We start from the raw sequence: 52,870 nt of genomic DNA, 5'->3' as shown, positions 1-52,870 counted from the left end.
GCCGTCATGTGGGGGATGTACGTGCTCCTCTTCGTTCCCCGCGTGCTGGGACTGCTCGCATGAGCCTCACGGCGCAGTGGCGGCTCCTCAGCGACCTCCACCTCGGCGTGTCAGACGAGGACCCCCGCCACCCCGGCAACATACTCCCCACATTCAACGAGGCGGAATAAATCTGCCCTCGATGACCGATTGGGACCCGGACGCTGTGCGGGATGACCTGTTCGCCTGTGTCAACTTCCAGGTCGGCGGTCCCGGTGGGATCCTGCCCTTCGACGAGACCGGATTTCCCCATGGCCTGCGGTCGCCTCCTGGCATGGTGACGGTACCAATGTCAGTGCAGGCCCCGGCGGTGATCGGAGCCGAGGATTTAGCTTGGGCCTCGAGACCCGCTGTCAGTCTGCATTCCGCCGGAAACGGGACGGAATTCCCACGTATAAGATCCGTCAGCCTTGAGACTCATCCGTAGGTGACCCCACGTGTCGCTGAACCTCCGCTCCACGTAGGGAGGGTTGCTGGTGAACTCCCGGAGGTCGATTCCACCTGTGGACACCTGAAATTGCTGCATCCCGTCCGCAACGCACTGGTCCTCGTTGTTAATCGGGCAGGTCCGCTCATAATTGTGCTGTGAGCCGGACAGCAATATACGAACGCGGTTTGTCCAGAACATATCAATCCATGGCTTCGCCTTATCGAAGCGGGTATGGCTCGATGTGTTGCTGGTGAAATACGGATCATGCAGCATAACCGCCAGATGCTTTCCAGCGGCCTTCGCCGCTTTCAGATCGGCATCCATCTCCGAGGTCATCGCCTCGGCACGCTTAGAGTCATAACGCCATGTGGCCGTCGGCGCTACAAGAACATGCCAGTTGCCCTTGTCGAACGAATACCATTCAAGAGCGTCCTGGAACCGTCCCAGATCTGAGTTCGTCGCGCTCTTCTCCGTGGACACGCACTGCCCATCCATGTACCGGTCAACGTCACTCCGGCCAGGTTCAACATCATGATTCGGCCCAGCGGTCCAGTATGTCTTGGTCTTAGCCGGACCCCACAACTGGTTGAAAGCCTCGAGCGTGGAACAGGTGCCCTTGTCATACTGGAAATCGCCCAGCAGAAGGAAGTTATCGAGCGAACCGTCGTTGAGACCGGCGATGATGCTAGCCGCGTTCTTTCCACTGTTCGACGTGGGCGACGTGTTACCCGCAGGGTTCACGTCCCCGGCGGCGGCGAACTCAAACGACTCACCGGATGTCGCCAGGGGAGGGGGAGCTGCCTCATAGACGCGAACCCAATCCACTCGCATTTCGCCAGCCCCGTTTTCAGTGCCGTCCGGGAACCAGTCCAGTTGCAGCGTCTGGTGCATAGGGCCGGGGGGCTGGTGCGCCGGGTCGTTGTCCTCAAACCATTTCACACCATCGATGTAGCCGACGATCGCATTCGGAGACCAGTCAACGGCGTAGTTGTGGAACTGGGTAACGTCCAGAGTCATGGCCGCCGACGTCTGCGAATCCAAACATGAATAGTGGTGGAAGAACTTGATCACGCTAAAGTCACCAGACGTCTCCGCGTAATCAACTTCGCCGTCACACGGCCAATTCCGACTGTCCGGCCATAGGAGCGCCACCATGTGATACTCATTGTCACCTGAAGCCGCCGCGCGGACCTCCCAACGGCCGTACTTCTGCCTTGCGAACTTCGCGCTTATTCCAGCGGTCGTCCCGTCGGGCGTTCCAGTTATGACCATTTTGGAACCATCTACCGTGACCTGCTGGGGACTCCGAATGCCATTCCCCGCGTGCCCTGCGCTGTCGTACACGGACCACTTCGCGGGGTCCGGTGCGCCGACATAGTTGAACTCGTCACCAGCGATCGGGGTGCCCCAATTATGATCTGTCGCAGCCGAGCCAGTCATTTGCGTAGTAGGCGCCGGCGTCGGCACGGCTGATGTTGACGTGGCGGTCGGCGCCGCCGTCGTTACATCCGGTTGAGGCGGAGGCGGAGGCCCCGTGCAGCCTGCCAGTAGGATTGCCGCCACCACAACAGCGAAAATTCGTCTACCCATACGTCAGATGATATGGGTCCCCCGGCGAGGATGCCTATGGTATCGCTGCCAGATGTTTCGGCTCGCCGGATTTGCGGGCAAAACAAAACCCCGCCCTCGTGGCTGTCAGCCAGTGAAGACGGGGTTTCGTTGTTGGTGCACCCCCCGGGACTCGAACCCGGAACCCATTGATTAAGAGTCAATTGCTCTGCCAGTTGAGCTAGAGGTGCATCTGTTGTTTTCGTTCTTCGCGGTCTTTTTGTTCCCGCGTTGTTCTCCGCAACGACATGAAACTCTACACGAGTTTGGACGGAGTGTGAAATCGGGCGGAGCCGTACTCACCGCCACTACCCGGGGAGCACCAAAACCAGCACAGAATCGGGGTTTTTGTTGTTGTTGAGCACCCACAGGCGGCCGTCCGGAGCCAGGGAAACGTCCCTGATTCTCCCGTACAGTCCTGTGAAATAGCCCACAGGTTCGCCGGCGAATTCGCCGTTCAAGGGAACCTCCCACAACCTCTGGCCGCGAAGTGCTCCAAGGTAGGCCGTGTCACCGACGATTTCGAGGCCGCTGGGCGAGGATTCCGCCGTCGACGGCCACACCACCTTCGCGTCCAGGAAGCCGGCGCGGTGGGGTGCGCCCGTGACGTCCGGCCAGCCGTAGTTGCCGCCGGGCACGATCAGGTTGAGCTCGTCGTCGACGTCGGGCCCGAATTCGCTCGCCCACAGCCGGCCGGCGCTGTCCCAGGCGAGTCCCTGGACATTGCGGTGGCCCAGGCTGTACACCGGGTTGTCGCCGAAGGGATTGCCCGGGGCGGGCCGGCCCTCAGGCGTGATGCGCAGGATCTTGCCGCCGAGAGCATTCTGGTCCTGGGGCTGGCCGCGGCGCTGCGAGTCACCGGTGCCGACGTACAGGTACCCGTCCGGGCCGAACCGGATCCGCCCTCCGTTGTGCGTTCGGGCCTTGGGGATCCCGCTAAAGATGACCTCCGGGGCACCCGGTTGCAGCTTTCCCTCCCTCTCCTCGAGGCGCAGCCGCGCAATCCGGTTGTCGCCGGCGGCGGTGAAGTAGGCGTAGAGGTACCGGTCCGCGGCGAAGTCCGGGGACACTGCCAGCCCCAACAGCCCGCCTTCGCCGTCCGGAACGACGTCGGGCACCGTCCCGAGCGTGCCGGCCCGGCCCCCGCCAGCGCCCGGCGCGATAGTCCGGAGCTGGGCGCTCTCCCGCTCGGAAATGACGGCCGTGCCGTCCGGCAGGAAGACAGTGGACCACGGCACTTGCAGTTCGGCCCCGATCTGTTCGACAACCGCCGGCTGAGCCACGCCCGGCGCACCCCCGGAGGGGCTGGATCCCGGCGCGCCGGGGGTCGCGGATTCGCTGCCCGACGGGGGAGCGGTACTGGCGGGCGCGGTGTCCACAGGAGCGGAGTTGCCGCCGGACGTACAACCGCCCAGCAGGATCGCGCCGGCGGCCGCCAGGCCGACCCAGCCTCTTGGGACGGCGGACCGGCGGACCGGCGGCAGTCCGCGGAAAGAGGCCGTTCCACGACGCCCTGCCGCTGGTCTCACCCAGCCGTGTTCCCGTCCCGTAGTGCGGTTCTTGGCAGCCCCCACGCGGTCCTACTGCCGCGTCCGGCGCGGCGGCCGGAAGCCCGCGGCCTCGGCGTGGGCCGCGGACAGGAACCAGACCTCGGCGCGGGTTTCCTCGAAGGCGGGGCTGGTCTCGTCGTGGTAGATCATCGACGAGGCGTTGCCCTTGACGGTGAAGTCGTCAGGTCCGCTGCCGTCCGCGGCTGGTGCCGCCGATCCCTCGCCATACGGCTGCTCGGCCGCGAGGTGGCCGGTGGGTTCGGCGGGCTCGGCGGGTGCTGCCTCATGGCTGGCAGCCGTTTCGGACGCGGCCGAGAACATGGCGGTCTGCCGGGTCTCGGCCTCGGCGAGGGGGGATTCGAGCATTTCCGGCGACGCCGGCGTTGCCGGCCCGCCGGTCTCGCTTGCCCCGGCTCCCGCGGCGACTCTGTCATCAGCTGCCGCCGCAGCCTCCGCCTCAGCTTCGCCCGCAGCGGATTCGGCGCCGGGGAGGGTCGGGGCGTGGGGTTCCGTGTATTCAGCGTGGTGCACGGGGACTCCCGCCGCCGCGCCCGCCGCGGGGGCATCCAAGGCGTGGGCACCTGCTGCAGCCCCGGCCGTGCCGGCCACGCCGTGGCCCGGCTCCGGGTGGACAGCCGCGTGCGGTTCCGCCGGCGGCGTCTCGGACCACTGGGTCTCCCACTCGGGGCTCTCCACCGCGGAGGCCGCTTCAGCGGGCGGAGCAGATTCTGCGGCGGGCGTGGCCTCGACATCCGCCGTGGCGGTGTCTGATGCTGCAGCGGCCGCCGCAGCTGCCGCCGCCGCGCGCGCCTTCATGTGCGCCTCGACGGCTGCTGCATCCTCGGCGGCGGCAACGGGGTCGGGGGCGGGCTCCGGCTCGACTCCGGGTTCGGCCTGGTTGAACCCGGCGGACGTGGGCATCCACGCCAGGCCGGCGGCCGACGCCGACGCGGCCGAACCGCCCCCGGACATGGCTCCGCGGTGGCTGGCGTCGTGGTCGACGTCGTGCAGGTGCGGAGGTGTGGAACCCTCGGACCCAGCGGCCCCGGTCCCCTTGCCGGCGGAGCCGCGGGAGCTGTTGCGGTTGAGGAGCCACCAGACGACGGCGACAATCGCCACGATAACGACGAGCCAGATGATCCAATCCATAGCAGTGCCCTTCTGTCCACAAGGCAAGGTTGCCGTTGTTTGACGGTACGTCCGCCTGAGGGGGCTGTCCACCCTCCTAGCCGCCCGCCCTGTAGCCTCTGATCATGGATTTCAAGAGACTGCGGATTCTCCGGGAACTGGCTGACCGCGGCACGGTCGGGGCCACGGCCGAGGCAATGAGGGTCACACCCTCCGCAGTCTCGCAGCAGCTCAAGACACTGCAGGATGAGCTGGGAGTAGTCCTGGTAGAAAAGTCGGGCCGGGGAGTGCGCCTCACCGAGGCCGGGCTCGCCATGGCAGGGGCGGCCGCCGAGGTTTCCACTGCCATGGCCCGCGCGGAGGCCACCATCGACACCTACCGGCGCGGCTGGCAGACCCACGTCAAGGCCGCGTTCTTCCCGAGCGCCGCCGAGATGTTCCTCCCCGGTCTCCTGCACCGCGTCAAAGCCATCGACGGTCTCCGCTTCCAGGCGCACTTCGAGGATCCCAATGTGGCTGGCTTCGCGGGCTTGACAGCCGACTATGACATTGTGCTGGCACACAGCGTCGACGGGCCGGACGTCTTCGCCCGGCTGGGACTGACGGTGGTGCCGCTCCTGGATGAGCCCCTCGATGTCGCAATCCCCGAGGGCCACGCGCTGGCTGGCAAGGAAACGCTCCGCGCTGCCGACGTGATCGGATTCCCGTGGATGGGTGTGCCGGAGGGTTTCCCGTTTGACACGGTGCTCCGCCAGATCGAGGTGCAGGCCGATTCCCAGGCAGTCCGTGCCCAGCTGTTCCCTGATCTGCGGGTCCTTGAAGCCCTCGTCAGCGCCGGGCACGGGCTTAGCTTGCTGCCTCGCTATACGGCCCTGAAAAACCAGGGCAGGGGCTTCGTGCTGCGCCCGCTGGCCGGGGTCAAGGCCAGCCGCAGCATTGTTGCGCTGGCGCGTCCGGATGTCGCGGCCAGGACCACCATCCAGCAGGTACTCACCCTGCTCAAGGCCGAAGCGCAGTCCGTCGCCGAGGCTCCGGAGCTGCGTGACGCCGCTCACCTGAACTGAGCATCCGAAGGGCCTAGGTCCATCAGGTGAGACGATAGTCCACTATTTGATCGAAACATTCCCGGTTTTCCGCTTAATGCTCGCATTGGGGTCGTTGCCCCCCGCGGCGGAGCCCTAGACTTTCACCCATGAGTGAGGACACCAAAACAGCGACAGCCGCCACACCGGACATCAAGCCCCGCAGCCGGGTCGTCACCGACGGGATCCACGCCGCGCCCGCGCGCGGAATGTTCCGGGCGGTCGGCATGGGCGACGACGACTTCGCCAAGCCCCAGATCGGCGTCGCGAGCTCCTGGAATGAAATCACTCCCTGCAACCTCTCCCTGAACCGGCTGGCCCAGGGCGCCAAGGAAGGCGTGCACGCCGGCGGCGGCTTCCCGATGCAGTTCGGCACGATTTCCGTCTCGGACGGCATCTCCATGGGCCACGAGGGCATGCACTTCTCGCTGGTCTCCCGCGAAGTCATCGCGGACTCTGTTGAAACGGTCATGCAGGCGGAGCGCATCGACGGCTCCGTGCTGCTGGCCGGCTGCGACAAGTCGCTGCCGGGCATGCTCATGGCGGCCGCCCGCCTGGACCTCGCGAGCGTCTTCCTCTACGCCGGCTCCATCATGCCAGGCTGGGTCAAGCTGGAGGACGGCTCCGAAAAGGAAGTCACCCTCATCGACGCCTTCGAAGCCGTGGGCGCCTGCGCCGCCGGCAAGATGAGCATGGAAGACCTGACCCGGATCGAAAAGGCGATCTGCCCGGGCGAAGGCGCCTGCGGCGGCATGTACACGGCCAACACGATGGCCTGCATCGGCGAGGCGCTCGGCATGTCCCTTCCCGGCTCGGCGGCGCCGCCCTCCGCGGACCGCCGCCGCGACGAATTTGCCCGCAAGTCCGGCGAGGCCGTGGTCAACCTCCTGCGCAAGGGCATCACCGCCCGCGACATCATGACCAAGAAGGCGTTCGAAAATGCCATCGCCGTGACCATGGCCTTCGGCGGCTCCACCAACGCCGTGCTGCACCTGCTCGCCATTGCCCGCGAGGCGGAGGTTGAGCTGACCCTGGACGACTTCAACCGCATCGGCGACAAGATCCCGCACCTGGGTGACCTCAAGCCGTTCGGCCGCTACGTCATGACCGACGTCGACAAGATCGGCGGCGTGCCGGTCATCATGCGGGCACTGCTCGACGCCGGCCTGCTGCACGGCGACTGCCTCACTGTCACCGGCAAGACCGTCGCGGAGAACCTTGCGGCGATCAACCCGCCGGACCTGGACGGCAAGATCCTCCGCGCCATGGACAACCCGATCCACAAGACCGGCGGCATCACCATCCTGCACGGCACGATGGCTCCCGAGGGCGCCGTCGTGAAGAGCGCAGGCTTCGACGCCGATGTCTTCGAGGGCACGGCGCGCGTGTTCGAACGTGAGCAGGGTGCCCTGGATGCGCTCGACAAGGGGCAGATCAAGGCCGGCGACGTCGTCGTTATCCGTTACGAAGGCCCCAAGGGCGGCCCGGGCATGCGCGAGATGCTGGCGATCACCGGTGCCATCAAGGGCGCGGGCCTCGGCAAGGACGTGCTGCTGCTGACCGACGGCCGCTTCTCCGGCGGGACGACGGGCCTCTGCATCGGCCACGTCGCACCCGAAGCGGTCGACGGCGGCCCCATCGCCTTCGTCAAGGACGGCGACCGGATCCGGGTGGACATCGCGGCGCGCAGCTTCGACCTCCTGGTCGACGAGTCCGAGCTCGAAGCCCGCAAGGTGGGCTGGGAACCGCTCCCGGCCAAGTTCACCAAGGGTGTGCTCGCCAAGTACGCCAAGCTCGTTCACAGCGCCTCCACGGGCGCGTACTGCGGGTGATTTCTGACCCGGGAGGCGGTTCGCGCCGCCTCCCGGGTCCCAGCAGGTGGACGACGGAGTCCAAATAGTGAGACACGAGCGGCGCTCGTTGACACGTGTCTCACTAAGAGGGAAAACTGAACGCATGATCGAGCTCGTTACCAGCCGCGCTGCCGCAGAAGCAGTCGTCGTACTTACCAAGCGCGTGGCACATTAGCCCGACTGGTAACGAACCGTCACGCGCAAACCCCTCGAAGAGCCGTCAGGCTGAGGGGTTTTTTTATTTCCGCACCACCGGTAACACCAGCATCACGCAGTACCAGCAGTTCCACGATCACCGAAGATCCCACTGTAGATCCACTAAGGAAGAGTCCGATGAGCAAAGGATCGCCGATCAGCCCCTCGCTGATGGCCACAAAGTCCGCAGGAGCCCCCAAGGCTCCTGAACGCGTCGAACGCCCGGCCGACGCCGGCGTCGACACTGCTGCCGTCTCTCCTGTCCTCGGACCGAACAACGTCGTACCCCCGACGGTGATGACCGGTTCACAAGCAATTGTCCGCGCGCTCGAAGAACTCGGCGTGGAGGATATTTTTGGTTTGCCCGGTGGCGCGATCCTGCCCACCTATGACCCCTTGATGGCTTCCCGAATGAACCACGTTCTGGTCCGTCACGAACAGGGAGCCGGCCACGCCGCGCAAGGCTACGCCATGGTTACCGGACGGGTCGGCGTCTGCATCGCCACCTCGGGTCCGGGTGCCACCAACCTCGTTACCGCCATCATGGACGCCCACATGGATTCCGTGCCGATGGTGGCCATCACCGGCCAGGTCTCCAGCGGAGTCATCGGCACCGATGCCTTCCAGGAAGCGGACATCGTCGGCATCACCATGCCGATCACAAAGCACTCCTTCCTGGTGACCGACCCCAACGACATCCCGCACGTCATGGCCGAGGCCTTCCACCTCGCCTCGACCGGACGCCCGGGCCCCGTCCTGGTGGACGTCGCCAAGGACGCCCAGCAGGGCCAGATGACCTTCTCCTGGCCGCCGAAGGTGGACCTCCCCGGCTATCACCCGGTGCTCCGTGGCCACAACAAGCAGGTCCGCGAAGCCGCCCGGCTCATCGCGGCGGCCAGCAAGCCCGTGCTGTACGTGGGCGGCGGCGTCGTCAAGGCACACGCCTCGGCGGAACTGCTGGAGCTCGCGGAACTCTCCGGGGCCCCCGTGGTCACCACCCTGATGGCACGCGGCGTCTTCCCGGACTCGCACCCGCAGCACGTCGGCATGCCCGGCATGCACGGCACGGTCTCGGCCGTGACCGCCCTGCAGCAGTCCGACCTGCTCATCACCCTCGGGGCCCGCTTCGATGACCGGGTGACGGGCGTACTGAAGTCCTTCGCTCCGAACGCCAAGGTCATCCACGCGGACATCGACCCGGCCGAGATCTCCAAGAACCGCACCGCCGACGTGCCGATCGTGGGCTCGGTCAAGGAAATCATCCCGGAACTCAGCGACGCCCTGCGCGCCCTGTTCGCCGTCTCCGGCACCCCGGACTACACCAACTGGTGGGCGTTCCTGAACAACCTCAAGGAGACCTACCCCCTGGGCTGGACCGAACCCGACGACGGGCTCAGCGCCCCGCAGCGCGTGATCGAACGCATCGGCGCGCTCACCGGCCCCGAAGGCGTGTACGTGGCCGGCGTGGGACAGCACCAGATGTGGGCCTCGCAGTTCATCAAGTACGAACGCCCGCACGCCTGGCTGAACTCCGGCGGGGCCGGCACCATGGGCTACGCCGTACCGGCCGCCATGGGCGCCAAGGTGGGCAACCCGGACCGCGTGGTCTGGGCGATCGACGGCGACGGCTGCTTCCAGATGACCAACCAGGAACTGGCCACCTGCGCGATCAACAAGATCCCGATCAAGGTTGCCATCATCAACAACTCCTCCCTCGGCATGGTGCGGCAGTGGCAGACCCTCTTCTACGAGGGCCGCTACTCCAACACCGACCTCAACACCGGCCACGACACCGTCCGGATCCCGGACTTCGTCAAGCTGGCGGACGCCTACGGCTGCGCCTCGTTCCGCTGCGACCGCGACGAGGACATCGACGCCACCATCCAGAAGGCGCTGGAGATCAACGACCGCCCCGTGGTCATTGACTTCGTCGTCAGCCCCAACTCCATGGTGTGGCCGATGGTCCCCGCCGGAGTCAGCAACGACCAGATCCAGGTTGCCCGCAACTTGACCCCCGAATGGGAAGAGGAGGACTGATCATGACCCGCCACACACTGTCCGTTCTGGTCGAAGACAAGCCCGGTGTGCTGACCCGCGTCGCCAGCCTCTTCGCCCGCCGGGCCTTCAACATCAACTCCCTGGCCGTCGGCCCGACCGAAGTTCCGGGCATGTCCCGGATGACCGTCGTCGTCGACGCCGACGGCGAGCTCATCGAGCAGATCACCAAGCAGCTGAACAAGCTGGTCAACGTGATCAAGATCGTCGAGCTCACCTCCGAATCTTCCGTACAGCGTGACCACATCCTGGTCAAGGTACGTGCGGATGCCGCAACACGGCTGCAGGTTACCCAGGCTGCAGACCTGTTCCGCGCATCAGTGGTCGACGTCTCCACAGAGTCGGTGGTCATTGAGGCAACGGGCCACCCGGAAAAGCTCACGGCGCTGCTCTCAGTGCTGGAGCCTTTCGGCATCCGCGAAATCGTGCAGTCCGGCACTTTGGCCGTTGGGCGGGGATCCCGCTCCATGAGCGACAGGGCGTTACGCAGCGCGTAAGAAACAGCGTAGAACTAGCCCAGGGGAGACCCCGGCGCGAACAGGCCCTGCCGCAGCACCACAACTCAACACGTTTCACCGACAAGCACCACCCAAGAATCCACTCAAAAGGAGACACCCCAGTGACTGAAATGTTCTACGACGACGACGCCGACCTGTCGATCATCCAGGGCCGCACCGTCGCCGTCATCGGTTACGGCTCCCAGGGCCACGCCCACGCCCTCAGCCTGCGCGATTCCGGTGTTGACGTCCGCGTCGGCCTGAAGGCCGACTCGAAGTCCCGCGCCAAGGCCGAGGCAGAGGGCCTGCGCGTCCTCGACGTCGCCGCCGCGGTCGCCGAAGCAGACCTCATCATGGTCCTCACCCCGGACCAGGTCCAGCGCCACGTCTACGCCGAGGACATCGCCCCGAACCTGCAGGCCGGCGACGCCCTGTTCTTCGGCCACGGCTTCAACATCCGCTACGGCTACATCCAGCCGCCGGCCGACGTCGACGTCGCCCTCGTTGCCCCCAAGGGCCCGGGCCACATCGTCCGCCGCGAGTTCGAGGCCGGCCGCGGCGTGCCGGACCTGATCGCCGTCGAGCAGAACCCGTCCGGCAAGGCCCGCGAACTCGCACTGTCCTACGCCAAGGCCATCGGCGGCACCCGCGCCGGCGTCATCGAGACCACCTTCACCGAAGAGACCGAAACCGACCTCTTCGGCGAGCAGGCTGTCCTCTGCGGCGGCGCCTCCCAGCTGATCCAGTACGGCTTCGAGACCCTCACCGAAGCCGGCTACAAGCCCGAGGTTGCCTACTTCGAGGTGCTGCACGAGCTCAAGCTCATCGTTGACCTCATGGTTGAAGGCGGCATCGCCAAGCAGCGCTGGAGCGTCTCCGACACCGCGGAATACGGCGACTACGTCTCCGGCCCGCGCGTCATCACCCCGGACGTGAAGGAAAACATGAAGGCTGTCCTGGCGGACATCCAGGACGGCACCTTCGCCAAGCGCTTCATCGACGACCAGGACGCCGGCGCCCCCGAGTTCAAGGCGCTCCGCAAGAAGGGTGAGGACCACCCGATCGAGGCCACCGGCCGCGAACTGCGCAAGCTGTTCTCCTGGATCAAGAACGAAGACGACTACACCGAAGGCTCAGTGGCCCGCTAGGCACTGACCGGCAGGGGAGCCGGACACCAACTGGGGTCCGGCTTCCCTGCTTTTCTGCAACACCCGCACCATCCGCACCAAAATCCACGCCTGTTATACAAGAGAGCTAAAGAGGTCACCGGTGACAAGCACCAAACCTGTAGTACTCCTCGCTGAGGAACTTTCGCCCGCCACGATCGACGCCCTTGGCCCGGACTTCGAAATCCGCCAGACCGACGGCGCGGACCGTTCCCAGCTGCTCTCTGCGATCGCCGACGTCGACGCGATCCTGGTCCGCTCCGCCACCCAGGTGGACGCCGAGGCCATCGCCGCCGCGAAGAACCTCAAGGTGATCGCCCGCGCAGGCGTCGGCCTCGACAACGTCGACATCAAAGCCGCCACCCAGGCAGGCGTCATGGTGGTGAACGCACCCACCTCGAACATCGTCTCCGCCGCGGAACTGACGGTCGGCCACATCCTGAGCCTCGCCCGCCACATCCCGCAGGCCAGCGCCGCGCTCAAGGACGGCGAGTGGAAGCGCTCCAAGTACACCGGCACCGAACTCTTCGAGAAGAAGATCGGCATCATCGGCCTGGGCCGGATCGGCGCCCTCGTGGCGGCCCGCCTGAAGGGCTTCGACACCAAGATCCTCGCCTACGATCCCTACATCACCTCGGCCCGCGCCGCGCAGCTCGGCGTGCAGCTGGTGACCTTCGACGAGCTGCTGGCCCAGTCCGACTTCATCAGCATCCACATGCCCAAGACGCCGGAGACCGTCGGCATGCTCGGTGCCGAGTCCTTCAAGAAGATGAAGAGCACCGCGTACGTCATCAACGTCGCCCGCGGCGGCCTCGTCGACGAGGAAGCCCTCTACGCCGCGCTGGAGGCCGGCGAAATCGCCGGAGCCGGCGTCGACGTCTTCGTAAACGAACCCAGCACCGACCTGCCGTTCTTCAAGATGGACAACGTTGTGGTCACCCCGCACCTGGGCGCGTCCACGGACGAAGCGCAGGAAAAGGCCGGCGTATCGGTTGCCCGGTCCGTCCGCCTGGCCCTGGCCGGGGAACTCGTTCCGGACGCCGTCAACGTCGCCGGCGGCGTGATCGCCCCGGACGTCCGCCCGGGTATTGCACTGGTGGAAAAGCTGGGCCGCATCTTCACCGCGATGACGCACGCCTCGCTCACCCAGTTCGACGTCGAGGTTGCCGGCGAAATCTCCTCGCTCGACGTCAAAGTCCTCGAACTCGCGGCACTCAAGGGCATCTTCGCCGACGTCGTGACCGAGCAGGTCTCCTACGTCAACGCCCCCGTGATCGCCGAGCAGCGCGGCATCAACGTCCGGCTGATCACGACGCCGGACACCGAGTCGTACCGCAACGTCCTGACCCTGCGCGGCGCCCTGAGCGACGGCACACAGATCTCCGTGGCCGGAACCCTGACCGGACCCAAGCAGGTCCAGAAGCTCGTCGGGATCAACGGCTTCGAGGTGGAGATCCCGATCAGCGAACACCTTGTGGTGGTCGCCTACTCCGACCGCCCCGGCGTGATCGGCACCATCGGGCACATCCTCGGCATGAACAACATCAACATCGCCGGCATGCAGGTCGCACGTCAGGACGAGGGCGGCCAGGTGCTCGCCCTGCTGACCATCGACAGCTCCGTTCCGCAGCAGGTCCTGGACGCCATCAAGGCCGGAATCGGCGCCGACATGGTGCGCGAGGTCGATCTCGAGGACTGACGTCTGCACCGCGGACACCGGCGGCGGCACTGACCGCCGCCGGTGTCCGCGAACGCATGGCTGGTCTGCGTACAATGGCTACGTCCGAATTTCGGATCCGGCCGGCAGCCCGGCCTTTACTTTTTGCACACCCGGCAGGGGACGCCTTCAATTCCGCGTGGAATGAACTGTGGTGTGCGCACGCAATCCAGCTTTCAGGAGCCCAATGAACGCCGTCCAGAGGTTCATCAGAAGCAGAGTGCTTCTGCTGACCGCGTCCATTTTGATCGTGGCCATGTGCCTTTCGGTCCTCGTCCAGGGCCAGTCTCAGGCTGCCCTGAACCGGACCGTTGACCAGAATTCGCGGGGGCTCTACGACGTACTCGTCCAGGCAAAGGCCGACGACAACGGCGGGCTCATGCAACCGGAAATCGCGGCCGGCCAGGGCGGCATCAGCTTCGAGCAGCTGGACTCCCTCCGCAAGCTCTCCGGCACGTCCGTGGCGGCCCCGATCAGCCTCGTCTCGCGCGTCACCCAGAACCTCGAGTCACCGCGCCTGGAGGCCACCGACTACCTCGGCTACCAGGCCGGACTCGCCGGCACCGCCGGGGACCCCAGCGCCACCGATCCGAGCAAATGGCCTGCCGCGGAGTCGGTCCTGTCCGACAAGCCCAAGTCATACCGCCTCACCGCCAGCGCTGTCAGCTCCGACGGCAAGTCCGATCACACCCTGTTTAAGACCACAGCCGAAGGATCCCTCGGCAAGGCGCAGCTCGTCGAGGAGCAGGTTGCCGGCGGCAAGAACGTCCGCATCGAGGGCCCGGCGGGGGAGACCGGCATCAAGTTCCCCGCCCCGGCCGGCGGCTCCGAGCACAACCTCTTCAACCTCGCCGTCTCGCTCCCGCTCGCCCCGCAGGTGACGGAATCCGTCGTCGCCGTCGACCCCGTCTCCGAGCGTGCCCTGCTGGGCAGCGCCGGTGACTTCCTCGCTCCGCTGGAGAAGGCGCCGCCCGCCGACGCCCGCAACGCCGGCGCGATCGGCCGGCACTTCGAAAGCCTCTTCACCACCGGCATCGGCATGGACGAGCTCAAGGAAGGCCCCGACTTCCTCGGCGTCAAGCTCAAGTACTGGGCGCCTCTCATGAGCCAGTACCAGCAGGCCAAGCGCAACGGACTGCTGACCGAAGACTCGCAGGCGATTCCGCTGATTGTCCGTTCCGGCACCTCCCTTGACCTCAAGTACTCGGTCAAAATCGAGGAAATCGACGCCTCCGGCAACGTCACCAAGGACGTCGGGACCGTGACCCGCTCGCTGGATAAGGACTACCTGCCCTTCGTTTCCAAGTCCCCGTTCGCCCTGGCCTGGCCCGGGTCCAAAGATCTCACGCAGCTGCTCGGCGACACCGGAAGCTTCAGCCAGGGCCTCTACAACCCCGCCACCTGGAGCACCGACTTCGCGTCGGCCCCGAAGTACACGGACGGTGAGACAGCCGGCAACGGCGCCGTGGACAAGAGCGCCACCCCCGGCGACTGGGTCACCGTGAACCGCCTCCCGGAGAAATCCGCCAACGGCGCCCCTGTGGACCAGACCCAGCGCAAGCCCGTCGACGAGCGCTCCTACCGCTCAGACCTCGAAACCGGGAAGAAGCTCGCCACGCCGCTCGCCATGGTCTACGGCACGTTCGACGCTGAGCAGGTCAAGGAGGCGGCCGGCGACGTCAACCGCCTGCCGCTGGGCGGCTATGACCCCACACCCTTCACGCTCACCAAGGACGCCTCCGGCAAGGACGTCGAGAACACCGAGCTCAAGCCCTCGCTCAGCGCCACGGGCCTGGCCAGCCAGTCCGCAGGCGCCATCACCGACTACTACGGCCTCGCCGCCGCCCGCGGCTACGAGGACAACGCGTCCGTGATCGACGCCGTCCGCATCCGCGCCAAGGTGCCCGGCAGCTGGAAGGAAGCCCAGCCCGAGGTGGAGAAGCTCGCCAACGAAATCCGCGACATGGGCCTGCAGGCAACCGTTGTGGCCGGTTCGGCCCGTGAGGACGCCAGCATCTTTGTCCCCGGTTACTCCAAGGACGACGCCGGCAAGGAGTCCCCGCTCGGCACCGTGCAGCAATCGTGGGTCCGCCAGGACGCCGCGGACGCCGTCTCCGGTTCCCTTACCGCGACCAACCTGACCCTGCTCTTCCTCACCCTTTGCGGTGCCGCCCTGCTGACGGGCGCCTCAACCGTGAGCTATGTCCGGAAACGCCGCACCGAGGCGGGAACCCTGCGCGCCATGGGCTGGACCCAGCGCCGGATCCGGTCCTGGGTGCTTGCCGAATTCGGTGTGGGGGCTGCCCTGCTGGCCATCGCCGGAATCGTCCTGAGCCTGGTCAGCTGGAACCCTGCCACGGCGATCGTGTCGGCCTCCGTGCTGGTGCTCTACGCCGGCGCGGCATTCTTCGCCGCCCAGCAGCTGCGCCACCGCGAGGTGGTGGACCAGGAGCCGCAGCACGATGAACGCCTCATCGCCGTGGACTCCCCGCTGACGTTCGCCAGCCGGCAGTTGAGCACCAACAAATTCAACACCGTCGCCCTGGCCGTCGCCGTTGGTGTCTTCGGGGCAGCGGTCGGCGGTATGGTCGCCCTGCTGATCGACATTCCCCGCGCCGCCGGTGCGAGCGCCCTCAGCGGCCTGGCCGCGACGTCCATCGCGCTGCCCAGCATCGTCCTCGGCCTGTCCGGCGTCGCCGTCGGCCTGCTGCTGACGATGGTCACGGGCCGCTTCGAGCTGCAGGCCAAGCGCCAGTACCTCGGCACGCTCCAGGCCATGGGCTGGAACCCGGACATGCTGGGCCAGGTCCGCGTGTTCGAAAATGCCATGGTGGGGGCGGTCGCGCTGCCGCTGGGTATCCTTGGCGCTCTGGGCGTCGGCCTTCTCCTCGCCCCCTATGCCGCGCTCTGGGCCGCTATCGCCGGGCTCGTGGCTGTACTTTGCTGGATTCCGATTGCAACGAAAGTGGTCCGATGAACAACGACCTGAACCTTGACCGCGAGGCTCACGAGCGGATGACGGCAAGCACCCGCCGCGGCGCCCACCAGACGCGCGCCAACACCATCGTGAAGGCCGCTGACCACGCCACCCCGTTGGAGCTCAGCAACATCACGATCCACTACGGCGGCGGCAAGGGCGGTGCCGAAGCCGTCAACGTGGTGGACGACTTCAACATGACGCTGCACGCCGGCGAAATGCACTGCGTCGCCGGCCGCTCGGGCTCGGGCAAGACCAGCATCCTCACCGTCGGCGCGGGCCTGACCCTGCCGACGTCGGGCCGGGTGTTCTGGGAGGGTGACTCCCTCGAAACCATGGGTGACGACGAAATCGCCGACCGCCGCCGCGCCCTGATCGGCTACGTCGACCAGGGCGGCGCTCTGATCGACGGGATGAGCGCGCTCGAAAACGTGCTCCTGCCCGCTGTGCCCGACGGCGAGGTGGACAAGCGCCGCGACATGGCCAAGGACCTCCTGGACCTCGTGGGCCTGGGCCGGCGCATGCGCCACCGCCCGGCCCAGCTCTCCGGCGGTGAACGCCAGCGCGTGGCGATCGCCCGCGCCCTGATCCTGGGCACCCGCGTGCTGGTGGTCGATGAGCCGACCGCGAGCCTGGACCGGTCCGCGGCCAACCGCATCATCAGCATTCTCAAGGACACGACGTCGGACGGGATCGCCGTTCTGGTGGCTTCACATGACCACGAACTTGTCCGCCAGAGCGATACCCTCACCGAACTGATCTAGGTTAAAGCTGTGACCACTTCCGAAAAAACCCCGTTCTACATCACCACGGCCATCAGCTACCCCAACGGCGTGCCGCACATCGGCCACGCCTACGAGGTGATCGCCACTGATGCGATGGCGCGCTTCAAGCGCCTGGACGGCTACGACGTCTTCTTCATGACCGGCACGGACGAGCACGGCCTGAAGATGCAGCAGACGGCGGAAAAGGAAGGCATCCCGGTCAAGGAGCTCGCGGACCGCAACTCGGCCGCGTTCCGCCAGATGAGCGATGACCTCGGCATCTCGCTGAGCCGCTTCATCCGCACCACAGACCCGGACCACTACGAGGCGGCCAAGGCGCTCTGGCAGCGGATGGAAGCCAACGGGGACATCTACCTCTCCAAGTACGCCGGCTGGTACTCGGTCCGCGACGAGCGCTATTTCGTCGAGGACGAGACCGAAGTGCAGGCCGACGGCCTCCGCTACGCGTCCGAAACCGGCACCGAGGTGACCTGGACCGAGGAAGAGAGCTACTTCTTCAAGCTCTCCTCCTACCAGGACCGGCTGCTGGCCCTCTACGCGGACCACCCGTCCTTCGGCGCGCCGCACAACCGCTTCAACGAGGTGGTCAGCTTCGTCAAGGGCGGCCTCGAGGACCTGTCGATCAGCCGCACCTCCTTCGACTGGGGCGTCCCCGTCCCGGGCAACCCGGACCACGTCATGTACGTCTGGGTGGACGCGCTGACCAACTACCTGACCGGCGTCGGGTTCCCGAACACCGAATCCGAGCTGTTCCGGAAGTACTGGCCCGCGGACGTCCACGTGATCGGCAAGGACATCTCGCGCTTCCACGCCGTCTACTGGCCCGCGTTCCTGCTGTCCGCCGGGCTGGAACTGCCCGGGCGCGTCATGATCCACGGCTTCCTGCACAACCAGGGCGTCAAGATGTCCAAGTCGCTCGGCAACGTGGTCGCACCGGCGGACTGGGTTGCCCAGTACGGCCTGGACCAGGTGCGTTTCTTCCTGCTCCGCGAGGTCCCCTTCGGCGCTGACGGCTCCTACAGCCACGACGCGATCGTGGGCCGGATGAACGCGGACCTCGCCAACAACTTCGGCAACCTGGCCCAGCGTTCGCTGTCCATGGTCGCCAAGAACTGCGACGGCGCCGTCCCCGTTCCGGCTGGATTTACCGCCGAGGACGCCGCGCTGCTGGGCCAGGCCAACGGCCTGCTGGACATTTCCCGCGCCGCGTTCGAAAAGCAGGAGTTCAGCCGCGCCCTCGAGGCCATCTGGAACGTCCTGGGTGACACCAACGCGTACTTCGCCGAGCAGGCGCCCTGGGTGCTGCGGAAGACCGACGTCGAACGCATGAACACCGTCCTGTACGTGACCCTCGAGGTGCTGCGGATCGTGGCCATCCTCGCCCAGCCGGTCATGCCGGCGGCGACGGCGGCCATCCTGGACACACTCGGCCAGCCGGAGGGTGAGCCGCGCGAGTTCGCCGCCCTGGGCACCCCGATCGTCGCCGGAACTGCGCTGCCCGCACCCGCCCCGGTCTTCCCGAAGTATGAGGAGCCCGCCGAGGCGTAACGGTCCCGGCGCTCCACCGAGGTGAGACTCCGCGCCCATGTCCTTCGATGACACGGGCGCGAAGTCTCACCTCGACGTCGTTAACCACGTGCCGCCGCGTTCGAATAGTGAGACGACTTGACCAGCATGTGGATGTCTTGGCTAGGCTGAAAACATGAGCGCATCCACGATTGATCTGGCCGTTATTCCCGGCGATGGCATCGGCCCCGAGGTCACGGCCGAAGCCGTGAAGGTCTTGGAGAAGGCTGCCGCAGCGGAGGGCATCGTGCTGCAGCAGACCCACTACAAGCTGGGCGCCCAGCACTGGCTCGAAACGGGGGAGACCCTGCCGGAGGAAACCCTCGCCGATCTCCGGACCCGCGACGCCATCCTCTTCGGCGCTGTCGGGGCGGCCCCGGGCGACACCCGGATCCCGTCCGGCATCATCGAACGTGAACTCCTGCTCAAGCTGCGCTTCAGCCTGGACCACTTCGTCAACCTGCGGCCCTCACGTCTGTACCCGGGAGTGGCCAGCCCGCTCGCCCATCCCGGCGACATCGATTTCATTGTGGTCCGCGAAGGCACCGAGGGCCCCTATGTGGGCAACGGCGGCACCCTGCGCGCCGGCACCCCGCACGAGGTCGCCACCGAGGTCTCGCTCAACACCGCCCACGGCGTGGAGCGTGTGGTCCGGGACGCCTTCCGCCGGGCCAACGACCGCCCGCGCAAGAAGCTCACGCTCGTGCACAAGCACAACGTCCTGGTCTTCGCCGGCCACCTCTGGAAGCGCACCGTGGAGGCCGTGGCCCAGGAGTTCCCCGAGGTCACTCACGACTACCTGCACATCGACGCCGCCACGATCTTTATGGTCACCGACCCGGCACGCTTCGACGTGATCGTCACCGACAACCTCTTCGGCGACATCATCACCGACCTGGCCGCCGCGGTCACCGGGGGCATCGGCCTCGCCGCATCCGGCAACATCAACATGGAACGCACTGCCCCGTCCATGTTCGAACCCGTCCACGGGTCGGCGCCGGACATCGCCGGCCAGCAGAAGGCGGATCCGACGGCGGCCATCCTCTCCGCCGCGCTCCTGCTGGACCACCTTGGCTACGGCGCCGCCGCCCGCAAAATCGAAGCGGCCGTCGTCGCGGACGTTGCGGGCCGCGGTGGCGAGGCGCGCAGCACCAGCGCGATCGGTGACGCGATCGCCGCCGCCCTGTAGGCCCCGCCAACGGGCGTAAGCTTGTTTCGAATCACCAATATGCTGCCGTGGTCCGACGATGAACCACGTTCACACCAGGCAGCCGACCGTGGAGGAACCATGACCCAGACTGCCCATGGCGTCGAATTCACCCAGCAGCCCTCGGCAACCCCGAAGTCCGCTGAAGAACGTGCTGCCATCCTGGCGAACCCGGGATTCGGCAACTATTTCACCGACCACACCGCGATCGTCGACTACAGCGTCGATGCCGAGGGCAAGGGCGGCTGGCACGATGCCCGCGTTGAGGCCTACGGTCCCATTTCCCTGGACCCCTCCGCCGCGGTGCTCCACTACGGCCAGGAAATCTTCGAAGGCCTCAAGGCCTACCGCCACGCTGACGGCTCCGTCTGGACGTTCCGGCCCGAGGCCAATGCGGCCCGCCTGAACAAGTCGGCCCGCCGCCTGGCACTCCCGGAGCTCCCGGAAGAGTACTTCCTCGGCGCCATCCGCGAACTGGTCTCCGCGGACAAGGAATGGGTCCCCTCCGGCGACGGCGAAGCCCTCTATCTGCGGCCGTTCATGATCGCCACCGAAGCCTTCCTCGGTGTCCGCGCTGCCCGCGAAGTTTCCTTCCGCGTCATCGCGTCCCCGGCAGGCAACTACTTCGGCGGCGAGCTCAAGCCCGTCTCCATCTGGATCTCCCGCCAGTACGCCCGCGCCGGCCGCGGCGGAACCGGCGCCGCGAAGTGCGGCGGCAACTACGCTGCGTCACTGATCGCGCAGCAGGAAGCCGAGGCCCACGGCTGCAAGCAGGTGCTGTTCCTGGACCAGTTCAATGACAACGCCGTGGAAGAGCTCGGCGGCATGAACGTGTTCTTCGTGATGAAGGACGGCTCCCTGGTGACGCCCGCGCTGAGCGGCACCATCCTCGAGGGCATCACCCGGATGTCCGTCATCCAGGTTGCCAAGGACATGGGCCGCGAGGTCACCGAACGCAAGATCACCCTGGATGAATGGCGCGACGGCGTGGCATCCGGCGAGATCGCCGAGGTCTTCGCCTGCGGCACCGCCGCCGTGATCACCCCGATCGGTGTGCTCAAGGACGACACCGAGTTCATCGGCTCCGAGGACGCGAAGGCGGGGGAGACCACCATGGCCATCCGCGAGCAGCTCCTCGGCATCCAGACCGGCGCCGACGAGGACACCCACGGCTGGCTCACCCGCCTGGCCTGAGCGCCGGCGCCGAAGTTACACGCAGCGTTCGACGGCGGCTCCGCACCTTCCGGTGCGGGGCCGCCGTCGTTGTTGGGTTGCGGGGCTGCTGCCCGTGTGACGGACGGCTCGTGCGGCTGCCGGTTCGGTGCGAAGATGGAACGGTGATCCCGGACGACCCCCGCGCCATGGTGCGCAGCACAGAGCTGACCCGCTTCAGGCTGGCCCCCAACCCGGGGCCGATGAGCCTGCACGGGACCAACTCCTACGTGATTGCCGCGCCCGGAGCGGCGGGCGCCGTCGTGGTGGATCCCGGCCCGCTGGATGAGCCGCACCTGCAGGAACTCGCCCAGGCCGGCCCCGTCGAGCTCATCCTGATCACGCACCGGCACGCCGACCACACGGCCGCCGCCGCCAGGTTCTCCGAACTGACCGGGGCGCCCGTGCGCGCCATGGATCCGGCCCACTGCCACGGGGGGAGCCCCCTGGTAGACGGCGAGGTTATCCACGCCGCCGGGGCGGAGATCAGGGTTGTGGCAACGCCGGGCCACACCTCGGACTCGGTCTGCTTCCACCTGCCGGCCGACGGCCGCCAGGGCTCGGTCCTCACGGGGGACACGATCCTGGGCCTCGGAACCACGGTCCTGGACTACCCCGACGGCACCCTGGGGGACTACCTGGCCTCCCTGGACCGGCTGGAACGCCTCGGCGCCGCGACCGTCCTCCCGGCCCACGGTCCCATGCTGCCCGCGCTGGACACCATTGTCCGCGCGTACCGTGACCACCGTGAGGACCGCCTCACACAGATCCGGTCCGCGCTCGAAAACCTGGGCGCCGGCGCCGAAGTGGCAGAGGTGGCCGACGCCGTGTACGCCGCCGTCGACCCCGCAGTACGCCCCGCGGCGGAACTCTCCGTGGCCGCCCAGCTGCACTACCTGCGGAGCTCACCCATATAGCTGGCAGCAGAGGCCGTTTTGAATGCTCATAACGGCCCCTGCTGCCAGCTAGTTGGGAAGTGCTGGGTGCGTGCCACGGTCCGCCACCTCGTCAGGGACGTCCGCCGGAGACGGTACGCTTGGAGCCATGCGTATCGCCCGGTTTGTAGTCGATTCTGATCCCCTCTACGGCATTGTTGAAGGTGAGCCCGGCAGTGAGGAAGTCACTGTCATCAACGGCGACCCCTTCTTCCACGGCGTCGAACGAACCGCCGTCCGGCACAAGCTGGAGGACGTGCGGCTGCTCGCCCCGATCATCCCGCGCAGCAAAGTCATCGGCGTCGGCCGCAACTTCGTGGAGCACGCCCGGGAACTCGGCAACGAGGTCCCGGCGCAGCCGCTGCTCTTCCTGAAGCCCAACACGTCCGTGGTCGGACCCAACGATCCGATCATCCTGCCGGAGTTCTCCGAGGAAGTGTCCTTCGAAGCCGAGCTCTGCGTCGTGATCGGCCGGATCTGCAAGGACGTCCCGGAGGAGCGCGTCGACGACGTCATCTTCGGCTACACCTGCGGCAACGACCTCACCGCCCGCGACGTCCAGAAGACCGACCTGCAGTGGGCCCGGGCCAAGGGCTTCGACACTTCCGCGCCGCTGGGGCCGTGGATTGAGACCGAGCTCAACACCGAGGACCTGCAGATCCAGGGCCGCCTCAACGGCGAACTGCGCCAGGACGGCAGCACCAGCCAGATGATCCGCGGCGTCCGCGAACTCGTCTCCATCGTCTCGCAGGCCTTCACCTTGCTGCCCGGCGACGTCATCATGACCGGCACCCCCGCCGGCGTCGGACTCGTTACGGCCGGCGACCGCTTCGAGGTCGAAATCGAGGGCATCGGCCGCCTCTCCAACCCGGTGGTCCGCCGCTAGCGATTTTCGCGCCGGATTCGGACAGCCGCCCTGTGGATCCACGGGGCGGCTGTCCGTTTTCGCGGCGGAAAGTGCGGGCGCCCGGCACCGATGGGGGTTGGTAATGTTGGTACCACTATGACTACTCCTTCTGCGCCCGACGCCGTCTCCAGCTCCGCCCCCAGCGTGACCAGCGAAGTCACTGCCGACACCCCGGTCCGTGTCCGGTTCTGCCCGTCACCCACCGGCACCCCGCACGTCGGCCTGATCCGCACGGCCCTCTTCAACTGGGCCCACGCCCGCCACACCAAGGGCACCTTCGTGTTCCGCATCGAGGACACGGACGCGGCGCGCGACTCGGAGGAAAGCTACCAGCAGCTGCTCGAGGCCCTGAAATGGCTCGGCATCACCTGGGAAGAAGGCGTGGAGGTCGGCGGGCCGCACGAGCCGTACCGCCAGTCGCAGCGCCTGGACCTGTACAAGGACGTCGTCGCCAAGCTGATCGACGCCGGCTACGCCTACGAGTGCTACTCCTCCCCGGAGGAGGTCGAGGCCCGCCACCGCGCCGCCGGCCGCGACCCCAAGCTGGGCTATGACAACTTCGACCGCGAGCTCTCCGACGAGCAGCTTGCCGCGTTCAAGGCCGAGGGCCGCCAGCCCGTACTCCGCGTCCGGATGCCGGACACCGATGTCACCTTCACCGACATGGTCCGCGGGGAGATCACCTTCAAGGCCGGCAGCATCCCGGACTACGTGATCGTCCGCGCCGACGGGTCCCCGCTCTACACCCTGGTCAACCCCGTGGACGACGCGCTGATGGGCATCACCCACGTGCTCCGCGGCGAGGACCTGCTCTCTTCCACGCCCCGCCAGGTGGTGCTGATCCGCGCGCTGATGGACATCGGCGTCGCCAGCTACCTGCCGGTCTTCGGCCACCTGCCGTACGTCATGGGCGAAGGCAACAAGAAGCTCTCCAAGCGCGATCCGCAGTCCAACCTCTTCCTGCTCCGGGACCGCGGCTTCATCCCCGAAGGCCTGCTCAACTACCTCTCCCTGCTGGGCTGGAGCCTCTCCGCCGACGAGGATATCTTCACGGTGGACCAGCTGATCGAAAACTTTGACGTCAACGACGTGCTCGCCAACCCGGCCCGCTTCGACATCAAGAAGGCCGAAGCCATCAACGGCACGCACATCCGGATGCTCGACGCCGAGGACTTCCGCGGCAGGCTCGTCCCTTACCTGCGCACCGCCGGGTTCGTCGGCGACACGCTCACCGCCCGCCAGGAGGAGATCCTCGCCGAGGCGGCCCCGCTGATCCAGGAGCGCATCTCACTGCTGGGCGAGGCCCCCGAGATGCTCGCCTTCCTGTTCAAGAACGACGACGCGATCGACGTCGCGGACGACGCCCGCAAGGGGCTTCCGGAGAACCTCACTGAAGTGCTCGACGCCGCCCTGGCCGCCCTGGAGCCCCTGGCCGACTGGAACGCCGAGACCATCCAGGCCGCCCTCAAGGAAGCGCTGGTGGAGGGACTGGGCGTCAAGCCGCGCCTGGCCTTCGGTCCGGTCCGCACGGCCATCTCCGGCCGCCGGATTTCCCCGCCGCTGTTCGAATCCATGGTGATCCTGGGCAAGGATTCGTCCCTGGCCCGGCTGCGCGCTTTCCGCGGCTGATGATGAGCACACCCGAAGTCATCACCAGCGCCGGAACGAATGCCCTGGCAGCCCGCCTGGGCGGCGGACTGGGCCGCGTTCGCGGGGTGCTCTTCGATATCGACGACACCCTGGTGGACCTGGAGTTCGCCATGACGGCGGCCGTGCGTGACGCCAGCGAACACCTCCTGCCTGGCCTGGACCAGGCCGGGTGGGAGAAGTTCGGGCGGATCTTCACCCGCGAGACCACCCATTTCTACGACCGGTACCTGGCCGGTGAGCTGACCTTCAACGAGCAGCGGCTGCTCCGGGGCCGGGCCGCCCTGGGCCACTTCGGCGTGGAGCTGGAGGACGGCGAGCAGGCCCACCACTGGGTCAGCTCCTACGCCAGCCGGCAGCACGGCTACATCCGCGCTTTCGACGACGTCACGCCGATGCTGGACGCGCTGGATGCAGCCGGCATCCCCTACGGCGCCGTAAGCAACAACGTCCACGATTACCAGCGGGTCAAGCTGGACGCCGCCGGCCTGGCACGCATCAGCGTGCTCGTGGGGACGGACACGGTGGGTGCGGCGAAACCGGATCCGGCCATCTACCTGGAGGGCGTGCGCCGCCTCGGCACCGGCGCCGGCGAAACGCTGTATGTGGGGGACAACCGCCTCCTCGATGCTGACGGTTCGACGGCGGCGGGCCTACTGGGCGTCTGGCTGAACCGCGGCGGGGAACCGGCCCCGGGCTTTGCGGGCCGCGAGGTCGGTTCCCTGCTGGAACTGCTGGCCTAACCTTCCGCCGGGGCAGTGCCGGCACCTGCCCGCCGGTTCCGCAGCCCCAGGAACGCGCCGACCGAACCCAGGCCCAGGACACCGACGATCCCGAGGGCCATAGCCGCGTCGGCCTGGCCGGCCATCGTCGACGGCGAGACGGCCGCGGCGCTGGAGTGCAGGGTGCCCGTGCCCTCCGCAATCCGGGCGTTCCCGTCCGCGAGCTTGTCTGCTCCGGTGGAAAGCTGCGAGGAACCGGACGCCAGTTTCGTGTTGCCCGCCGAGAGCTCGGTGGCGCCCGAGGCGAGGGCCAGAGATCCGTTGAGCAGCCCCGGGTTGGCCGGATCCGCCGGATCCCCCTTGATGCCGGAGTTGAGCGCCACGGTCCCGTCCGCGAGCCGGGAACTGCCTTCGGTCATCCGCGCGGCGGCTTTGATGAGCCCGGGGCGGGCGGGGTCGCCCGGAACGCCGTCCATGCCGGTCCGGATCTTGGATGTTCCCTCGGCCAGCAGCTGGGTGCCAAGCACCACACCGGGATTCTGGGGGTCCTGGCTGTTGAGCTTTCCGGCCAGCGTCCCGAAACCGGCTGTCAGTTTTCCCGTCCCCGCGTGCAGCTGGCCGGCCCCTGCCTGCAGGCGCCCCGCACCGGCCTGCAGCTGCGAGGCTCCCGCGTCAAGCTTCTGCGCACCGGAGGTGATTTTGGCGATTTTGTCCTTGACCACGGACAAAGGCACCAGGCCCTGCACAGGATCCGAGGCTGCGGCCTGTAGCAGTTCGAGGGCCTGGGCGAGGGCCGCTGTTCCGGTGCCGGCTGCCGGGTCATTGCCGGCGCCCCGGTAGCCCTTGAGCTGGACAGTGCCGGCGGCCAGTTCACCGGTACCTGCTGCCAGCCGGGCCGCACCCGCATCAAGCTGTGTGGCGCCGTCGGCCAGGTTGTTCTCGGCGTTGCCGGCGGCCGTGGGGGTCAGGGCGGCCGAGAGCTGCACCGCTCCGGCGGCAAGCTTCTGCGCGCCGTCGTCGACCTTGTAGACGCCGGGGGCGAGTTTGTTGTTGACGTCCGTTTCGATCTTGGCGGCGCCCGTCGCCAGCTGGTCCGCTCCGGCCTGGAGCTTCTCAGCCCCGGGAGCAAGCTTCCCGCTGATCCCCGCATGGACCTTTTCGGCACCGGCCGAGAGCTTGCCGGCGCCGGTGTCCGCCTGCCCGGCGCCCGCCGCGAGTTTGCCGGCCCCGTCCTTCAGCTGTGTGGCTCCGGCGGAGGCCTGCCCGGCGCCGTCCTTGAGCCGGGCGGAACCATCCACTATTCGGCCGGTAACGAGGGTATAGAAGCCCAGAAGGGCAATCAGCAGCAGGGCGAGGACGGCGATGGCGATCTGTTGGGCGCGGGTGCGGGTCTTGCTGATGGCGGCGGCACGGCTCTGTGTCACAGATGGTTCCTCTCGACGGCGTTGCCCGGCAGCGGCTTTGCTGCCGGCCCCCGGGCTGTGATGCAGCTAACATTCGAAAATAGCCATGCAGCTGCCCTCGGCGGAGTGGGGGAGGGGTGGTTACTCGCTGGTAACTTACCGAGCGTAAACTTGTTGGTCCCGGAATGGCAAGGGTTTCCGGGCGCGGAGAATGCGACAGGGGCTCCAAGCGGCTGTTTCGCAGGCGGCTCACCGGCCGATTTGTGCGCAGGAAAACTCTCGGGTAAAGTAATTACTCGTGCTGAGGCGCCGGGAGCGCGGGTTTAGACCCACGGATCCGGCCCGAAAGTTCCATTGGGATATGGTGTAATTGGCAACACTACGGTTTCTGGTACCGTCATTCTAGGTTCGAGTCCTGGTATCCCAGCTCTGAAAAATCCGCGGATTTCCGCGGCTGATCAGGGGTTTTGAGTCGGTTCGCCGATTTGAAACACTTGCTGAGTGTATGAAATAATCGCTTAGCGCGAACGGCAGAAATGTTGTTCTGGAGAGTACGCGGCCCCATCGTATAGCGGCCTAGTACGCTGCCCTCTCACGGCGGTAACGCGGGTTCGAATCCCGCTGGGGTCACAGATAAGACGGTCCCGGGCATCAGCCCGGGGCCGTTTTTCGTTGTCCCGGGCGCGTAGGGTCGCATTTTGGTCACGCATGTCCGGACGATTTCGGCGTGCCGTCGCACTCCGAGTTAGATCAAAAATTCTGGCGGGCCCCGTTCCTGTGGGAACGATTTGACGAGGTACTCTGACCAGTGGCGGCCCATTTGGCGTCTGGGATACGTCTTTATCAACTCTTCTCATGGCACAGTGCGTGGGCCGGGGCCAGTTCCCTTCCACGGCGCGTATGGCCCTGCCCTCGCTCATGCCACGGCGCCCATGCGATTGAAGTGCCTGACCTAGCGTTGATATCTCCAACGAGCCCGAGTGTGGTTGGCCTATTCCCAACGCATACGATCCTTGAACGCTGGTCAAGCGTAGGTTGGGAGATTCTTATCGGCCTTGATGTTCACGTCAGGTCAGGCGCTCCCCAACAGAGGGGAGCTGTAGGGCCGAGCCGTTTTCGGGGGCGTCACTCGACCGTGGCGTCGGGGGTGGCGAACCAGGGCACGGTCTGTCTCTGCGCGGCTGCGACACTGGCCGCAGGTGCCCAGATTTGCGGCGATTGCAAGTGGCCCCCGCCGTGGGATGTGGAAGTTCTCTCGGTCGCCGCGACTATTGTCTGTACAGCCCCGGCTCCTGCGCTGTCGCACACTGAGTGCTGACTCCGCGGCGCTTGCTCCGCTTCACCTCACTTCACAGCATTCCGCCGGCGGTGGGTGCAGGTCGTCCCATGTTGCGCGGCTTTGCTGGATGGCTGGTGTGGCAGCTCACGAGGCGGAGATCACGAAAGGGACAGGTCTGGCCGGCCGCCGGGTGGGACGCATGGAAGCCGATCCAGACCTATGTAGTTGCTTTCAAGCATCAGGAACGAGCCTGAGGAATCGCTCAATCGTCTGGCCGATAACGATGTCTGGTTCAATCTCCTCAATGAGGGACCAGTCAAAATCTGGGCGCCAAACATGGTGAAATTCCTTGAAGAACTGCTTACCCCACCAGGCGAGTTGCCCCGGTATGTCGCCACCCCCGAAGAAAGAATTTCCGAAAACCAGCACTTTGAGCCGGCTGGGCGCCGAATCATTGGTCCATGAGAACCGGCGCCCGATAAATCCGGTAGGAGGGAAGTACCGCTCCGTTACGGCAAGGTCGTAGTTGAAGTCCTCGAGCTGCCCGGGGCTAGGTTCCAACTTTTTCGAATATAGAGGCAGACCATAAAAGCGTTCGCTTAGGTCCCCGGTGCCGTAACTGATCTCGTCGAAGACGATGGCTTCCAAGAGGGGCAAAATTGTGGGGTCAACAACATGAGTCAACGCGGTGAACATGGCCTTCGCACCCGCTGCCGAGAAGTGCGTGTCGGTCGCCAGGTATGGATCGTCTTCGTCTGACCATAATGCGAACGGCTTCATACCACTTACGTACCAACCGTGGCTGTTTAGAGACTTCTCCAATTGGCCGTACAGGGGAGTTGGCCCGTCAAGTGCCACAGGTGAACTCTCTCGCATCGCCGTCAGCTTTTCCGGGATGATGGTCTGTACGAACCTGACTCCCCGCGACCGGCATCCCTCTTCCCGGGCCGCTAGTACTTCAAGCCACCTCGCCAGCATGCCTTCCAGACCTCCGGGTCCGTAGTCGTAGCCCGGGCTGTATTGCGCCAGTAGAGAATTGCTGCCGTCCACAAGAAACAGGTGCCCGTTTCTGCCGACCAGCGCCGACCTGTCCTCCGAACGCACGCCAAGAGGGATCAGCATTGAAGACATTTGTCCGGCGTCGACGCTGTCTTTTACCGCTTCGACGTCAGAGTTAACTCGAGCGCCAATGCGCGGCAAGGTGGGATAGTCCGGGGACTCTGCCAGTAAGCCGTCAATGGCTGCATGACGGAGCACCTTCTGCCCGTTGGCAGTCAACTTCAGTTTCAAGGACGAGTCGCCCTGTACGGCCCGGACTTCTGCGCGGCCGGATACGAAATCCAGCGCACTAATCGGCTCCGAACACTGGACCGTGAATACCTCGCTCCCTGGCACGACCCGTTCTAGGTCCTCGCGGCTGCCAGTCGGCTTGGCCGAACCGATCCTGCTGCCATTGAGGTACACAATGACGTCGGACGCATGTAAGGCCCAACCGCTGATCGTCCGGTCGCTAAAGTTGAAGATTTCGGCATATCCATTCACGCTTGCAGCTTAACCCGAAAACAGGCCCGATTCGTGCAGTCGCCATCAGCGACAGAGCCCCGCCCATGCAGTTGTTCGCAGAAGCGAACGGTCGAGGCTTCCACCACGAAAGGCGACTTTGTTGCACACGCCTCTGGTCGTCGTCGTGCTGCCTTGGAACGCTTCGTTTGGACGTGGCGCCATCTTAGTTCCCTAAGCAACTTGCAATTACGCCTGCTACCGGCCAGATCTCGCATTCTCAATACGCCATGGAGATATCCATTCTTACGATGACCACGTGCCCGCACGCGGTCGCCACCAGTCCTGGGCGCTATTATCTTCGAATCACACGAAATCAGGTCGAGAATGCCGAGGCCCACCGGTCTGGAACTGGCATGATGATGCGGTGAGCTCCGACGAAACCCCCGGTCAGGCCGTTGAACTGCTGGAAGCCGTCCACCGCGTCCTTGCCGCGACGGCCCTGCCGCTTGCCCTCCCCGGTGCGGATGCCGCCCGGCTGGATATCGGCGATGCCCTGGCCCAGCTCGAGGACTACATCCTGCCCCGCTACCGGAGCCTGGACGCGCCCCTCCTCGCCGTCGTGGGCGGATCCACCGGCGCCGGAAAGTCAACCCTCGTCAACGGACTCGTGGGGCACGCCGTCACCCGCTCCGGTGCCATCCGGCCCACCACGCGGCAGCCCATCCTGCTGCATCACCCCGCCGACGGGCACTGGTTCGACGGGCAGCGGGTCCTGCCGAGCCTGAGCCGGATCCGCGGCACGGTGAGCCAAGAACCGCTGCCCGCCAGCCAAGCCGGCCCCACCCCGGATGCCGCCGCAATCTCCTCGCTGGTGCTGGTCGCCGATACGGCCGTTCCGCAGGGAATTGCCATATTGGACGCCCCCGACGTCGACTCGATCTCCAGTGACAACCGTAAGCTCGCCGGCCAACTCCTGGCTGCCGCCGATTTGTGGGTCTTCGTCACCACCGCCAACCGCTACGCCGACGCCGTCCCCTGGCGCCTCCTGCTGGACGCGGCCTCCCGGGACATCATGGTGGCTGTGGTGTTGGACCGGGTGCCGCCGGGTGCCGAAGCAGATGTCAGCGCAGACCTCCAGTCCATGCTCAACAGGGAAGGGCTGGGCAGTGCACGCCTCTTCATCGTGCCCGAGACGGCCCTGGACGGGATGGGCCTGCTTCCGTCCGGCGCTGTCGAGCCGCTGCAGCTCTGGCTGCGGGAACTCGCCGCGGACGCTGCCGGCCGCTCCGACATCGCTCGGCGGACGCTCAACGGGACCGTCAAGGCCCTGGGTAGCCGCGTCGACGCCGTGGCACAGGCCGCCGGCGCCCAGGAACACGCTGCCGAGGTTCTCGCGGGGGACGCCCGGGACGCCTACCGGGACGCCGTTGCCAGGATCCTTGAGGCCACCCGTGATGGTGCGCTCCTCCGGGGCGAGGTCCTGGCCCGCTGGCAGGATTTCGTGGGCACCGGCGAGTTCTTTCGGGCGATGGAGCAGAACATCGGCCGGTTCCGGGACCGGGTCGGTGCCTTCTTGCGGGGCGAACCGGCACCGTCAGTGCGGGTGGAGACGGCGATCGAAACCGGGCTGCAGGCCGTCATCATCGATGAGGCCGCCAACGCGGCCGAGGACACGGACCGGCGCTGGCGCTCGGATCCGGCCGGCCGCCAGCTGCTGGGCTCCGACGACCTCTCCGGAACCTCCGAGGGCTTCGCCGAGAAGGCCGCTGCCGAGATCCGGGCCTGGCAGGGGGGCCTCATGGAACTGATCCGGACCGAGGGCCAGGGCAAGCGCACGCAAGCGCGCTGGCTGTCCTTCGGGATCAACGGCCTCGGCGCCGCCCTCATGATCGTGGTGTTCTCCATGACGGCCGGACTCACCGGGCTGGAAATCGGCGTCGCAGGCGGCACCGCCGTCGTCGGACAGCGGTTGCTGGAAGCGGTGTTCGGTGAAGATGCCGTCCGCCGGCTCGCCCGGACAGCCCGCGAGGATCTCCACGCCCGCTGCCAGCAGCTGCTCCAGGCAGAACAGCAGCGCTTCCTGACCCGGCTAGAGATCCCCGGCGCGGTCGCCCCGGCGGTACTCGCCGGCCACGCCGCGGCGCTCCGACGCCTGGCGGCCTCCGCATGAGCCGCCATGGCGCCGCCGCAGAGGCTTCCCGGCTGGACCGCCGGCTTCACGCCCTGAACGAGGCACGCGAACTGGCCGCGGGGGCGCTCCCGGAAGATGTCCTGGACGGGGTCCTCCAAGTGCTGGACCGGGCGAGTTCCCGGCGCTCCTTGTCGGCGGACCACACCGTCGTCGGGTTCTTCGGGGCCACCGGCAGCGGAAAGTCCTCCCTCTTCAACGCAGTCAGCGGCGAGGAAATCGCGACGGCGGCTGTCCGGCGGCCCACGACGTCCGAGCCGCTGGCCGGCGTCTGGGGCGCCGAGGGCAGCGAGGAGCTGCTGGATTGGCTGGATGTCCGGAACAGGCACCACGCCACCCCGGTCCCCGGCTTCGCCGACGACGGCACGGGCCTCATCCTCCTGGACCTTCCCGACTTCGACTCCACGCGCGCCGCCAACCGCGAGATCGTGGAGCGGATGGTGGGACTCGTCGACGTCCTCGTCTGGGTGCTCGATCCGCAGAAATACGCCGACGCCGCGGTGCACAACGATTTCCTCACCCCGCTGGCCTCCCACGGAGCCGTCACCCTTGTGGTGCTGAACCAGATCGACCGGCTGCCGGAGCGGGACGTTCCGCCGGTGCTGGAGTCGCTCAAGGCCATCCTGGCGCGGGACGGTCTGGGCAAGGTGCAGGTTATCGGCGCCTCCGCCGTCGTGGGCAGTGGGGTCGACAAAGTCCGGGCCGCCATCCGCCAGGTGGCCAGGCAGCGGCAGGCCCAGTCCCAGCGCCTCGGCGCGGACGTCACTCGGGCCTCGGCCCGGCTCGCTGAGGCGTCGGGCGATGGCGAGGCAGCCGGGGTCACGGCCGCGTCCAAGGCCAGGCTGGCCGAGGAACTGGCCGTGGCCGCGAACGTCCCGCTCGTGGTCGAGGCCGTCGTCCGGTCCTACCGAATTGAGGCCACCCGCCGCACCGGCTGGCCGGTGACGCGCTGGCTGGTCCGCTTCCGGCCCGATCCGTTGCGCCGGCTGAACCTGCGCCGGGAGGGCGCCAACCCTGAACTGAACCGCACATCCCTGCCGCCGGCCGGTGCCCCGGAGCGGGCCCGCACGGATGCCGCCGTCCGGGAATTCGCCGATGCAGCCTCCGACGGCGCCCCCGGCCCCTGGCGGGCCGTCATCCGGAGTGCCGCCCGCGAGGGCAGGGAGCAGCTTCCTGACGCCCTGGACCAGGCCATCGCCTCCACCGAGCTGAAAGCCGGCGGCACATCCTGGTGGTGGACGGTATTCAACGTCGTCCAGTGGGTTGCCTTGCTGACAGCCCTTGGCGGGTTCGCCTGGCTCGGCGTCCTTGCCGCGCTGGGTTACTTCCAGCTTCCCGTGCCGGAGGTACCGCTGGTGCAGGGCTGGCCGGTGCCGACCGTGATGATCGCGGGTGGGGCGCTGTTGGGGATCGTCCTGGCCGTGCTGGCGAAGCTCATCGCGGGCGCCGCCGCCCGGGCGCGGGGCCGGGCGGCCCGGAGGCGGCTCAAAGCGTCTGTCGCTGCCGTGGCGGAGGATCTTGTGGTGGAACCAGTGGAGCTCGAGGTCAGCCGGCTGGGGTCCTTCAACAAGGCACTGCGGGCGGCGCGCTAACCGGCTACAGGAGTGCCGCGGCGTCCCGGACCTTGATCATGGTGCGCAGGTTGCGCGTGGTGGTGGAAGCCTTGTACTTCGGCTTCGAGGACAGCTTGCTGAACGGACTGTCCAGCGTGCCGCCGGCGGGCGCCAGCCACGCAAGGGCCTCCGGCCCCAGCAGGGTCATCTCTGCCCCGTCCAAAGCGCGGCCGGCCTCGTGTAGCTCGGTAAGCACCCCGGCGTCCGAGCCGAGCGTGAGGTAGGTGTGGGTGGAGGAGTCGTCCGCGGGGTAGGGGCACGCCGCCACGAGCTCGCCCACCCGGTCAGCCGCCAGGACCACCACCCAGGCGTCATAGCCGAACGCCTCCCGCAGGCACGCTTCGAATTCCTTCTTAACGCCGGCGGGGGACAGTTCGCTGGAGAGCACGACGTTTCCGCTGGCCAGGAGCGTCTTGGCACCCGAAAACGGACGGGACTTCAGGGCTTCTTTCAGTTCGGCCATCTTGATGGTGATGCCGCCGACGTTGACCCCGCGCAGGAAGACCACATAGCTGTTCATGCGGACAGCCTATGCCGTCAGTCGTTGGTCTTGCGCAAGGCCTCGGTCAGCACGCGGGCCGCGTTGCAGACCACTTCGGCGTGCAGCCGGCCGGGCTGGCGGGTGAGGCGTTCGATCGGCCCGGAGATTGACACTGCGGCGATGACGCGGCCGGACGGGCCGCGCACGGGGGCCGAGACGGAGGCGACCCCAGGCTCACGTTCGCCGAGGCTCTGGCCCCAGCCCCGGCGTCGAACTCCGGCCAGGACGGTGGGGGTGAAGCGGGCGGCCTGCAGGCCTTCCAGAAGACGGTCGTGGTCCTCCCACGCGAGCAGCACCTGGGCGGCGGAGCCGGCCTTCATGGACAACTGGGTGCCGACGGGAATGGTGTCGCGCAGGCCAATGGGCCGTTCGGCGGAGGCCACACACACGCGCCAGTCGCCCTGCCGGCGGAAGATCTGAGCGCTCTCGCCCGTGGCATCGCGGAGCTGCATCAGGACCGGGCCGGCGGATGCGATCAGGCGGTCTTCGCCGGCCGCGGAGGCGAGCTCCACGAGGCGGCTGCCGAGCACAAAACGGCCCTGGATGTCACGGCTGACCAGCCGGTGGTGGACCAGCGCCAGTGCCAGCCGGTGCACGGTGGGCCTCGCCAGTCCCGTGGCCGCGACAAGCTGCGCCAGGGTGGTAGGTCCGGCCTCAAGTGCGTCAAGCACATGGGCCGCTTTATCGATGACACCGACTCCACTAGAATTGTCCATGTAATGATATTGCCGTCTCATTATCTGAGATGCAAGTCAGCGCGCTGGCGCATTACGCGGGTGTGCTGATTCAGTGGAGACAGCAAGCTGGCAAGCACGTATACCGCAGTGAAGGGAGAAGGCCGTGGCAAAGACACTGGCCGAGAAGGTCTGGGACGCGCACGTGGTGCGAAAGGGCGACGGCGAAGGAGCCAACGCCCAGCCCGACCTTCTCTTCATCGACCTCCACCTGGTACACGAGGTGACCTCGCCGCAGGCCTTTGAGGGCCTCCGGCTGGCCGGACGCCCGTTGCGCCGGCCCGACCTCACCATCGCAACCGAGGACCACAACACTCCCACGCTGGACATCGACAAGCCAATTGCCGATCTCACCAGCCGCACGCAGATCCAGACCCTGCGCAACAACTGCCAGGAATTCGGTGTCCGGCTGCACTCCCTCGGCGACGCCGAGCAGGGGATCGTCCACGTTGTCGGGCCGCAGCTTGGCCTCACGCAGCCCGGCATGACCGTGGTCTGTGGCGACTCGCACACCTCAACGCACGGTGCTTTTGGCGCCCTCGCGATGGGCATCGGCACCTCCGAGGTGGAGCATGTGATGGCCACCCAGACGCTTTCCCTGAAGCCTTTCAAGACCATGGCCATCAACGTTGAGGGCACCCTGAAGCCGGGTGTCTCCGCCAAGGACATCATCCTGGCCGTCATCGCCAAGATCGGCACCGGCGGCGGCCAGGGCTACGTCCTCGAGTACCGTGGCTCCGCGATCCGGGCACTGTCCATGGAAGCGCGGATGACCATCTGCAACATGTCCATCGAAGCCGGCGCCCGCGCTGGACTCGTCGCCCCGGACCAGACCACCTACGACTACATGTTTGGCCGCCCGCACGCACCGCAGGGCACCGAGTGGGACGCCGCCGTCGAGTACTGGAACACGCTGCGCTCCGAGGACGACGCCACGTTCGACGTCGAGGTGGACCTCGACGCCGACACCCTGGAACCGTTCGTCACCTGGGGAACAAACCCCGGCCAGGGCGTGTCCCTGTCCGCCAAGGTGCCCTCGCCCGAGGACTTCGGCGACGAGAACGCCAAGGCCGCGGCCGAACGCGCGCTGCAGTACATGGGCCTGGAAGCCGGCACCCCCATGAAGGACATCCGGGTGGACACCGTCTTCCTCGGCTCCTGCACCAACTCCCGGATGGAGGACCTCCGCGCGGCGGCGGACATCATCCGCGGCCGGACCAAGGACCCCAACATCCGGATGCTTGTGGTGCCCGGCTCCGCCCGCGTCCGCCTCGAGGCCGAGGCCGAGGGACTGGACAAGGTCTTCAAGGACTTCGGCGCCGAATGGCGCTTCGCCGGCTGCTCCATGTGCCTGGGCATGAACCCGGACCAGCTGGAACCGGGGGAGCGCTGCGCCTCCACCTCGAACCGCAACTTCGAAGGCCGCCAGGGCAAGGGCGGACGCACCCACCTGGTCTCCCCGGTCGTGGCAGCGGCGACGGCGGTGCGCGGCACCCTGAGTTCGCCCTCGGACCTGGACCCCGCTCCCGAGTCCGCCGCCCTCAGCGCCGACGCCGCGTAGCGTCCGACGGCCCCTGATCCACACAGCCCAGATCCATACAGTCCAGAAGGATCCGCCATGGAAAAGTTCACCACCCACACCGGCATCGGCGTCCCGCTGCGCCAGAGCAACGTCGACACGGACCAGATCATCCCGGCCGTCTACCTCAAGCGCATCACCCGGACGGGCTTCGAGGATGCCCTGTTCGCGGCCTGGCGCAAGGACCCGGCGTTCATCCTGAACCAGGAACCGTTCAACGCCGGCTCCGTGCTGGTGGCCGGCCCGGACTTCGGCACCGGCTCCTCCCGGGAGCACGCCGTCTGGGCGCTCAAGGACTACGGCTTCAAGACAGTGCTGTCCTCACGCTTCGCGGACATCTTCCGCGGCAACTCCGGCAAGCAGGGCCTGCTCGCCGCCGAACTGGCCCAGGACGACATCGAACTCATCTGGAAGGAACTGGAGAACGCCCCCGGCACCGCGGTCACCGTGGACCTCGTCTCCAAGACCGTCCAGTGCGGCAACATCGTGGCCCCGTTCGAAATTGACGACTACACCCGCTGGCGCCTCCTCGAGGGCCTGGACGACATCGGCCTGACCCTCCAGCATGAGGAAGACATCACGGCCTTCGAGGCCACGAGGCCCAGCTTCAAGCCGAAGACGCTGCCGGCCAAACTGTCCTGACGCCTTCCTCCGCAGCAACGCGGGGTCACTTTCAGCCCATCCCAGACCTTGGGACGGGCCGGAAATGACCCCGCGTTGTTTTGCTTTCGACGGCGGGAGCGGCGGCGAAGTCGATGGCCGGGACCGTGCCGTATTTCAGATCGGTAACGCTAGCTCCTATGCTTAGCAGGTGCCTTTGTAAGGATTTGGGGGCGAGTAGTCGTGAGGAAACCGGTATATGAGTAGTGTTCTGACAATCCGCGGAGGCGTCCCGCTAACTGGCCGCGTCACCGTGCGCGGGGCCAAGAATCTGGTCCCTAAGGCCATGGTGGCTGCCCTGCTGGGCAACGAGCCGTCCGTGTTGCGCAACGTCCCTGAAATCAAGGACGTCGAGGTTGTCACCAGCCTGCTCCAGCTGCACGGTGTCACCGTCGAGAAGGACCCCATCACTGGGGACCTGACCCTCGATCCGACCAACGCGAAGACGGCGTCCCACACGGCCATCGACGCGCATGCCGGCGATTCCCGCATCCCGATCCTGCTGTGCGGTCCCTTGATCCACGCGATCGGCGAGGCCTTCATCCCCGACCTGGGCGGCTGCAAGATCGGCGACCGCCCCATCGACTACCACCTGAACGTGCTGCGGCAGTTCGGCGCCGTTGTCGAGAAGCGCCCCGGCGGCATCCACATCTCTGCGCCCGGCGGTCTCAAGGGCGCCAAGATCTCCCTGCCGTACCCGTCGGTCGGCGCCACCGAGCAGGTGCTGCTGAGCGCCACGAGGGCCGAGGGCATCACCGAGCTTTCCGGCGCGGCCACCGAGCCGGAAATTGTCGACCTCATCGCCGTGCTGCAGAAGATGGGCGCGATCATCAGCGTCCAGACGGACCGCACCATCCGGATCGAGGGCGTCCCGGACCTCGGCGGCTACAACCACCGCGCCCTGTCGGACCGCAACGAGTCCGCTTCCTGGGCCTCCGCGGCGCTGGTCACGCGCGGCGACATCTTCGTCGAGGGCGCCACCCAGCGCGACATGATGACCTTCCTCAACACGTACCGCAAAGTCGGCGGCGGGATGGACATCGGCGACGACGGCATCCGTTTCTACCACAAGGGCGGCAAGCTCAACCCGCTGGTCCTCGAGACGGACGTGCACCCCGGCTTCATGACCGACTGGCAGCAGCCCCTCATCGTTGCCCTGACGCAGGCCGAGGGCGTGTCGATCGTGCATGAAACCGTCTACGAAAACCGGTTCGGCTTCACCGACGCACTGATACGGATGGGCGCCAACATCCAGGTCCACCGCGAATGCCTCGGCAGCGTGCCGTGCCGGTTCGGCCAGCGCAACTTCCTGCATTCGGCCGTGATTTCCGGTCCCGCCCAGCTGACCGGCACGGATATTGACGTGCCGGACCTGCGCGGCGGTTTCAGTCACCTGATCGCCGCACTGGCCGCCAACGGCACCTCACGGGTCACCGGAATCGACATCATCAACCGTGGCTACGAGCGCTTCACGGAGAAGCTCGCGGGCCTGGGCGCCGATTTCGACATCACCTCGGCCGAGTAGCGGGGACCACGTGAAGGAAACGGCCAAGAGCCACATCACTTTTGTCGTTGTTGCCGGGATTGTCCGGCCGGTCATGAACCTCCTGATGCGGAAGAAGTGGCTCGGCCTGGAGAAGCTTCCCGCCGGCGGCTTCATCGCAGCACCTAACCACTGCACCGAAATCGACCCCTTGGTGGTGGGGCACATGCTCTACAACCAGAAGCGGATGCCGCGCTTCCTGGCCAAGGCCGGACTTTTCAAGGTGCCCGTGCTGGGGTTCGTGCTGCGCGCCACCAAGCAGATCCCGGTGGAACGTTCGACGGCGGGCGCCAACCGCTCGCTGCAGATAGCCAAAGAAGTGGTGGACGGAGGCGGCGCCATCATCATCTACCCCGAGGGCACACTGACCCGTGATCCCGAACTGTGGCCGATGAAGGGCCACACCGGTGCCGCGCGAATGGCGCTCGAAAGCGGCATCCCCGTGGTGCCGATGGCGCACTGGGGAGCCCACGAGGTCCTGCCCCGCTATGCCAAACGCATGTACGTCTTTCCCCGGAAGACGTCGCGCCTGGTGGTGGGTGATCCCGTGGACCTCAGCGCGTTCGCCGGACGGCCGCTGGATAAAGCCACCCTCACCGAGGCCACCAACGTGATCATGGAGGCCATCACCGAGCTCCTGGCCACGCTCCGCGGGGGACAGCCTCCGCTGGTCCGCTGGGACCCTTCGGCCCACAACCAGTCCACGCACGGCCGCTTCATCGACCAGAACGGCAAAGCCGGCGGTTCTGCCGGGGGCACCGGCGGCAGCAATCGCGACGCCGGGTCCGCCGACGCCGGGACAGCCACCGGCGCGGACGGCGCCAAATGACGGCGGACTTCGGCGGGACGGGCTCCGCTACAACGGTGGCCGTCCTTGGGGCGGGATCCTGGGGGACCACCTTCGCGAAGATCCTTGCTGACGCGGCCACGGCCTCCGGCGTCGAGCGCGACATCCGGCTCTGGGGCCGGCGGGGCGAGGTGGTTGACCAGATCAACCTGAAACACCGGAACGAGCAGTACCTCAAAGACATCGCCCTTCCGCCAAATATCACCGCTTCCACCGACGTCGCCGAAGTCCTTGCAGGCGCCCAGCTGGTGGTCCTCGCCGTTCCGGCCCAGACCCTGAGGCCGCAGCTGCGCGAATGGAAGCACCTCGTGGAGCCCGGATCCTTGGTGGTTTCCCTGATGAAGGGACTCGAGCTGCACTCCGACGCCCGGATGAGCGAAGTCATCTCCGAAGAACTCGGCGTGCCCGCCAGCCGGATCGCCGTGGTCTCCGGACCCAACCTGGCCATGGAAATCGCCCGGGAGGAGCCCACGGCATCCGTGGTGGCCTGCACCGACCCGAGCGCTGCCGGCTGGATCGCGCGCAGCTGCACCGCCCCGTACTTCCGCCCCTACACCACGGGCGACGTCGTCGGCGTCGAGATCGGCGGGATCGTCAAGAACATCATTGCGCTGGCCGTCGGCATCTGCGAAGGCAAGCAGATGGGGGACAACACGAAGGCCTCAGTCATCACCCGGGGTCTCGCGGAGACCTCGCGGCTTTCGCTCGCCCTGGGTGGCGAAGTGCAGACGATGGCCGGGCTGGCCGGCCTTGGCGACCTCGTGGCGACCTGCTCCTCGCCGCTGTCCCGGAACCACACCGCCGGACGGCTGCTGGGCAAGGGCCTGACGCTGGACGAAGTCACGGCGGAAATGACGCAGACGGCCGAGGGGATCAAGTCCGCCCAGGCGGTCCATGAGCTGGCCGGCAAGCTTGGCGTCGAAATGCCCATCACCGCGGCGGTTGTTGCCGTGCTGGCCGGAAAGTTGTCCGTCGACGAACTGGGGCCGCTGCTGCTGTCCCGGGACCTGAAACCTGAAGGCGATCACTGAGCGTGTCTGAAGAAAACGTGAACACAGAAGGCCGGGCCGCCCGGCCCCGCGTGGCGGTGCTGTTTGGTGGCCGTTCCAGCGAGCACGCGGTCAGCTGCGTGACGGCGGCCGGGGTCCTCGGCGCCATCGACCAGACGAAGTACGAGGTGATCCCGATCGGGATTGCCAAGACGGGCCAGTGGGTGCTGGCTTCCGGCGACACGCACGACTGGTCGCTCGCGGCATCCTCCCTGCCCGAGGTCGCGTCCTCGGCCCGGACCGTGGCGCTGACCGAAATCGGCGGCGAACACCAGCTGATCGTGGCCTCCCCGAACGAGGTCCCGCAGGAACTCGGCGCCGTCGACGTTGTGTTCCCGCTGCTGCACGGCCCGTTCGGCGAGGACGGCACCATCCAGGGCTTCCTGGAACTGTCCGACACGCGCTACGTGGGCGCCGGCGTGCTGGCGTCCGCCGTTGGCATGGACAAGCACTTCATGAAGGTGGTGTTTGAATCCGCGGGGCTCCGGGTGGGGCCGTACCTTGCCGTCACGGACCGGCAGTGGCGCAATGACCCTGAGACTGTCCGCAAGCGCGTGGACCAGCTCGGCTTCCCGGTCTTCGTCAAGCCCGCACGGGCAGGCTCCTCCATGGGCATCTCCAAGGTGGACTCCCTCGAGGGCCTGGACGCCGCGATCGAGGCCGCCCGCGAGCATGATCCGAAGCTTGTCATCGAGGCTGGCATCGTGGGCCGCGAAATTGAGTGCGCCGTGCTGGAAGGCCGGGGGACCGACGCTCCCCGGACGTCCATGCCGGGAGAGATTTCCGTGGCCGGCGGCGGGCACGAGTTCTACGACTTCAACGCCAAATACGTGGACGACGCCGCCGACCTCAGCTGCCCGGCCGACCTCCCGGACGAGGCCATCGCCCGGGTCCGCGAACTGGCTGCGGTCGCGTTCGACGCCGTCGGGGCCGAGGGACTGAGCCGGGTGGACTTCTTCTACACGCCTGAGGGCGAACTCATCATCAACGAGATCAACACCATGCCCGGGTTCACACCGAAAAGCATGTACCCGCAGATGTGGAAGGCCTCCGGCCTGGGCTACGCGGAACTGATCGATGAACTGATCCACCTGGCGCTGCACCGCAAGACCGGCCTGCGGTAGCGGCTACCGGCTCGTCGGCAGATTCTGCAGGTCCGCCTGGCCCACGCAGTTACGTGAGGCCGGGACTTTCGCGGCGGCGGCGGCGAGGTCTGCCGTCACAGTGGCGGCACTGATCTTGTCCGGGTCCAGCAGGATCTCGGTGGCGGGTTCGCGTCCGAAGGTGGTCAGCGTCCACACCGGGTTGCCTTCCTTGATGACCCAGTCGACGCCATTCACGCTCATGCATCGGTCCGTGGTCGGGCCCGGAACATTCACGCCGCAGCGCAGGACCACGAGGGACGGATCACCCCAGGCAGCGGTGGCCTGGCTGTTCGTCTTGCGCAGCTTGGCCTCGCCGATCACATCCGGGAGTGCCACCATCATCGGGGCACAGGCCGCGTTCGCAGCGTCCTTGGCGGGCGCGACGTCGACAACCGGAGCGCAGGCGCTCAGCACGATCCCGGCAGCTGCCGCCGTGGCGAGAATACGGAACGGACGTGCGGAAGCTTGGAAGCGGAAGGGCAGCATTGTTTAAGCCTATCGCTGCCGGACAGCCGCTGCCGCCGCGGACGCCACCCCGGCAGATGCTGATGTGGCCACCCCACGATGTACCGTCGAGTAGACTGGGGTGGTCCGTGCACTCTGGGGCGCTGCCGACAATGACGTTAGTTATGGCCAGAACCGCGCACATTTTATTTAATCTCGCACGTGGGGGAGGGCCTGTCGATGACGTCGTGCAGCCAGAAAACAAGAACGGCACGCCTTGGCTTGGGGGCACTTCTGCTGGCCCTCAGTCTGGGCGCAACCGCGCCCTCGGCCTACGCCGACGATGCCATTTCCCCGGGCAACCTGAGCATGACGACTGCCCCTGTCACGCCCCCTGTTGGTGAGGTTCCGCCGCCTGGCGGCGAGTTTCCGCCGCCTGTAGTTGAGGTTCCGCCTCCAGCTGGAGAGGTTCCGCCGCCTGCTGTTGAGGTTCCGCCTCCAGCTGGAGAGGTTCCGCCGCCTGCTGTCGAGCTTCCTGCGCCTGCTGCTGAAGTTCCCCCGCCTGCATCGGCGGCACCCGTAGTCATAGCCCCGCCGGCCCTCGCCCCTGTCATGCGGGTTCCAGAGATAGCGCCCGCTGAACAGGCCGGCCCTGAGGCCAGCCCGACACCGTCACCATCCCCGACACCGGAACCCGCACTCACAACGGCGCCTGCCGCAGTGGTCGCCCCGGCCGGGCCTCCTACGATCGTCACGGCTGAAATCCAGGCGGCAGTGGCTACCGCGACCGGAAGCCCGCTGTCGATTCAGATCGTCACGGTACTCATCTTGCTGGGTCTTGGCCTTGCGTACTTCCGGTTTCTTGGCGGAAGAAGCCACAGTGTGGCCGCCAAGGCGGGGAAGTAACTGATCGCGGTGCATGGAGTATCCAGTTGCGCGGCCTGGGCCAGCCGGTTTGGGCCTGACCCTCTGAGTTCTAGAGCCACTCGATGATGCAGTTCATATCGAACGTGCGGCTCGCCGCCCACACCGCATTGCAGCACCTCACAGACGATCCGATGTTGCTGTTCCTTCAGGTGACCCGGCGTCTTCCCGTGTCAGTCGTCCACCCGGTGGCAAGCCTCGTGTGCGCAATCGCACCGAAGAACTCGCTAGCCGTTCCCGTGGTACTCGCATCGCTTACACGGGGCGACGACGCCGACGTCAGCCGCCGCCTCCAGCAGGCCGCAGACCGGCGCGTTTCGGGGGAACGCGCCAGGAAGCTCGCTGACATCGCGACCGCCGCGAATCTACCGGCCCTTTCGGATGTCTTGCTGGCGGACGCACGAAGTTCCCAAAGGTATCCGCCGGCACAAGCGCGTAGGCTCTGGCACGACGGCGCCCTGAGCGCCGCCGTGGTTGCTCTCGAAGGCTCCGGCGCAGCCGGACGGCGCCAGCAGGCCCGTCTGGCAGGCGAACTGGCCATACTTCAAGGGGCTGCGCCATGGCTGGCCCGGCGCGAGTACAGTCCGGTTGACGGCCGGGTCCTCCATCTACTGACCAATTCCCTGCCGCACACGGCCAGTGGCTACGCCCAGCGGTCCCACTCCATCATGGTCGCCCAGCAGCAGGAGGGCTGGGACGTCCTCGCGGTGACACGGCTTGGCTATCCCGTGCAAGTAGGAAAACTGAGCGCTCACTCCAGCGACGTTGTCGATGGCATCCGCTACCGGCGGCTCCTCCCCGCTCGGCTGGCGGCCACCCTGGATGCGCGTCTTCAGCAGCAGGCCGAGGAATTGCTGTGCGTAGCTTTGGAGTTCAGGCCAAGTGTGCTCCATACCACCACACACTTCGTGAACGGCATGGTGGTCCGGGCGGTGGCGGAGGCACTGGACATCCCTTGGGTCTACGAGGTCCGGGGCCAACTGGCCGATACCTGGGCGTCCACCAGAGGACCGGCAGCCCTTAGCAGCGAAAAGTATCAGCTGTTCCAGCAGCGCGAGGCTGAGATCATGGCAGCGGCGGACCTGGTGGTGACGCTGGGGCAGGCCATGAAGGCCACCATAGTTGCCGCCGGAATCCCTGCCGAGAAGATTCTGATTGCGCCAAACGCCGTCGGTGGGCCTTTCCTGCTAGAGCCGTTGGAGCCTCCCATGGCCCGCCGTGAGCTTGGTCTCGACGAGGACGGGCAATACATCGGAACCGTCAGCAGCTTGGTAGCCTATGAGGGCATTGATGACCTCATAGCCGCATTCGCGCAGTTGGCCGGTCTCCACCCGGACCTGCGGCTGCTGATCGTGGGCGACGGCGTCTCCCTCCCGGCGTTGAGGGAGCAGGCCAAGCAGTGCGGTTTTGGGGACCGCGTCATATTCACAGGGCGCGTGTCGAGGAACGAGGCAGTCCGCTACCATCAGGCGCTGGACATCTTTGTTGTTCCGCGCAAAGACTTCGAAGTCACACGCTCGGTGACGCCGCTCAAACCGGTGGAAGCATTGGCGTGCGCGCGGCCCGTGGTCGCCAGCGATTTGCCGGCGCTCCGGGAGATCGTCTTCGACGGCGTCAACGGGCTGGTTGTCTCCGCAGAATCACCTGCAGAACTGGCCAAGGGAATCTCTGCGCTGCTTTCCGATGCGAGCGGCCGGGCCGAAATGGGCCGGGCAGGCCGCGCCGCGGTTCTGGCCGGCAGAACGTGGGCGGCGAACGCCCAGGCCCTCGCCACCAACTACGCGTTGTTGCATCACAAGCATTTGAGGAGAGCTGAATAGTGTCTATAGAAAGCGACGTTGCAGCTGAGACGGTCGTCCAGCCGCTGTCCGTGGACATGAGGAGGCTCACCCGCGTCGGTTCACGGCCAGGTTTCCTGGACTACATCGTCAGGTTGTGGGACTTCCGTCAGTTCATCTTCTACGACGCAAGGGCGCGGGTGCAGAGCGGGACGAGGCGGGACCGCTTGGGGAGTGCTTGGCTGCTGCTCAACCCCGTGTTTAACGGCTTGACGTATTACTTGATCTTCGGCTTGTTGCTTCAGACGAGCGGAGGTATCGAGAATTTCCTCGGCTATTTGGTTGTGGGGATCTTTGTCTTCCAATTTAGCGCGGGGGCCATAACCGCCGGAGCTCGGTCAATCCGCAACAACAAGTCCGTAGTCCAGGCGTTTAACTTCCCCCGGGCCGCGTTGCCCATCGGCGCCAACGTCCGGGAACTTCTGTCTGCGGTACCGCTCATCCTGGCGATGCTGCTAATCGTCGTGGTGCTGCCGCCGGGTGAAGAAATTTCCTGGCTGTGGCTGCTCTTGATTCCCGCCATTTTGCTGCAAGCACTCTTCAATTTGGGCGTCGGGCTGATCCTCGCCCGAATGATCTCCCGCGTCCACGACGTCTCGCATCTGATCCCCTTCGCACTCCGGGCCTGGATGTACGGCTCTGCCATCTTCTACACCTATGACCGCTTTGTCACTCATCCGCAGCTTCTGACTGCCATTAAGCTCAATCCCTTATTCAACGTGATCGATATCGTCCGGGACTGTGTTCTATACGCCAGGGTTCCGCAATGGCAGTCTTGGGCGATTCTTGCAGCTTGGGCGCTGGGGGCACTGGCCGTGGGCCTGGTCTACTTCTGGAAAGGTGAGGAATCATATGGGCGCGGATGAGCAGGAGATTTTCATCGAGGGCCATCCCTGCGTGGTTGTGGACGGCGTCCAGATGCGCTACCGCGTTGCGTCCAGTGAATCCTCCGCTCCGGTTGCCGACAGCACGGGACCGCGCTTCCTGCGACGGGCCGTTCGGAAGCCGAATATGGTTACCGTTAATGCGTTGAACGAACTTTCGCTGGTCGTTGAGCGGGGCGAATCGGTGGGGATCATTGGCCGGAACGGCTCTGGGAAGAGCACACTGATGAAGATCATCAGCGGGCAATCGAAGCCGACGTCGGGCGGGGTATACGCCTCCAGCACTCCCATCATGCTGGGTGTCAATGCGGCCTTGGTCCAAGACCTTTCCGGCGACCAGAACGTCATTCTCGGTTGCTTGGCCATGGGCATGAGCCGGGCCGAAGCGGACGATAAGTTCGAGAGCATCGTCGAGCTCTCCGGCCTCGAAAAGTCGATTCACCTGCCAATGAAGTCCTACTCCTCGGGCATGGCCTCGCGGCTGCGATTTGCCATTGCAGCGGCAGTCGACCCGGAGATCCTTCTGGTGGATGAGGCACTCAATACCGGCGACGCGCAGTTTGCAGACCGCAGCAAGCTCCGAATGGATGAACTCCGGGCCCAGGCCGGCTGCGTCTTCCTTGTAAGCCATAGCCTCGAGACCATCAGCGATATGTGCACCCGCGTCATCTGGCTGGACAAGGGCGATCTCATTATGGACGGGGAACCGGCGGCTGCCATCAAGGCTTACCAGGAATTCACCAAGCACCTCTCAAAGGGAAACAACAACTCTGCCTCGACGATCCTGGAGGATGCCAAGGCCGTCCTGGTAGCAACCGAGGTCCGCGAACGAACCTCGCGACGGGTCCGGGGCTAATGAGGATCGCCCAGGATCTACGCAGCGCCGCTTGGCACTTCCGCAAGGGCGGCGTGCCGCAGTTGGTTACGTGGCGCAAACGGCAGTTGGTTGAGCGCGGTTTCGCCGCGCCACGCGACGTTCAGGGTGTGGAAGCGGGATGGACCGGCCGGGGGCGTAAGCGCAGGCTGTCGTTTGCGGCCGCCTCTATCCCGGCACTGAATCCCATACGTCAGGACATCACAGCCGCCGTCATCTTGGATGACTTTTCCATGCTTGCCTTCGGGTACGAATGGTCGACTCATGCCGTCCACCCCAACTCGTGGCGTGAGGACCTCAGCGGACTCCCCATCGATTTGCTGTTCGTAGAGTCGGCCTGGACGGGCAACAACGGTCTCTGGCGCGGGAAAATTGCCGGCCCCAACGGACCCGCCGCGACGTTCAAGGAACTTCTTCAATGGTGCAAGGAACAGCAGATTCCCACAGTCTTCTGGAACAAAGAAGACCCGCCCCACTACGACGATTTCCTTCCGGCCGCGAAGTTGTTCGACCATGTCTTCACGTCGGACTCCGGCCGCGTGGAACAATACAAAGCTGATCTGGGCCATAGCCGGATTGACGTGCTGCCGTTCGCCGCCCAGCCGGCGGTCCATAATCCCGTGAGGCCGCGCCGGGGGTGGCACAGCAGGGACGTAGCCTTTGCAGGAATGTACTTCTCGCACAAGTACCCTGAACGCCGACAGCAAATGGATGACCTCCTTGGTGGCGCTATGGACGCCTCAGCCAAGATGCCCTTGGGGCTTGAGATTTTTTCGCGTCGGCTGGGCGGTGACGTCCGTTACCAGTTTCCGGCGCCCTTGAGCACGCGCGTTGTGGGCTCGCTGAACTATGTCCAGATGCTCAGCGCCTATAAGTCCTACAAAGTTTTCCTCAACGTGAACTCTGTGGTGGACTCGGCCAGTATGTGCGCCCGCAGGATCTTTGAAATCAGTGCGGCCGGCACCCCAGTCATCACGGCCCCGAGCCAAGCCATAGGAAACTTCTTCAGCGAACGGGAAGTCCCAGTCGCAGTAGACCGTGAGCATGCCGCCCAGCTCACGCGGGCGCTAGTCGACAATCCCGAATTCAATGACCGCACCGTGCACCTGGCACAGCGCAAGATTTGGCAGGCGCATACCTATTCCCACCGTGCCGAGCACGTCTTGGCGCAGGTCCTGCCAACGCGCAATGGTACCGCTTCCCGGCCGAGCGTCTCGGCTCTTGTCCCAACCATCCGGCCGAAGCAAATCGGGCACGTCTTCCGAACCTTGGCCGCGCAGCGCGGGGTTCAGACCGAACTCGTGATGTTGACCCACGGGTTTGAGCTTTCCGAGAAGGAGCTCTCGGAGTTGAGGAAGAAATTCGGGCTGCAAGACGCCGTTGTGTTGAGCGCTTCTCGTGACGTGTCGCTGGGGGAGTGCCTCAACCTTTGCGCGGCCGCTGCTGGCGGCGACGTACTCACCAAAATGGACGACGACGACTGCTACGGTCCGGAGTACCTCAGCGATCAGCTGTTCGCCCTTAGCTTCTCCGGCGCGGACATCGTTGGCAAGCAGGCGCACTACGTGCACCTCAAACAGTCCCAAGCCAACGTCGTCCGTTTTGCCGAGAAGGAGCACCGTTACACGGACTTTGTCATGGGGCCAACGATCATGGCGCCCCAGCAGGTTTTCCTAGAGAACCCCTTCCCGCAGTTGAGACTTGGTGAAGACACTGCATTTCTTCAAAATGCCCAGAAGCAGGGCATGACCATCTATTCGGCAGACCGCTTCAACTACCTCCAAGTCCGCGGCGGCTCAGAACACACGTGGCAAGTCAGCGATGCCCAGTTGATGGCCTCCGGAAGCCTACGATTTTATGGAGAACCTCATGACCACATCCACATTTAGACCTGGCGACACCGTTTCTACGGTCACGAACGTCGCCGTGATTGGCCTCGGATACATCGGCCTCCCCACGGCCGCCATCCTTGCGGCGAACGGACTGTCCGTCGTCGGCGTTGATCTCAATTCCAGCGTCGTGGACGCGGTCAACGCGGGCAAGGTCCCCTTCGTGGAGCCGGATCTCGGCATCCATGTGGCCGGGGCCGTCAGCCAAGGTTCGCTGATTGCCCAAACCACGACGCCGGCCGCTGACGCGTACATAGTGGCAGTTCCCACACCGTTCGCGGACGACAAATCAGCGGACCTGCGGTTTGTCCGGGCCGCGGCTCAGGGCATTGCCCCGATGTTGAGCGGTGGCGAGTTGATTATTCTGGAGTCCACATCGCCGCCCGGAACTACTGCCATGCTCGCCGACATCGTGTTGGAACTGCGACCGGATCTGAGCCTCGACGGTTCGGACGGCCGTCCAACGGTGCTATTCGCCCACTGCCCGGAACGCGTGCTGCCAGGCCGGATCATGATCGAGCTGGTCACAAATGACCGAATCGTCGGAGGACTGACCGACGAGGCCGCCTCGGCAGCCGCGGCCCTGTACAGCGTGTTTTGCCAGGGGAAGATTCACCTAAGTGACGCTGCGACGGCAGAAATGGCCAAGTTGGTGGAGAACGCCTACCGCGATGTGAACATCGCATTCGCCAACGAGCTGTCCGTTATCAGCGACAACCTGGGTATCAACGTCTGGGACCTGATTGAACTGGCCAATCACCATCCGCGCGTCGACATACTCCAACCGGGTCCCGGTGTCGGCGGTCACTGCATCGCCGTCGATCCTTGGTTTATTGTAGGGGCGGACCCTGGCAATTCCCGTCTGATTAGAGCAGCCCGGGAGGTCAATGACAGCAAACCAGCGCATATAGTTAACCAGATTGTGAATGCCGCCAACTCGTGCCGAGCGGAAAATATAGCTGCGCTGGGACTGGCTTTCAAGGCCAACATCGACGACGTTCGGGAGTCCCCCGCGGTCCAAGTAGTAAGAATGCTGGCAGTTGCTAGTCCCAACACAAATATCCTGGTGGCTGCGCCTTTCGCTTCCTCGCTTCCCGATGAATTGGCCGCCTTACGGAATGTCTCCTTGGTGGAGGCACATGACGCGATTGAGCGGTCGACTGTAGTGGCACTCCTGGTAGATCATGATGTGTTCAGAGAGATCCCGCGTGAAAACCTCGAGTCAAAGCACCTAGTGGACACGCGGGGGTTTTGGCGTGAACACTCTTAGACGCTTTGCTGAGGTCCCGGTGGATGTCCATCCTGACTTCGGCCCATGGCAGTCTCATCCCCGGCTGGCCATACTCATACCGTGTGGCGATCGGCCCACGGAAGAGATATTCGCGACTGCAGGCGATGTCCTCGGATCTACCTTTCAGAACTACGCAGTATCGATTTCAGGTGCCCCCGTTGAAGGCGTTAAACCACTCAGTGATTGGCTCCGGGACGATAAGAGATTCGTCGTGGCGACTCGGGAACTACGAGAAGTTCCTGCCGCTAAGTTCGTCGCTGTTCTACCGGCTGGCTGGCGCGTGACCCGATACTCGTTGGAAGCGCTGCTTTCTGCCATCCAGCTGCCTGGCGTCGCAGTAGTACGTGCCCTCGTCGAGGGACATAGTCGCCCCGTTGAGATTTGGGATCGAGACTACTTGGTCGGTACCGGCCAGCAAGATGCCACAAAGATGGCACGCACGAGTGGCCTCGAACGATGGATTGACGGATCATCTTTGGGTCTCTACGCTCACGGGCACGACGCCCCAAAGGTATTCTTCCGTAAGGGGCCCGCTGATCGACACATACTGGAATTTATTGTTTACGATGCCAAGAAGGAAGCCTTCAAGCAGTTTCAACGCAGAAGAATTGACGCGCTGGAGCGAGAAGTCCGCAGCCTCAAATCACAAACAAAATTTGTTGCCAGCAAAGGAGACACGGGCAAGACCGAAGGTTTCTTCCGGCTGTTTCCGATCTCGAAACAGGCAAATATTGCCAGCGTCAAGCGCTTCATACGGGGCCGAACACAGTGATCAGGGTTCCCGATACAGAAAGGGTCCTTTGGTGAAGGCTTTTGTTGGGTTGGGCGCGATGGACATGCCAGACGTTCTTCAGACTATTGGGCTGGCTTTCACTGCTTCGGATTGGATCAAGCGGGAAGTGGAGGATCCAGCGACACCAAGGCGGCCAGACTTGAAGCCTGGTCCGTGGTATGAGGGATATGTTGTCGCTGTACGTTCGGTAACTGAGTTGAGGGAAATACTGCCTCTGCTCAGCTTGGAAGGGAGTACGTCGGCCCTATACGTTTATGTCTTGCGAAGCCAGCCCGGATTTGAAGTCTGGAGTCCAGCCGCCAGCGCAGCCGGATACTCTTGGAACCGCGTCAATGGGGTAGGGGACTCGACCACGGGGCTACTGATTACATGGACCTCGAGTAGTCCTGCAAGTGTCCACAATCTTCTGGTGAGGATAGCAACGCCGGCGAAACCGCCCTTGGCCCTACCCCTCGGCGGCTTGAGATTGGGGGTGGCGAACCGACTCAGCGCTCATTGGGCGGCTGGCGATCCCCTGGCACGTTGGCTCGGAGACACACGTTCACTCTCGACTTCTGAGCCGGTCGATTCCGTAGACGTAGGGATATCTCCCGAGGGAACCGTCATTGCCAACGATCACATGGCTCAGGGCTGGACAAACGACGAAGTCACCACTTCGATCCTGCCCCCAGTAGACACAGTAATGATGTCACCTCGTGGGTTCCTAACCTCGCCAACGGCGGGAACAGCCAGCCTTACGGCCACGTCCAGCACCGAAAGATGGACGCTGACTTCCTACCAGGGGACGGCAATAACACAGTTTTACGATCTGGACGAAAATATTCTGGCTCTCTTGAGGCCGTTCAGTTTGGTTGAAGTCGAACATAGGGACATACCGGAGACGAACCTTCGCGTTGCCCGTCTCATCTCTCAACTTGCGGTCGCGGGGGTGCCAATGTCGCTTCCCAAGCTGACATCAGAGATTACGACACTTCTTGGTGCCGGGCTGGTATCCAAACTTGGGACGTATGGGCGCCTGGATTCCCCCAGCGACCTAGAGCGTGAATCCACCTCCATCGACTGCCGGAGGGAGGGTCTCAAGACATTCTCGCCCGCGAAACGGTGGATCAACGCTCTTTCAGCTCCGTTAGTCACGGATGAGTCCGTCAGCATCCTACTCGCCACTCGCCGGCCACAATTGCTTCCCCGTATTCTCGCCCAAATCGAGAGTCAGTCACTGACTGACCTAGAGGTCATCGTCGGCTTACACGGACACACTGAGCCTGGGCCGGAGGTGGTCCGGTTGCTGAAGGGGTTCCGATTTGAAGTGAAGGTCATGCCGTTCCCCGGGGAATGCACTCTCGGTTCGGTCCTCAACGAACTCACCCGCGTGGCCGCGGGACGATTCATTACGAAGATGGATGACGACGACTGGTACGCACCTCATCACATCGAGGACTTGATGTTGGGAAAGGCGTACTCCGGCGCTGGACTTGTGGGTACACCTGTTGAATTCACGTACATAGAGGCCGCAGACATAACAACGCAACGGAAGTTTGCAGGGGAATGCTTCACTGACCACGTGGCCGGCGGGACGCTCCTCCTGTCGAAAGAACTCCTCCAGGGCCTTGGCGGGTGGAGAACGACTAGAGCTGCTGTCGATCGCGGCTTGATCGACGCTGTACTGGCAACTGGAGAACGCGTTTATCGAATACATGGTCAAAACTACTTGATGCATCGGAGGTCGCCGCTTGCCGGCGTCATGGCCCACACCTGGTCAGCCGGTGATGAAGTTTTCCTGCGCAACAGCATCAATCAATGGGACGGATTCAAACCCCCACCACAATTCAATGACACCACTTCTTGGTATACGCCGCCAGGACGCTGGCCTGGATACGACAGTTTCTTCGACAGCGCTTCGGCCTATTTCCCGGGGTGATTCCCCCCAACGCTTTACTTGAAAGGTGAAAAATATGAGCCTGCTCATTGTTATGGCACATTACGACACTGCTCGTGTCTTGCGAAGGCACACACTGCGAGCTATCCACAATTATTCTGAAGCCGCTGATCGAATGATTCTTGTTTCAACCTCTGGATTAAAAGAGGAGTTCCTGTCTGAAATTCCCGCAAATGTAACCTATATAGAACGCGGAAATTTCGGATACGATTTCTTCAGCTATAAATGGGGCTTGGATACGGTTGGAGACTATGCAGATTTTGATCGCGTGTTGGTAGTCAATGACAGCTTTGTCGGTCCCTTTGTTCCCGTCCGAGAGATATTAGAAAGTGAGAACTGCACAAGCGTAGACTTTTCGGGTCTTACTCTCTCTGAGCGGCACGGTCCGCATATTCAGAGCTTCTTCTTCACCTTCACGTCTGCCGTTTCAAAGTCCAAAGCTTTTCGAGGATTTTGGGAAGACATGGTGCCGGTATCGGATCGACTCAAGGTCATTAGCGAATACGAAATTGGGCTGACAGCCGCGGTTCGTGCTGGGGGGTTCAAAACAGGAGCCTACTTTATACCTTCTGACTCTGAGAGCGCCTTGGCGAAAAATCGTTGGAAATGGCATCTGAAACACAGAATTTCCGTAA

At 65.3% G+C, this 52,870-nt stretch carries 39 protein-coding genes and 3 tRNA genes (1 of these 42 running past the window's edge); 33 read left to right on the top strand and 9 right to left on the bottom strand.

Annotation, left to right across the window (positions count from 1 at the left end; translation table 11 throughout):
* Positions 1-367: 367 nt before the first annotated feature.
* The 4 genes from AC1DC5_RS09720 to AC1DC5_RS09705 form a co-directional block, all read right to left on the bottom strand.
* Entirely contained in the window at positions 368-1,909 is a 1,542-nt protein-coding gene (locus tag AC1DC5_RS09720; protein ID WP_476864979.1) for a family 16 glycosylhydrolase, read from the bottom strand.
* 283 nt (positions 1,910-2,192) lie between these two features.
* Positions 2,193-2,268: transfer RNA gene (locus AC1DC5_RS09715), tRNA-Lys, on the bottom strand.
* 117 nt (positions 2,269-2,385) lie between these two features.
* Complete coding sequence (locus AC1DC5_RS09710; RefSeq protein ID WP_476865003.1) at positions 2,386-3,561, bottom strand: PQQ-dependent sugar dehydrogenase; 1,176 nt, start codon at positions 3,559-3,561, stop codon at positions 2,386-2,388.
* Positions 3,562-3,657: 96 nt separating this feature from the next.
* Entirely contained in the window at positions 3,658-4,776 is a 1,119-nt protein-coding gene (locus AC1DC5_RS09705) for a sunset domain-containing protein (protein ID WP_476864978.1), read from the bottom strand.
* Between the two features lie 104 nt (positions 4,777-4,880).
* On the opposite strand from AC1DC5_RS09705, the gene AC1DC5_RS09700 reads away from it, so the two are divergent.
* The 15 genes from AC1DC5_RS09700 to AC1DC5_RS09630 all read left to right on the top strand — a co-directional run bounded on the left by AC1DC5_RS09700 (position 4,881) and on the right by AC1DC5_RS09630 (position 25,299).
* Positions 4,881-5,819, top strand: a complete 939-nt coding sequence (locus AC1DC5_RS09700; protein WP_441406553.1) for a LysR family transcriptional regulator — start codon at positions 4,881-4,883, stop codon at positions 5,817-5,819.
* A gap of 128 nt (positions 5,820-5,947) precedes the next feature.
* A complete protein-coding gene (gene ilvD, locus AC1DC5_RS09695) occupies positions 5,948-7,669 on the top strand; it encodes a dihydroxy-acid dehydratase (protein WP_441406552.1) in 1,722 nt (573 codons plus the stop codon).
* Between the two features lie 354 nt (positions 7,670-8,023).
* The gene (locus AC1DC5_RS09690) at positions 8,024-9,922 is read left to right on the top strand and encodes an acetolactate synthase large subunit (RefSeq protein ID WP_441406551.1); all 1,899 of its coding nucleotides are present in this window, start codon (positions 8,024-8,026) and stop codon (positions 9,920-9,922) included.
* Positions 9,923-9,924: 2 nt separating this feature from the next.
* Positions 9,925-10,437 (top strand): acetolactate synthase small subunit, encoded by a 513-nt coding sequence (gene ilvN / locus AC1DC5_RS09685; protein ID WP_069952167.1) that lies wholly within the window; start codon positions 9,925-9,927, stop codon positions 10,435-10,437.
* 122 nt (positions 10,438-10,559) lie between these two features.
* Positions 10,560-11,585, top strand: a complete 1,026-nt coding sequence (gene ilvC, locus AC1DC5_RS09680; RefSeq protein ID WP_441406550.1) for a ketol-acid reductoisomerase — start codon at positions 10,560-10,562, stop codon at positions 11,583-11,585.
* A gap of 121 nt (positions 11,586-11,706) precedes the next feature.
* Entirely contained in the window at positions 11,707-13,302 is a 1,596-nt protein-coding gene (gene serA, locus AC1DC5_RS09675; protein WP_441406549.1) for a phosphoglycerate dehydrogenase, read from the top strand.
* A 205-nt stretch (positions 13,303-13,507) separates the two neighbouring features.
* A complete protein-coding gene (locus AC1DC5_RS09670; RefSeq protein ID WP_476864977.1) occupies positions 13,508-16,297 on the top strand; it encodes an ABC transporter permease in 2,790 nt (929 codons plus the stop codon).
* Positions 16,294-17,061, top strand: coding sequence for an ABC transporter ATP-binding protein (locus AC1DC5_RS09665; RefSeq protein ID WP_441406547.1), 768 nt, complete (start codon positions 16,294-16,296; stop codon positions 17,059-17,061). Before AC1DC5_RS09670 ends, AC1DC5_RS09665 begins: the two co-directional genes overlap by 4 nt.
* A gap of 9 nt (positions 17,062-17,070) precedes the next feature.
* Complete coding sequence (gene metG / locus AC1DC5_RS09660) at positions 17,071-18,630, top strand: methionine--tRNA ligase (protein WP_476864976.1); 1,560 nt, start codon at positions 17,071-17,073, stop codon at positions 18,628-18,630.
* A 154-nt stretch (positions 18,631-18,784) separates the two neighbouring features.
* Positions 18,785-19,837, top strand: a complete 1,053-nt coding sequence (locus AC1DC5_RS09655; RefSeq protein WP_476864975.1) for a 3-isopropylmalate dehydrogenase — start codon at positions 18,785-18,787, stop codon at positions 19,835-19,837.
* Between the two features lie 99 nt (positions 19,838-19,936).
* Positions 19,937-21,049 carry a branched-chain amino acid aminotransferase gene (locus AC1DC5_RS09650; RefSeq protein ID WP_476864974.1) on the top strand — a complete coding sequence of 371 codons (1,113 nt, stop codon included), beginning with the start codon at positions 19,937-19,939 and terminating at the stop codon, positions 21,047-21,049.
* 167 nt (positions 21,050-21,216) lie between these two features.
* Entirely contained in the window at positions 21,217-21,984 is a 768-nt protein-coding gene (locus AC1DC5_RS09645) for an MBL fold metallo-hydrolase (protein WP_476865002.1), read from the top strand.
* Positions 21,985-22,111: 127 nt separating this feature from the next.
* A complete protein-coding gene (locus tag AC1DC5_RS09640; RefSeq protein WP_476864973.1) occupies positions 22,112-22,888 on the top strand; it encodes a fumarylacetoacetate hydrolase family protein in 777 nt (258 codons plus the stop codon).
* 117 nt (positions 22,889-23,005) lie between these two features.
* Complete coding sequence (gene gltX, locus AC1DC5_RS09635; protein ID WP_476864972.1) at positions 23,006-24,538, top strand: glutamate--tRNA ligase; 1,533 nt, start codon at positions 23,006-23,008, stop codon at positions 24,536-24,538.
* A gap of 2 nt (positions 24,539-24,540) precedes the next feature.
* Complete coding sequence (locus tag AC1DC5_RS09630) at positions 24,541-25,299, top strand: HAD family hydrolase (protein ID WP_476864971.1); 759 nt, start codon at positions 24,541-24,543, stop codon at positions 25,297-25,299.
* Here AC1DC5_RS09630 and AC1DC5_RS09625 read toward each other — a convergent pair.
* Positions 25,296-26,702: a hypothetical protein gene (locus AC1DC5_RS09625; RefSeq protein WP_476864970.1), complete on the bottom strand. Its 1,407-nt coding sequence runs from the start codon at positions 26,700-26,702 to the stop codon at positions 25,296-25,298. The two genes, AC1DC5_RS09630 and AC1DC5_RS09625, sit on opposite strands and share 4 nt — an antisense overlap.
* 334 nt (positions 26,703-27,036) lie before the next feature.
* Between AC1DC5_RS09625 and AC1DC5_RS09620 the strand changes: the two genes are divergently transcribed.
* Together AC1DC5_RS09620 and AC1DC5_RS09615 are read left to right on the top strand one after the other, a co-directional pair.
* Positions 27,037-27,108: transfer RNA gene (locus tag AC1DC5_RS09620), tRNA-Gln, on the top strand.
* A gap of 130 nt (positions 27,109-27,238) precedes the next feature.
* Positions 27,239-27,311, top strand: a tRNA-Glu gene (locus AC1DC5_RS09615).
* Positions 27,312-28,191: 880 nt separating this feature from the next.
* On the opposite strand, the gene AC1DC5_RS09610 is transcribed toward AC1DC5_RS09615, so the two are convergent.
* Positions 28,192-29,502 carry an alginate O-acetyltransferase AlgX-related protein gene (locus AC1DC5_RS09610; RefSeq protein WP_476864969.1) on the bottom strand — a complete coding sequence of 437 codons (1,311 nt, stop codon included), beginning with the start codon at positions 29,500-29,502 and terminating at the stop codon, positions 28,192-28,194.
* Positions 29,503-29,887: 385 nt separating this feature from the next.
* Between AC1DC5_RS09610 and AC1DC5_RS09605 the strand changes: the two genes are divergently transcribed.
* Together AC1DC5_RS09605 and AC1DC5_RS09600 are read left to right on the top strand one after the other, a co-directional pair.
* Positions 29,888-31,633 (top strand): dynamin family protein, encoded by a 1,746-nt coding sequence (locus AC1DC5_RS09605; protein WP_476864968.1) that lies wholly within the window; start codon positions 29,888-29,890, stop codon positions 31,631-31,633.
* Entirely contained in the window at positions 31,630-33,243 is a 1,614-nt protein-coding gene (locus AC1DC5_RS09600; protein ID WP_476864967.1) for a GTPase, read from the top strand. Before AC1DC5_RS09605 ends, AC1DC5_RS09600 begins: the two co-directional genes overlap by 4 nt.
* Positions 33,244-33,247: 4 nt before the next feature.
* Here AC1DC5_RS09600 and AC1DC5_RS09595 read toward each other — a convergent pair whose 3' ends face one another.
* Both AC1DC5_RS09595 and AC1DC5_RS09590 read right to left on the bottom strand, forming a co-directional pair.
* A complete protein-coding gene (locus AC1DC5_RS09595) occupies positions 33,248-33,784 on the bottom strand; it encodes a DUF1697 domain-containing protein (RefSeq protein WP_476864966.1) in 537 nt (178 codons plus the stop codon).
* Positions 33,785-33,801: 17 nt separating this feature from the next.
* Positions 33,802-34,521 carry an IclR family transcriptional regulator gene (locus AC1DC5_RS09590; RefSeq protein ID WP_056426387.1) on the bottom strand — a complete coding sequence of 240 codons (720 nt, stop codon included), beginning with the start codon at positions 34,519-34,521 and terminating at the stop codon, positions 33,802-33,804.
* Between the two features lie 124 nt (positions 34,522-34,645).
* Here AC1DC5_RS09590 and leuC point away from each other — a divergent pair, with 124 nt between their 5' ends.
* The 6 genes from leuC to AC1DC5_RS09560 all read left to right on the top strand — a co-directional run bounded on the left by leuC (position 34,646) and on the right by AC1DC5_RS09560 (position 41,341).
* Positions 34,646-36,100 (top strand): 3-isopropylmalate dehydratase large subunit, encoded by a 1,455-nt coding sequence (gene leuC / locus AC1DC5_RS09585; protein WP_476864965.1) that lies wholly within the window; start codon positions 34,646-34,648, stop codon positions 36,098-36,100.
* Positions 36,101-36,157: 57 nt separating this feature from the next.
* Positions 36,158-36,760 carry a 3-isopropylmalate dehydratase small subunit gene (gene leuD / locus AC1DC5_RS09580; protein WP_441406534.1) on the top strand — a complete coding sequence of 201 codons (603 nt, stop codon included), beginning with the start codon at positions 36,158-36,160 and terminating at the stop codon, positions 36,758-36,760.
* 217 nt (positions 36,761-36,977) lie between these two features.
* Entirely contained in the window at positions 36,978-38,303 is a 1,326-nt protein-coding gene (gene murA / locus AC1DC5_RS09575) for a UDP-N-acetylglucosamine 1-carboxyvinyltransferase (RefSeq protein ID WP_476864964.1), read from the top strand.
* A gap of 10 nt (positions 38,304-38,313) precedes the next feature.
* Entirely contained in the window at positions 38,314-39,150 is an 837-nt protein-coding gene (locus AC1DC5_RS09570) for a lysophospholipid acyltransferase family protein (protein WP_476864963.1), read from the top strand.
* Positions 39,147-40,199 carry an NAD(P)H-dependent glycerol-3-phosphate dehydrogenase gene (locus tag AC1DC5_RS09565; RefSeq protein ID WP_476864962.1) on the top strand — a complete coding sequence of 351 codons (1,053 nt, stop codon included), beginning with the start codon at positions 39,147-39,149 and terminating at the stop codon, positions 40,197-40,199. Before AC1DC5_RS09570 ends, AC1DC5_RS09565 begins: the two co-directional genes overlap by 4 nt.
* 2 nt (positions 40,200-40,201) lie before the next feature.
* On the top strand, positions 40,202-41,341 hold the full coding sequence (locus AC1DC5_RS09560; RefSeq protein WP_476864961.1) for a D-alanine--D-alanine ligase family protein: 1,140 nt from the start codon (positions 40,202-40,204) through the stop codon (positions 41,339-41,341).
* 3 nt (positions 41,342-41,344) lie between these two features.
* On the opposite strand, the gene AC1DC5_RS09555 is transcribed toward AC1DC5_RS09560, so the two are convergent.
* A complete protein-coding gene (locus tag AC1DC5_RS09555) occupies positions 41,345-41,848 on the bottom strand; it encodes a DUF3515 family protein (protein ID WP_476864960.1) in 504 nt (167 codons plus the stop codon).
* Positions 41,849-42,795: 947 nt separating this feature from the next.
* Here AC1DC5_RS09555 and AC1DC5_RS09550 point away from each other — a divergent pair.
* The 8 genes from AC1DC5_RS09550 to AC1DC5_RS09515 form a co-directional block, all read left to right on the top strand.
* Positions 42,796-44,550, top strand: coding sequence for a glycosyltransferase family 4 protein (locus AC1DC5_RS09550; RefSeq protein WP_476864959.1), 1,755 nt, complete (start codon positions 42,796-42,798; stop codon positions 44,548-44,550).
* Positions 44,550-45,434: an ABC transporter permease gene (locus AC1DC5_RS09545; RefSeq protein WP_476864958.1), complete on the top strand. Its 885-nt coding sequence runs from the start codon at positions 44,550-44,552 to the stop codon at positions 45,432-45,434. Before AC1DC5_RS09550 ends, AC1DC5_RS09545 begins: the two co-directional genes overlap by 1 nt.
* Complete coding sequence (locus AC1DC5_RS09540) at positions 45,421-46,308, top strand: ABC transporter ATP-binding protein (RefSeq protein WP_476864957.1); 888 nt, start codon at positions 45,421-45,423, stop codon at positions 46,306-46,308. The genes AC1DC5_RS09545 and AC1DC5_RS09540 overlap by 14 nt, the downstream gene beginning before the upstream one ends.
* Positions 46,308-48,215: a glycosyltransferase family protein gene (locus tag AC1DC5_RS09535; protein ID WP_476864956.1), complete on the top strand. Its 1,908-nt coding sequence runs from the start codon at positions 46,308-46,310 to the stop codon at positions 48,213-48,215. The genes AC1DC5_RS09540 and AC1DC5_RS09535 overlap by 1 nt, the downstream gene beginning before the upstream one ends.
* Entirely contained in the window at positions 48,196-49,485 is a 1,290-nt protein-coding gene (gene wecC, locus AC1DC5_RS09530; RefSeq protein ID WP_476864955.1) for a UDP-N-acetyl-D-mannosamine dehydrogenase, read from the top strand. Before AC1DC5_RS09535 ends, wecC begins: the two co-directional genes overlap by 20 nt.
* Before the next feature lie 232 nt (positions 49,486-49,717).
* Positions 49,718-50,278, top strand: a complete 561-nt coding sequence (locus AC1DC5_RS09525) for a hypothetical protein (RefSeq protein WP_476864954.1) — start codon at positions 49,718-49,720, stop codon at positions 50,276-50,278.
* A 430-nt stretch (positions 50,279-50,708) separates the two neighbouring features.
* Entirely contained in the window at positions 50,709-52,217 is a 1,509-nt protein-coding gene (locus AC1DC5_RS09520) for a glycosyltransferase family 2 protein (protein ID WP_476864953.1), read from the top strand.
* 34 nt (positions 52,218-52,251) lie between these two features.
* Positions 52,252-52,870: the 5' portion of a rhamnan synthesis F family protein gene (locus AC1DC5_RS09515; protein WP_476864952.1), read on the top strand. The gene runs 368 nt beyond the window's last position; only the first 619 of its 987 coding nucleotides appear in the window; its start codon is at positions 52,252-52,254; the stop codon falls past the right edge of the window.

Source organism: Arthrobacter sp. 10L424 (assembly GCF_056395325.1).
The sequence above is the reverse complement of the archived record's forward strand: the minus strand, read 5'-3'. Positions and strand labels throughout refer to the sequence as shown.

Bases quoted from the DNA above. Each gene is read 5' to 3' on its own strand.
- AC1DC5_RS09720 (WP_476864979.1), bottom strand. From the start codon at position 1,909: ATGACTGGCTCGGCTGCGACAGATCATAATTGGGGCACCCCGATCGCT.
- AC1DC5_RS09705 (WP_476864978.1), bottom strand. From the start codon at position 4,776: ATGGATTGGATCATCTGGCTCGTCGTTATCGTGGCGATTGTCGCCGTC.
- AC1DC5_RS09700 (WP_441406553.1), top strand. From the start codon at position 4,881: ATGGATTTCAAGAGACTGCGGATTCTCCGGGAACTGGCTGACCGCGGC.
- ilvD (WP_441406552.1), top strand. From the start codon at position 5,948: ATGAGTGAGGACACCAAAACAGCGACAGCCGCCACACCGGACATCAAG.
- AC1DC5_RS09690 (WP_441406551.1), top strand. From the start codon at position 8,024: ATGAGCAAAGGATCGCCGATCAGCCCCTCGCTGATGGCCACAAAGTCC.
- ilvN (WP_069952167.1), top strand. From the start codon at position 9,925: ATGACCCGCCACACACTGTCCGTTCTGGTCGAAGACAAGCCCGGTGTG.
- AC1DC5_RS09670 (WP_476864977.1), top strand. From the start codon at position 13,508: ATGAACGCCGTCCAGAGGTTCATCAGAAGCAGAGTGCTTCTGCTGACC.
- AC1DC5_RS09665 (WP_441406547.1), top strand. From the start codon at position 16,294: ATGAACAACGACCTGAACCTTGACCGCGAGGCTCACGAGCGGATGACG.
- AC1DC5_RS09655 (WP_476864975.1), top strand. From the start codon at position 18,785: ATGAGCGCATCCACGATTGATCTGGCCGTTATTCCCGGCGATGGCATC.
- AC1DC5_RS09650 (WP_476864974.1), top strand. From the start codon at position 19,937: ATGACCCAGACTGCCCATGGCGTCGAATTCACCCAGCAGCCCTCGGCA.
- AC1DC5_RS09645 (WP_476865002.1), top strand. From the start codon at position 21,217: ATGGTGCGCAGCACAGAGCTGACCCGCTTCAGGCTGGCCCCCAACCCG.
- AC1DC5_RS09640 (WP_476864973.1), top strand. From the start codon at position 22,112: ATGCGTATCGCCCGGTTTGTAGTCGATTCTGATCCCCTCTACGGCATT.
- gltX (WP_476864972.1), top strand. From the start codon at position 23,006: ATGACTACTCCTTCTGCGCCCGACGCCGTCTCCAGCTCCGCCCCCAGC.
- AC1DC5_RS09630 (WP_476864971.1), top strand. From the start codon at position 24,541: ATGAGCACACCCGAAGTCATCACCAGCGCCGGAACGAATGCCCTGGCA.
- AC1DC5_RS09600 (WP_476864967.1), top strand. From the start codon at position 31,630: ATGAGCCGCCATGGCGCCGCCGCAGAGGCTTCCCGGCTGGACCGCCGG.
- AC1DC5_RS09595 (WP_476864966.1), bottom strand. From the start codon at position 33,784: ATGAACAGCTATGTGGTCTTCCTGCGCGGGGTCAACGTCGGCGGCATC.
- AC1DC5_RS09590 (WP_056426387.1), bottom strand. From the start codon at position 34,521: ATGGACAATTCTAGTGGAGTCGGTGTCATCGATAAAGCGGCCCATGTG.
- leuD (WP_441406534.1), top strand. From the start codon at position 36,158: ATGGAAAAGTTCACCACCCACACCGGCATCGGCGTCCCGCTGCGCCAG.
- murA (WP_476864964.1), top strand. From the start codon at position 36,978: ATGAGTAGTGTTCTGACAATCCGCGGAGGCGTCCCGCTAACTGGCCGC.
- AC1DC5_RS09565 (WP_476864962.1), top strand. From the start codon at position 39,147: ATGACGGCGGACTTCGGCGGGACGGGCTCCGCTACAACGGTGGCCGTC.
- AC1DC5_RS09555 (WP_476864960.1), bottom strand. From the start codon at position 41,848: ATGCTGCCCTTCCGCTTCCAAGCTTCCGCACGTCCGTTCCGTATTCTC.
- AC1DC5_RS09550 (WP_476864959.1), top strand. From the start codon at position 42,796: ATGATGCAGTTCATATCGAACGTGCGGCTCGCCGCCCACACCGCATTG.
- AC1DC5_RS09540 (WP_476864957.1), top strand. From the start codon at position 45,421: ATGGGCGCGGATGAGCAGGAGATTTTCATCGAGGGCCATCCCTGCGTG.
- AC1DC5_RS09535 (WP_476864956.1), top strand. From the start codon at position 46,308: ATGAGGATCGCCCAGGATCTACGCAGCGCCGCTTGGCACTTCCGCAAG.
- wecC (WP_476864955.1), top strand. From the start codon at position 48,196: ATGACCACATCCACATTTAGACCTGGCGACACCGTTTCTACGGTCACG.